The organism is Agrobacterium deltaense RV3 (genome assembly GCF_900013505.1).
Taxonomy (GTDB): Bacteria; Pseudomonadota; Alphaproteobacteria; order Rhizobiales; family Rhizobiaceae; genus Agrobacterium; species Agrobacterium leguminum.
On record NZ_LT009746.1, the window covers coordinates 535878 to 581440 of the forward strand.

The window sequence follows — 45563 nt, forward strand, 5'->3', positions numbered from 1 at the left end:
GTTCGGCAACGGGCAGGCTCTTCGCCACCGCGTCGCCAAAAATCGTCTTGCCTTCGGTCTTGGCCGCAAACCATTCGATCGCCTTGTTGATGATGGCAAGCGTCAGTTCGTAACACGCCTTGGCGTCGTTATCCCAGGTGAACAGGCCGTGACTTTCCAGCACGACACCTTTGGCCTTCGGGTTGGCCTTGACGAAAGCTTCCAGATCGAGACCGAGCTGGAAACCGGGGCGACGCCAGGGCAGCCAGCCGATATCGTCACCGAAAATCTGCTGCGTCAGCTCTTTCGAATTCTTCGAGGCGGCGATGGCAATGATCGCGTCCGGATGCATATGGTCGACATGATCGTAAGGCACGAAACCGTGCAGCGGCGTATCGATGGAAGCCGCGCGCGGATTGAGGTTGAAGGTACAATGCGGCAGGAAACCGACCATGCGGTCTTCATCCGCAACGCCCTTGTAAATGCCCTTCAGCGCTTCCAGCTTGTCGAGATAAAGCGTCGCAAAACCATCGAGCTTGATGGTGCCGACATCGCCGCCGGAGCCCTTCACCCACATGACGCGGACCTTCTCGCCCGTCAGCGGATCGGTCTCAAGCACCTTTGCGGATGTGTTGCCACCGCCATAATTGGTGATGCGCTTGTCGGCACCGAGCAGATTGGAGCGATAAAGCAGCTTGCCCGGCTCATCGAGCGTTTTGGCATAGGCATCATCCCAACGGCTTTCGAGAAGGCGGGATTTTCCCGTCATGTCTTCCTCCCAATATCTGTGTGCATTCGCGGAGCCGATACCGGCCCGCCTCCTTTGATGGCAGATATCGCGCATCCAAAAGCATAATGTCAATCAAAAACGATCATAAATTTTCATGTTGCAGCGCGATATTGATTAATTTGATCGTTCTTGATTGACAACGTAAAGAGATTGCGAATAATCACGATCAGGAGGACCCCATGCACGAACGCGAACGCCATCGCATCATCTTGAGCGCCACACAGGAAAAAGCTGTCGTGACGGTGCAGGATATTGCCGAACTGACGGATGCGTCGGAAGCGACGATCCGCCGGGATATCGCCTCGCTGCATGTTCAGGGCAAATTGCGCCGCGTGCGCGGCGGGGCCGAAGCGGTGCATCCGCCGCAGCTCGGCAATCTGGCCGCCCGGCCGTTCCGGGTGTCCGAATCGGTCAATATCGACAAGAAACGCGCAATTGCGCGCAAGGCGGTCGATCTGTGCCACGATGGCGATGCGATCATCCTGAATGGCGGCACGACCACATTCCAGATGGTGCACTACATGGCGGCTCGCCGCCTGCAAGTCATGACCAATTCTTTCGCCATCGCCGAGCACCTGGTCAAACATTCCAAATGCAATGTCAGCGTGCCGGGCGGCGCGATCTATCGCGACCAGAGCCTTATCCTGTCGCCTTTCGAGAATGATGCGATCCGCAATTTTTATGCGCGGCGTATTTTTCTCGGTGCGCAGGGCGTCGGTGCGCTCGGCATCATGGAATCCGACGCTCTGGTTATCCAGAGCGAGCAGAAGCTGATGCGACAGGCGGAAGAGCTGATCGTGATGGTCGATTCTTCGAAATTTAGAAAACGTTCCAGCCTCATTTTATGCCCGCTCGAAAATGTCTCGACCATCATTACCGATGACGGGATTTCCGACGAGGCGGCGAGGATGGTGGAAGATGCCGGCGTCGAATTGTTGATCGTCGGCGCGGTGAGGGATGGCAAGACAGCCACCCCACCGGATGAAGAGGATTCTTCTTCGGTCGCCTGAGGAGCACCGGAGGGAGGAAAAAGGTTCAAAACGGGAGGAAAAGGGACATGAAACTTACACGCAGAACATTGACGAGCGCTCTTGCGCTTGGCGCGGCGCTCTCCGTCGCAGGGCTGGGCGGCGTCGCCCAGGCCGCCGATGTGAAGATCGCACTGGTGGTCAAATCGCTCGGCAACGGCTTTTTCGAAGCCGCCAACAAGGGCGCGCAGGAGGCCGCAAAGGACCTCGGCGGCGTCGAGATCATCTATACCGGCCCGACCAGCACCACGGCGGAAGGCCAGATCGAAGTCATCAATTCGCTGATAGCGCAGGGCGTCGATGCCATCGCCATTTCCGCCAATGACCCGGATGCCGTGGTTCCGGCGCTGAAAAAGGCGGCGCAGCGCGGCATCAAGGTCATCTCCTGGGATTCCGGTGTTGCGCCGGAAGGCCGCATTCTCCAGCTCAACCCTTCGTCCAACGCGCTGATCGGCAAGATGTGCCTGCAGCTCGCCGCATCGCATCTGGAAGGCGGCAAGGGCGATTTCGCCATTCTTTCGGCCACCACCACCTCCACGAACCAGAATATCTGGATCGACGAGATGAAGAAACAGCTGAAGGACTTCCCCGGCCTCAACCTCGTCACGACCGTTTACGGCGATGACCTTGCCGACAAGAGCTATCGCGAAGCGCAGGGCCTGCTCTCCTCGCAGCCGAATGTGAAGGTCATCGTCGCGCCGACAACGGTTGGCGTTCTCGCCGCCTCGCAGGCCGTGAAGGATGCGGGCAAGATCGGTCAGGTCTATGTGACCGGCCTTGGCCTGCCGTCTGAAATGGCCGGCGCCATCAAGTCGGGCGCCACCAAGGAATTCGCCATCTGGAACCCGATCGACCTCGGTTACTCCGCCACCCAGATCGCCTATCGCCTGGTGAAGGGCGAAACCGATGGCAAGCCGGGTTCGGAAATTGAAGCCGGTCGTATGGGCAAGATCAAGGTTGGCGAAAACAGCGAAGCGGCGATGGCCGATCCGTTTGTTTATGATGCGAAGAATATCGATCAGTTCTCGAAGATTTTCTGATCTAGAGAAGTGACGGCAGTGTGCGGAGGGCACCCCCCTCTGCCCTGCCGGGCATCTCCCCCTCAAGGGGGGAGATCGATGTGCCGCACCCGCTCGATCCATAAGGCAGGGTGCTATCCGCTTGCCGATCTCCCCCCTTGAGGGGAGTGCCCGGCAGGGCAGAGGGGGGGTGCCCCTACCCGCTTCAATCAAAACAGACCGGTAAGACGGAATGATGCGTGCTGAAACTCAAAACATAGACATACCAGCGACTTCCAGCGCCACGCCCATTCTGGAAATGCGCGGCATCAGCCAGATATTCCCCGGCGTCAAAGCGCTGGATGGCGTCGATATCGCGCTTTACCCCGGCAAGGTCACCGCGCTGATCGGCGAGAACGGTGCTGGTAAATCCACGCTCGTCAAAATCCTCACCGGCATTTACCGCCCCAACGAGGGCGAAATCCTTCTCGATGGTCAGCCCGTCCATTTTCACAGCGCACAGGACGCCATTGACGCCGGCGTGACCGCCATTCATCAGGAAACCGTGCTGTTCGACGAGCTTTCCGTCGGTGAAAACATCTTCCTCGGCCATGCGCCGAAGGGTCGTTTCGGTCTGATCGACTGGAAGACCATCAACACGCGCGCCAGAACCCTGCTGGAACAGCTCGAAAGCACCATTGATCCGACGATCCGGCTGAAGGACCTGTCCATCGCCCAGCGCCATCTCGTCGCCATCGCCCGCGCGCTTTCGGTCGAGGCGCGCATCGTCATCATGGACGAACCGACGGCCGCCCTTTCTCGCAAGGAAATCGATGATCTCTTTCGCATCGTCGAAAACCTCAAGCGGCAGGGCAAGGCGATCCTCTTCATCAGCCACAAGTTCGACGAGGTCTATGAGATCGCCGAGAATTATGCCGTGTTCCGGGATGGCAGGATGGTTGGAGCGGGCAATCTCGCCGCCACGCCGCAGGACGAGATCGTGCGGCTGATGGTCGGCCGTGACGTGACGAACGCCTTTCCCAAGCAGGCCGTCACCCTTGGGCCGACGGTTCTTTCGGTGCGCGATTATTCGCATCAGACGGAATTCCGCGATATTTCGCTCGAACTGCGCAAGGGCGAGATTCTCGGCCTCTACGGGCTGATCGGCGCCGGCCGCTCCGAGCTTTGCCAGTCGTTGTTCGGCATTACCCGGCCGGCTTCAGGGCAGGTATCGCTGGAAGGCCAGCCGCTTTCCATCCGCTCGCCGGACGACGCGATCCGCGCCGGCATCGTTTATGTGCCGGAGGAGCGCGGCCGCCACGGGCTGGCGCTGGATATGCCGATCTACCAGAACATGTCGCTGCCATCGCTCACGCGCACGTCGCGCAAGGGCTTTCTGGCCGCCGCCAATGAATTCGCGCTGGCGCGCAAATATGCCTCACGGCTCGATCTGCGCGCGGCCGCCCTTTCGGTGCCGGTCGGCACGCTTTCAGGCGGCAACCAGCAGAAGGTGGTGATCGGCAAGTGGCTCGCCACCCAGCCGAAGGTCATCATTCTCGATGAACCCACCAAGGGTATCGATATCGGCTCCAAGGCCGCCGTGCACGGTTTCATCAGCGAGCTTGCGGCGGAAGGGCTTTCCATCATCATGATTTCATCCGAACTTCCCGAAATCCTCGGCATGTCCGACCGCGCCATCGTCATGCGCGAAGGCCTGATGGCGGGCCAGTTCGAACGCGCCGATTTTTCTCCGGAAAAGCTGGTGCGCGCCGCCACCGGCAATGCCTGAGAGGGGCAAAACCATGCAACGTCTACTTAAAAATCGCGAATGGCTGCTGGCGGGCATCATCATCATCATGATCGCCGGTTTTGCGCTGCGCGCGCCCGGTTTCAGCCGGCCCGGCAATCTCGTCAATATCTTCAACGATACCTCCATCCTCATCATTCTGGCGCTTGGCCAGATGGCGGTCATTCTCACCAAATCCATCGATCTTTCGGTTGCCGCCAATCTCGCCTTCACCGGCATGGCGGTGGCGATGACCAATGCCGCCTTTCCGGGAATTCCCCTGCCGCTTCTCATCGCCATGGCGGTCGGCATCGGCGCATTTCTCGGCTCGCTCAACGGCGTGCTGGTCTGGTGGCTAGGCATTCCGCCCATCGTCGTCACGCTCGGCACGCTTACCATTTATCGCGGCATGGCCTTCGTTCTGTCCGGCGGCGGTTGGGTGAATGCGCACCAGCTTTCGCCGACCTTCCTCAATGTGCCGCGCACCATGATCCTCGGCATGCCGGTGCTTTCATGGGTGGCGATCCTCATCATCGCCGGCGCGTGGCTGGTGCTCAGCCGCACCTCCTTCGGCCGCTCCGCCTATGCGTCGGGCGGTAATCCGAGTGCCGCCGTCTATGCGGGCATCGATGTCGGCCGGACGCGCTTCTTCGCCTTCGTGCTGTCAGGCGCTCTGGCCGGTCTCGCCAGCTATCTCTGGGTATCGCGTTATGCGGTTGCCTATGTCGATATTGCCGCCGGTTTCGAACTGGACAGCGTGGCGGCGAATGTGATCGGTGGCATCTCGATTGCCGGCGGCATCGGCTCGGTGGCGGGTGCGGTGCTCGGCGCGCTGTTCCTCGGCGTCATCAAGAACGCCCTGCCCGTCATCGGCATTTCGCCCTTCGCGCAGATGGCGATTTCCGGCGTTGTCATCGTGCTCGCCGTCGTCTTCAACGCCCGCGCCGAAGCGCGAAAAGGCCGTATCATCCTGCGTGACCGCGCAGCAAGCGATCAGGCCAGGGAGGCCGCAGCATGAGCACGACGCCTCAACCAGCGCAGAATCCGCGCATCATTCCAGACAAGCTCGGCACGCCGATACGCCGCATCATGGCCAGTTGGGAAGTGCTGCTGCTTGGCGTTGCGATCCTCATCTTCATCGCCAATTCGCTGGCCTCACCCTATTTCCTCAATGCCTGGAACCTGTCGGACGCGACCTTCAACTTCACGGAAAAGGCGATCATCGCCTTCGCCATGGCGCTGTTGATCATCGCCGGTGAAATCGATCTTTCCGTCGCCGCCATCATCGCGCTCGCTTCCACCGCCATGGGTGCGGCAGTGCAGATGGGCGTCGGCACGCCCGGCCTCGTCGCCATCGGCATCGGCACCGGGCTTTTGTGCGGAGCCTTCAACGGTTTTCTGGTCGCAGGGCTGAAACTGCCGTCCATCGTCGTCACCATCGGCACGATGAGCCTGTTTCGCGGCATTTCCTACATGGTGCTGGGGGATCAGGCCTATGGCAAATATCCCGCCGATTTTGCCTATTTCGGTCAGGGTTACGTTTTCTGGGTGATTTCTTTCGAATTCGTGCTGTTCATCGCCATGGCGATCCTCTTCGCCATTTTGCTGCATGCCACCAATTTCGGCCGGCAGGTCTATGTGATCGGCAACAACCCCTTCGCCGCCCGTTTCTCCGGCATACCCGTCGAGCGGGTGAAGTTCATCCTGTTCCTGCTCACCGGCCTGATGAGCGGCATCGCCGCCGTCTGCCTCACATCGCGGCTCGGCTCCACCCGCCCTTCTATCGCTCAAGGGTGGGAGCTTGAGGTGGTGACAATGGTGGTGCTGGGCGGCGTCTCCATTCTCGGCGGCTCCGGCACCATCGCAGGCGTCGTCATTGCCGCTTTCGTCATGGGCCTCGTCACCTTCGGGCTCGGTCTTCTGAATGTGCCGGGCATCGTCATGTCGATCTTCGTCGGTCTGCTGCTCATCGTCACCATCGCCATCCCCATCGTTGTCCGTCGCCTTCGCGCCATGAGAAGTTAAGCCATGCCGGAACTTGAAAAACACGCCTTCAAGATGAAACTCTTTGCCGGAAAAGAGGCCGAATATAAAAAGCGACATGACGAGATATGGCCCGAACTGGTGGCGCTGCTGCGCGACGCGGGTGTGAGCGATTACTCCATCCATCTCGACCCGGAAACTAACATCCTGTTCGGCGTGTTGACGCGCCCGAAGAACCACGGCATGGGGGCACTGCCCGATCATCCCGTGATGAAGAAGTGGTGGGCGCATATGGCCGATATCATGGAGAGCAATGCCGATCATTCGCCGGTCGCAAAAGATCTGGTGACGGTGTTCCATCTGCCATGAGCGAGAGCATCAAACCGGGCCGCGTCGCGGTCATCGATATCGGCAAGACCAATGCCAAGGTCGTCGTCATCGATACCGGCAGCGGCGAGGAGATTGCCGCGGAGAAACAGGCGAACCCCGTCCTTCGCGATGGAATTTATCCGCATTACGATGTGGAGATGCTTTGGCGCTTCGTTCTCTCCGCGCTTCAGCGTTTCGGCCAGAAGCCCGGTTTCGATGCGATTTCGATCACCACCCATGGCGCTTCTGCAGCGCTTCTAGATGCGAACGGCGATCTCGCCATGCCGGTGCTCGATTATGAACACGGCTATCCCGCCGCCATCGAAGAAGCCTATCGCGGCATCAGGCCCGATTTTGCCGAGACCGGCTCACCGCAGCTTCCCGTCGGGTTGAACCTCGGCGCGCAAATCCATTTCCAGAAAACGGCCTTTCCGGACGATTTCTCCAGAGTGCGCAGCATCGTCACCTATGCGCAATATTGGGCGGGACGGCTGACGGGCATTCAGGCCACGGAAACGACCTCGCTTGGCTGCCATACGGATCTCTGGAACCCGCGGCGGAAGAGTTTCTCCTCGCTCGTCGCGCGTCTCGGTATCGAACATTTGATGGCGCCGGTCCGCTCCGCTTTCGATGTGCTGGGAACAATTCGCCCATCGCTGGCGCTGGAAACCGGTCTTTCGCCGCATATGCCGGTCTATTGTGGCATCCACGATTCCAACGCATCCCTCCTGCCGCATCTTCTGCGCCGGGACGGAGATTTTTCGGTCGTCTCCACCGGCACCTGGGTGGTGAATTTCGCCATCGGCGGCGCGGCGGGCTCGCTCGATCCCACCCGGGACACACTCCTGAATGTCGACGCTTTCGGCCGTCCCGTTCCCTCGTCCCGCTTCATGGGCGGCAGGGAGTACGAAATGCTGGCGCAGCAATTCGGGGCCGTGAAAGACGAAGCGATGGACGCGGCTCTCGGCGGCGTGATTGCCAATGGCATGATGCTGCTGCCGAGCGTCGTCAGCGGCTCCGGCCCATTTCCGGACAAGGCGGCGCGCTGGATCGGCGAAGCCACGGCCACGGCCGCGGAACGGCACGCAGCGGCGTCGCTTTATCTCGCCTTGATGACGGAATGCAGCCTCTCGCTCATCGGGCGGAAAGGTCCGATCCTTGTGGAAGGCCCCTTCGCCAGCAACACCCTTTATCTGAAGGCGCTGGCCGGCTTTGCAGAGACCGAAGTAACGGCGGTCGAAGGGTCGACGGGCACCAGCGCCGGTGCGGCCCTGCTCACCGGCATCAAGCCGCTTGCCGGTCGCGAGCGCCATTTCACGCCACACGACATTCCCGGCCTCGCCTCTTACCGCAATGCCTGGCGAGGCCACATGGCTTGATGCGAAACGCAAAATGCGGCCGAACGCTCGGCCGCATTTTGATTTTGCAGAAGGATCAGCCCTTGATGAAGGCCAGAAGATCGGCGTTCAGCACATCAGCATTGACGGTGAGCATACCGTGCGAGAAGCCGGGATAGGTCTTCAGCGTGCCGTTTTTCAACAGCTTAACCGATTTCAGCGCTGAGTCGGCAATCGGCACGATCTGGTCGTCTTCGCCATGCAGCACCAGCGTCGGAACGCTGATATTCTTCAGGTCTTCGGTCTGGTCGGTTTCCGAGAAGGCCTTAATGCCGTCATAATGGGCCTTTGCGCCGCCCATCATGCCCTGACGCCACCAGTTCTGGATAACGCCTTCATGAACGGTCGCGCCATCGCGGTTGAAGCCATAGAACGGGCCGGCCGGCACATCGCGGAAGAACTGCGCACGGTTTGCGGCGAGCGAAGAGCGGAAGCCGTCAAAAACCTCCATCGGCAGACCTTCCGGATTGGCCGCGGTCTTGAGCATCAGCGGCGGCACGGCGGAAACGAGAACCGCCTTGGCGACACGGCCGGCGGGTTCGCCATGTTTTGCGACATAACGGGCGACTTCGCCGCCACCGGTGGAATGGCCGATATGGACGGCGTTCTTCAGGTCGAGGGCCTCAACGACGGCAAAGGCGTCGGCGGCGTAGTGATCCATGTCATGACCGTCGGCAACCTGGGCGGAACGGCCATGGCCACGGCGGTCATGGGCGACGACGCGAAAACCCTTGGAAACGAAGAACAGCATCTGCGCATCCCAGTCATCGGACGAGAGCGGCCAGCCATGGTGGAACATGATCGGCTGGGCATCTTTCGGGCCCCAGTCCTTGTAGAAGATTTCGGTTCCGTCTGTCGTCTTAACAAAGCCCATGATCGTTACTCCTTCGGTTGCGTTGGCATCTGCGGCACAGCCTGTTGTGCGCCGGTTTGATGGAGGGATGATGACGCAGGATAACGGTTGCAACAATTGCAACAATAATTGGGAATGAATTGCCGTTTATGAAATTATCTTGTCGACCCTCATACCATTGCGGCACACGTGTCGACCCGCTCCGCGCCCTCATACAAGTGTGAGAACGGGGATCACCGGCGGAGGGTTCCGTGAATTCGACGCGGCCTCAGTCTACCTCGGGATCGTATTCCCTCGGGCTCTCGTCCTTCGAGAACAGGACACAGGGCCCGCGTGAACCGCGAGGATCATAGGCATATCCCTTGGCGGTCAGCGCCTGCATGATATCGCGAACCCCGGCGAGACCGTAAAGATGGTCATGCAGCTCCACGAATATCCGCTCCACCCCGGTCAGATCGGCCCTGCCGAGCAGATCGCGTTCCGCACCCTCGATATCCATCACGAGCGCGGTGATGCCCCGGCTGGCGATAAATTCATCGATATTGGCGGAAGAAATTTCGATGCGTTTTTCATAGGGGCCCTGATTTTCGTCCATGGACGACATCCAGAGATCCCTGCGGACGTAAAAAGGATAGGAGCTCGGCTCATCGGCGGTGAGAAGCCCCTGCGAAAACACGACATTGCCGCGGCAATTGGCCTTGATCACCCGCTCTGCCAGCGCCGCGGTGGAGGGGTTGGCCTCGAAAGCCCAGACGGAAACATCCTCGATGCCGGCGATGATCGAGGTGATGATCCCGATACCGGAGCCCAGCTCCAGTACGCGATCGCCGGGCTTGATGGCTTTCAGGACGCTGCGGGCCTCTTTCGCCTCATAGCTGCCGTCGGTCAGCGCCTGCCAGATGACCGGCGACACCTCATCGGAAGAGAGGGGAAGGGCAACTCCATGCACGTCCAGTATTTCCATGTCTCAAGCCTTTTCGCAAAACCCGGCCGCTTTGTCGCAATGATCCCATATCGACCGGGAATGCTCTACAGCATCGTTGCGGCAACCGGTATCGGTTTTCGCAAGCAACGCTATGACGTGGTAAAAAATTCAAGATACGGTCGGCGCCAAAACAGGCGCGTCTCAGACGGAACTCCAGGCCACAAGCTCCTTGGCCGGCAACGGTCTGCTGATCAGATATCCCTGAACCTGATCGCAGCCCAGACGCCTGACGCATTCATATTGCTCTTCCGTCTCGATACCTTCCGCAATCGTCGTCATCCGCAGACTGCGGCCGACACCAACCACGAATTCCACGATCGCCAGCGCGTCGCGGTCGCTGGTGATATCGCGCAGGAACGAGCGGTCGATCTTGATCTTGTCGAAGGGCACGCCGCGCAAATTGGCGAGCGATGAGTAACCTGTCCCGAAATCATCCATGGCGATCTGAATGCCGACGGCCTTCAGGCGCGACAGCGTGTTGATCGTCTGGTCGCTCTTGTTGAGCAGGATCGATTCGGTGATTTCAAGCTCGAGCCGGCTCGGTTCCAGCCCGCTTTTCTCAAGCGCGCCCATGACGTTCTGGATGAGGTTGGTACTGTGGAACTGAACCGGCGACAGATTGACCGCCACCTTCATGTCCTCGTCCCAACCCATCGCCTCGCGGCAGGCGGTCTCCATCACCCATTTTCCGAGCGAATGGATGAGACCGGTTCTTTCCGCAACGGGAATAAACACGCTGGGCGGCACATCGCCCCGTACGGGATGTTTCCAGCGCAGCAACGCCTCGAAGCCGCAAAGCTTGCGTGTCTGGGTCGCCACCTGCGGCTGGTAATAGACTTCCATCTCGTCGTTCTGCAACGCGGTCTGCAGATCGGCCTCGAAGGACTTTTTCTCGGTCAGCTGCTTTTGCATGCGGACCTTGAAAACGCTCGCCCGGCCGGGGCCGATGGCTTTCGCCTCATAAAGCGCCAGATCCGCGCGCTTGAACAATTCATCCGCGTCGACGGCGCCGTGCGATATGGCGATGCCGATGCAGGTGCCGATTTTGACCTCCTGCTCGCCCAGCTGGTAGGTGCGGCTGATCTGGTCGATGAGCTTGGTGGCAAGACGGCGGGCGGCATCCTCGTTCAGATCGTCGGAGACGACGGCAAATTCGTCGCCGCCCAGACGGCAGACCATGTCATAATCGCCGCCGATGCCCGAGAGACGCTGCGCCACGGCCTGAAGCAGCGCATCGCCGGCATCGTGGCCGAGCGTGTCGTTGACGTCCTTGAACCCGTCGAGATCAAGCAGGAGGATGGCTGTCGTTCCCGTCCCGCCGAAGGATCGGCGCAACCTTTCGATCAGTTCCTGCCGGAACAGTGCGCGGTTCGGCAGTCCCGTCAGCGCGTCGTGATAGGCGTCGTGTTCGAGCCGAACATTTTTAGCCTGCAATTCCAGCGTCGCGGCGCGCAGATCGTCCGTCAGGCCGCGCATGCTTTTCTGCGCGCGGTTCAGGAGATCATTCTGGCGAAGCAGCAATATGACAAGCGCGATACCGCACAGGATCAGGCCGCCCGCCAGCGCGGTATAGACGATATGCAGCTTGCGCACATCCTCATGGGCCGTATCGATCAGATTGACGTCATAAGCGACGGAAGACGAGGCAAGCGTCGTCATCGGCGCGTCGAGCGCGCTCATCGTCGCCAGCAGATCCGGAACCTCGGCCGGATCGAGGGTGTTCACCCGCTGCTCGAGACGGGCCAGAACGGCATCGAGGCGGGTTACGAGATCCCGCCACTGCTGTTTTTCATTGATGAAGGCCCCGAGATTGCCCTGCTTCAAAAGCTCAAGGCGGCTCAGCATGATGTCCAGGCGCAGTTGCAGCTCATCCCTGTCGATCCTGCCGGGATTGAGCGCGAACACGGCCAACTTGTTCTGGAGGCGCAGATATTCGGCTACGGTCTGGCTGACGGCCCAGGAATCATTGTAGCGGGCGAATTTCTGCAGAGCGGTCTGCCGCTCGGCAATGACGAAAGCGATATAGCCCGTTGCCAGGACGAAGCAACAGATGATCACCGCCACAAGTTTTCGCAAACGGCACCTTTATTCCACTATCAGTTTGGCAACTTGCCATGCGGACCGCGAATAATACGTCTGCTTCTGCAGCTCCGGATCGCTGTCATAGGGATAGATGACGAACAACGGGCCCTTTTCGCGAACTGTCATGTAATTGCCATCCAGCTTGATCGCCAGGATAACGTTAAATTTCTTAAAATCTTCAATCGGTATCGTGCTGACATAATCGTTGAGAGCGACTGCCGTGACGCTGGTGCCCTTTGCGCCGACGACATCCATCAATTTTGCCAGTGAAACACCATCGAAACGGACGCGGCCATCATGCCAGGGCGTCGTCGTCTCCACCGTCACCATGCCGAGCGCTTCCAGCATGTCACGGTCAAATACCGCGGCACCCTCGCCATTCGTATTGGCGATGTTTCCGGATATGGTTAATATCGGTTTTCCTTGCGGTTTGGCAATTTCGCCGGCTTCGGCACAGGAAAGCCACGCGAGCGACAAGAACGCACTGAGAAGTACCCGGGCGAAACTCATACTTTTTCTCCATCGATAACGTTCAGGTCGAGGGTTTTCACCAACCTTTGAAGGTCAAGGGAACCGACGCTAGCAATATATATCAGGAATGGATGTTATATCCTTAGTGAGATTTTATCCGTATTTTCTCTAGGTTTTGAGTAAACCCTTTGGATAAGTTTTCCGTCTCATTGTATTTTTTCAGGCCACGCGTCCCATTATGACACAAGCGGCAAGCTGCGGAGACCCCTCCCGATAATTCGTCAGGTGCGACAAAGGCCGAATTGTGGCGAGAGCCTTTCCGTCGTCGCGCAGCTGCATCTGATTCGCCTGCGGCAGCCGGATAAGCGACGCCCCGTCCGCGTGCCGGATTGAAATGACGAATGGCAAATTCCACGTCACGGAAAAATCATGGCGATTGCCGGAGCACACGGTTGAAACGTACCGCCCGGACCTTAATATAAAGGCTGTCGTTTCCGTTTCCGACAATTCCAGAAGCCCCCGTCGGAAATATCCAGACACATGTTCCGCGCAGCGAAAGCCGCGATGCCGGATATCGTCCGGCCAGGAAAATTCTGTTCACGTCTCAGGGCCGGACGGCATTTCGCCGAATTGGCCGCATCATGAAGGTAGCCCCTATGCACACCTATCCCGACATCAAACTTCTCATTGATGGCGAATGGCGAGACGCCGTTTCCGGCAAGACGATCGCCGTGTCCGATCCGGCAACCGACGAGATCATCGGCGCGATTGCGCATGCCGAGAAGGAAGACCTCGATCTGGCGCTTGCCGCCGCCGAGCGCGGTTTCAGGGTGTGGCGCGACACCTCGCCTTTCGAGCGCTCGAAGATCATGCGCAGGGCGGCCGATCTCCTGCGCGAGCGCAAGGACAAGATCGCCTACATCATGACCCGCGAACAGGGCAAGCCGCTGGCGCAATCCGGTACTGAAATCATGGGCGCTGCCGATACCATCGACTGGTTCGCCGAAGAAGCCCGCCGCACCTATGGGCAGGTCATTCCGGCGCGCGCAACCGGCGTTTCGCAGCTTGCCATCAAGCTGCCGGTCGGTCCCGTCGCGGCGTTTACGCCGTGGAACTTCCCGATCAACCAGATCGTCCGCAAGCTTTCCGCAGCGCTTGCCACCGGCTGCTCCATCATCGTCAAGGCCCCGGAAGAAACACCGGCGTCACCGGCTGAACTGATCCGCGCTTTCGTGGATGCCGGCGTACCGGCGGGCGTCATCGGCCTCGTTTACGGCGTTCCATCCGAGATTTCGGAATATCTGATCCCGCATCCGGTCATCCGCAAGATTTCCTTCACCGGCTCCACGCCGATTGGCAAACATCTGGCGGCCTTGGCCGGCAAGCACATGAAGCGCGCCACGATGGAATTGGGCGGCCACGCGCCTGTCATGATCTTTGACGATGCCGATATCGAAAAGGCCATCCAGGTGACCTCGCTTGCCAAGTTCCGCAATGCAGGCCAGGTCTGCGTCGCCCCCACCCGCTTCCTGGTGCAGGACGGCGTGGCGGATCGCTTCCTTGAAGGTTTCGTGGAAGCGACCAAGGCCATCAAGGTCGGCAATGGCCTGGAAGACGATGTCGTAATGGGTCCCCTTGCCAATGAGCGCCGCATTCCCGCACTGGAAGGCCTCATCAACGACGCTGTTTCCCATGGTGCAGACCTGAAAACCGGCGGACGCCGCATCGGCAACAAGGGCAATTTCTTCGAGCCGACGGTTCTCGCCAATGTGCCGACCACCGCCAAAATCATGAATGACGAACCCTTCGGCCCGGTCGCCATCATCAATCGCTTCTCGAGCTTCGATGACGCCATCACCGAGGCGAACCGCCTGCCCTTCGGCCTTGCATCCTATGCCTTCACCGGCTCGGTCAAGACCGCGCATGCACTCGGCCAGCAGGTCGAGGCCGGCATGCTGACCATCAACCACAACGGCCTTGCGCTTCCGGAAGTCCCCTTCGGCGGCATCAAGGATTCCGGTTATGGCACGGAAGGCGGCTCGGAAGCGGTTCAGGCCTATCTGGAGACCAAATTCGTCAGCCAGATGAGCTGACGCTTTTTTGGCGAACCCGGAGCATCCGCACCTTCGTCACCCCGGCCTCGAGCCGGGGTCCAGCCAGCACAAGTCCCTGGGCTGAAAAGACTCTATTCGCCGCGCAGACGCGCGTCGGCTGGATGCCGGATCTAGTCCGGCATGACGGAAGAGAGGCCTTATTGATCTGAGAACAGGCAAAATCAGCCACAGCGTTTTTTCGCTGCTCCGGTCCTGCTTGCTTTCGTCTGCATCATCCCCTAAAAGAACAAAAAGTGAACCTTGAGGGGCGATATGAGCGACGCGGCGGCACCGGCACTGAAGGAAATCTTCAACCGCGAGAAACTGCGGCATATCGCCGATGAGACGAAGGCCGTTCATCCGCCATTTGACGTTTCCGCCTTCATGGCGCTCGCCACCGAAAACCTTGAAGTGCTGGGCATCATGCAGCGCATGCGACAGGTGGCGACGAGCCTGCATGCGACACTTCCCGGCGACTATGCCCGCAATATCGAAATCCTGACCGCCGCAGCGCCGGGCATCGGCAACGGTTTCGCCTCCATTTCGCTGCCGGAATATGTGGCGCTCTACGGCTTCGACGATTTCGATCTTTCCATGGAAGCGCTGCATTATTTCACCCGCTTCGGCTCCTCTGAATTTGCCATCCGTCATTTTCTGCAAAAGGACTTAGGCGCCACCCTCGGCGTGATGGAAACGTGGTCGCGGCACGCGAATGAACATGTGCGGCGGCTGGCGAGCGAAGGCTGCCGGCCGCGTCTGCCATGGTCGTTCCAGCTCAAACCCCTGATCGACGATCCCTCGCCGGTCACCGCAATCCTCGACGCCATGAAAGCCGACGAGGCGCTTTATGTGCGCAAATCCGTCGCCAATCATCTGAACGACATCACCAAGGACAATCCAGCTTTCGTGCTGGCGCTGATCGATACATGGCCAAAGGACAATCCGCATACACGCTGGATCACGCGGCAGGCCCTGCGCACATTGATCAAGAAGGGCGATGCGGCGGCGCTTGCCCATCTCGGCGCACATGAGGAAGCGGAAATTTCCCTTACGGCATTTCAGGTTACGCCGGACAAGGTTGCGCTCGGCAATCCGGTGCGGATTGCAACCTCTTTCACCTCGACGGCGAAACGGCCGCAGAAACTGGTGATCGACTACGCCGTGCACTACGTGAAGAAGAGCGGCGACGCCTCTGCGAAAGTCTTCAAGTGGAAAGAGATCGAACTTCAGCCCGGCGAGACATGCGCGCTGTCGATCAGCCGCGCCATACGTGATTTCACCACCCGCAAACACTATCCCGGCCTTCACAGGGTCGACCTGACGATCAACGGCAAGCTTGTGGCTGAAAGCGCCTTCGAGCTTCTGGGCTGATAGCGCCTCACGCCGCCGGGAAAATCTTCGCCCGGCGGATGATGACGGAACCGCGGTCTCCGGCGGCGACATCGTTTTCCGGCGGCACGTCGAATTCCAGAAGGTCGCCGCCATCGGTGCTGGCAATCACCCGGCGCTCGCCCGCACGGTCGAGAACCCGCGCCACAGAAGCCGGAATGCCCTCATGCAGATCTTCCCACTCCAGATCGCCGGGGCGGGCATAGATGTCCACCGCGCCATCGCCTTGAGCATAGGAAAAAGGCAGCTCGTTATCGCCGACATAGACCTTGCCGCCGCGCGCCACGCCGGACACCCGGTTGGCATCGCCCAGAAAGCGCATGACGAAGGCGCTGTTCGGCTGGCGGCAGACCTCCTTCGGCGTGCCCTGCTGTACGATCTCGCCCTGATTGAGAATAACCACACGGTCAGCAAGATCGAGCGCCTCTTCCTGGTCATGCGTCACGAAAATCGTGGTGATGCCGAGCGAATCGTGAATCTCGCGCAGCCAGCGGCGCAGGTCGCGGCGCACATTGGCGTCCAGCGCCCCAAAGGGCTCATCGAGCAGAAGCACCTTAGGATCGACCGAAAGCGCACGCGCCAGCGCCACGCGCTGCCGCTGGCCGCCGGAAATCTGCGCCGGGAAACGGTCGCCCAGGCCATCGAGCTTCACCAGCCGCAGAAGCTCTTCGACGCGGGCATCGATTGCCGCCTTGTCCCGCTTCACCTTCGAGACCTTCATGCCGAAAGCGATGTTTTGATGCAGGGTCATATGCGGAAAGAGCGCGTAGTGCTGGAATACGAAACCGACGCCACGATCCCGCACCGGAATATTGGTGGCGTCCTCGTCGCCGAAAAAGATCCGGCCGCCATCGCTATATTCGAGGCCGGCGACCATGCGCAAAATTGTGGTCTTGCCGGAACCTGAGGGACCGAGCAGCGCCAGAAGCTCGCCGCTTTCGATATCCAGCGAAACATCGCGCACGGCGCGGAAGGTATCGAAGGTCTTCACCACATTTTCGAGGCGGATTTTCATGGGAATCAGGTCTCCGTGGCGATGGCGGCATCGCCGTTGGTCTTCTTGGCCCCGCGCCCGGCGCCGCGTCGTTCCAGCGCCACCTTGGCGATGATGGTGACGACGGCGAGGGTGGCGAGGATCGAGGCCGAGGCAAAAGCGCCGGCCGTCTGGTAGTCGTGGTAAAGCAGCTCGATATGCAGCGGCAGCGTATTGGTCTGGCCGCGAATATTGCCCGATACGACCGATACCGCGCCGAATTCACCCATCACGCGGGCGTTGCACAGCACGACGCCGTAAAGCAGCGCCCATTTGATATTCGGCAAGGTGACCGAAAAGAAGGTGCGCCAGCCGGAGGCGCCAAGCGACGTCGCCGCCTCTTCCAGATCGCGGCCCTGCGCCTGCATCAGCGGGATAAGTTCCCGCGCCACGAAAGGTGCCGTGACGAACATCGAGGCGATGACGATGCCGGGCAGCGCAAAAAGTATCTTGATGTCATGTGCATCGAGGAACGGGCCGAAAAGCCCCTGCAGGCCGTAAACGAAAAGATAGGCGACACCCGCGACGATGGGCGAGATGGAAAAGGGTATCTCGATCAGCACCAGCAGGAACCGTCGACCGGGGAAATCGAACTTGGTGATCGCCCATGCGGCCGCAACACCGAAGGCCGTATTGACCGGCACGGCGATCAGCGCCGTCAGCACCGTCAGCATGATGGCGTGGCGGGTATCGGGATGGGTGATGGTGGCCGTATAGGCCTTCCAGCCCTGCGAAAACGCCTCGACGCCGATGATGATAAGCGGCGCCAGGACCAAAATGGCGCCGATGACCAGCACAAAAGAAATCAGGCTGCGGCGAACGAGAGGGGAGTCGCCGACGCGTGGCGGTTTGCGATGTGAAGAAACGGCGCTCATCTGTCAGCCCCTCACCGTATAACGAAGCGCGCGCGCCTGCAGATAATTGGTCACCGCCAGCATCACGAAGGCGGTGATGAGCAGCACGGAGGCGATGGCGGCCGCCGCCTGATAATCATATTCCTCCAGCCGGATGAAGATGAGCAGCGCCGTGATTTCCGTCGAAAACGGCTGATTGCCAGCGATGAAGATGATCGCCCCGAATTCGCCGAGGCTGCGGGCGAAGGACAGCGACAGACCGGCGAGCAACGCTGGCGTCAACAGCGGCAGGATGATCTTGCGGAAAATTTCGAGATCGGAACCGCCGAGCGATTGCGCCGCTTCCTCAAGCGCCGGATCGAGGTCTTCCAGCACCGGCTGCACGGTGCGCACGATGAAGGGCAGGCTGGTAAAGGCCATCGCCACCATGATGCCAAGCGGCGTATAGGCCACCTTGATGCCGAATTGTGAAAGCACCGAGCCGAACCAGCCATTACCTGCGAACAGTGTCGTCAGCGCAATGCCGGCAACGGCGGTCGGAAGCGCAAAAGGCAGATCGACGATGGCGTCGACGATGCGCCAGCCGGGAAAGCGGTAACGCGTCAGCACCCAGGCGAGCGCCAGCCCGAAAATGACGTTGAACAGCGTGGCGGCGAGCGCGCAGAGCACGGTAACACGATAACTGGCCACGGCGCGCGGCGACGAGATGATTGACCAATATTCGGCAGGGCCGAGGCTTGCCGCCTTGAACACCAATGCCGAGAGCGGCAGAAGCACGATGATGGCAACGTAAGTCAGGGTAACGCCAAGGGACAATTTCAGCCCCGGCAGAACATTCCGCTTCAAACCCCGCCCCCCATTCATCAAAAAGCGACCCGGCGGTTTCCCGCCGGGTCTTTTACCTGTTGCGTATCGCTGTGATTAACGGCTGCCGTAAAGCGTATCAAGCGTCGCGCCGGATGCAAAATGCTCTTTCTGGATTTTATCCCAGCCGCCGAAGACCTCCTCGACGTTGACGAGGCGAATGGCCGGGAACTTGTCCTTGAATTCGCCGACGACCTTTTCATTGTGGACGCGGTGGCCGAATTCGGCGGCGATGCGCTGGCCTTCCTCGGTATAGAGGAAGTCGAGATAGCTCTTCGCCAGATCGCGCGAGCCACGCTTGTCGACGACCTTGTCCACCACGGCGACCGGGAATTCGGCCAGCAGGCTGACGGAGGGCACGACGCCTTCCACCTTGTCTGCGCCATATTGCTTGGCGATGCCGCGGGTCTCGGCTTCGAAGGTGATCAGCACGTCGCCGATTTCACGCTCAACGAAGGTGGTGGTGGCGGCGCGGCCTCCCGTGTCGAACACCGGCGTATTGTCGAAGATTTTCTTGACGAATGCCTGAACCTTCGCGTCGTCGCCGTTGAACTTCTCCTTGGCGTAAGCCGTGGCGGCGAGATAGGTGTAACGGGCGTTACCCGAGGTCTTCGGATTGGGGAAGACGATCTTCACATCGTCGCGGGCAAGATCGTCCCAGTCCTTGATACCCTTGGGATTACCGGCTCGCACAAGGAATGACGGGAAGGAATAGAAGGGCGATGCGTCGTTCGCAAAATCCTTCTTCCAGTCGGCGGAAACGAAGCCCTGCTTCACCAGAAAATCGACATCGGTGACCTGATTGAAGGTGACGACATCGGCTTCCAGACCTTCGACGATGGCGCGCGCCTGCTTGGAGGTGCCGGCATGCGACTGGTCGACGGTGATGCCCGGATGCAGCTTGATGAACGCCTCGTTCTCGGCCGCGAAAACTTCGCGGGCGACATCGTAGGATGCGTTGAGAATGGTGGTCGGAGACTGCGCCTGCGCCGCACCTGCAAAAAGAGCGGCAATGGCAGTACCGATAATGAGAAGACGTTTCATGAATACCCCCGGCAATTCGAATGGTGCTCAACATAGCGGGCGGCGGCAACGCCCGCGAGAAACAGCCATGCTTTCCGGGCGCGCGGATTGGAAATTTCACCCAAAGAATATCGACTCCAAAGGCGATGATTTCATATACGGCAAGAAGCCGGATTTCTTTTGCGCCGACCTAAAGACGATGATCGGGAAACAGATTGCCGGAATGTGCGGCAAAATAAGGCGCAATGTGCTCCTCCCTCACCTCCTCCAGCCGTGCCGGTTGCCAGCGGGGATTGCGATCCTTGTCGACCAGCGCAGCACGCACACCTTCGTAAAAATCATGCTGGCGCAATATTTCCGTGCCGGCGGCAAATTCCCGCTCCAGGCATTCGATGAGGCTCGCGCTTTCCCGGCCGAGACGCAGCAGCTTCAGGGTCAGTTTCAGACTGGTGGGGGAGCGTTTTTGCAGGACCTCGAGGGTTTCGCGCGAAAACGCATCCTGGCGCGCCGAAAGTGCCTCAAAAATCTCCTCGACAATGTCGAAACGGAATGTCGCGTCGATGATCTCCCGATTTATGGATAAAACGCCTTCACCGGCCTCGTCGGCGCGCGCCGCGATCGCCGTCTCGATACTGTCTGTATCCGCGGCTTGCGACAGGTCTTGGATCAACCCGTCGAGACGGTCCGAAGGAACAAGATAATCGGCAAAACCGGCATAGATGGCATCGGCAGCGGTCACGGCATTGCCCGTCAACCCCAGCCAGGTGCCGCATTCGCCCGGCGCCCTTGGCAAAAGCCAGGAGCCGCCGACATCCGGGACGTAACCGATGCCGGTTTCCGGCATGGCGAGTTTTGTGCGTTCCGTGACGATGCGGTGGCTGCCATGGGCTGAAATGCCGACACCGCCGCCCATGACGATGCCGTCCATCAGAGCAATGTAGGGTTTGCCGAAGCGGGCGATGCGATAATTGAGCGGAAATTCTTCCCGCCAGAAATCAAGCACCTGCGGATCGCCCGCCTTGCCGAGATCGTGAATGATGCGGACATCGCCCCCGGCGCAAAGCCCCCTGTCGCCTTCCCCTGTAAGGACCACACAGGAAATATCGGCATCCTCTTCGAAACGCTGAAGCGCCTGAAACAGGTCGCGCACCATCGGCAAGGTCAGGCTGTTGATGGCCTTCGGGCGGTTGAGGCGAATGACGCCTGCCCCTCCCCGTTTTTCGACGATGACCTGCGCATCCGCTTCCGTTCTCTGTTCCAAGACTGCCTCCTCCGCTGCCCATTCACCCGGCCATCTTGGCGGGCCGGGCGCGATCACGCAACGTTGATCTTGTTCTGCGGGAACGTCTTTCGCTCAAACCGCTTTAACGGGCAGAAAATGCCGGAAATCCGTTTTCGCAATGCAGCATGTTTGCTTGACGCCCGGAAAATCATGGCATGTAATGGGTTCTGGAAATGCCGGCATTGATTCCTGTCGAGCGTGTGCCGGACCAAAGCGGAATGTCGCCTTCTCATAGGCGCTGTAAACAGCAACGGGAGACGAGCATGCAGGTTTCGGAACACGAATGGATCAGTAAACGGGCATATACACTCTGGGAAAAGGAAGGCCACCCCCATGGGCGCGACGCGCACCATTGGGAACAGGCCAAGCATGAATTTTCGCTGCTGAAGACATCGGAAGCGACGAAACCCGCAACGCGCAAGAAGGCCGCTCCCAAGGCCGCCGCTGTGGAAGCCGCACCGGATGCGCAAGCCCCGGCAAAACCCAAGGCCCGTGCCCGCAAGGCTGCCGCCGCGAAATAACGGCTCGTAAAGCTCAACTGAAGCCATAAAAGAAAAAGCCCGACGATCATGCCGGGCTTTGTCTGTTTAGAGCGGGTCACAACCCGGATCGCCGATCCGGCAGCCATCGCGGAAATTTTCCCCGGCAGGCGCACGGCGCGTGTCATCCCACTGGCGACGCTCTGGGCGACGCTGGCCTTCATCCTGGTTCTGCTGGCCATTGCGGTCGCGGTTTTCATCTTCCCAGCGGCGGCGGTCGTCGTCGCGACGCGGCCTGTCCTGATTTCTATCACCCTGGTTCCAGTCGCCGTAGCGACGTTCCCAGCGTCCGTCATTCGGGCCGCCCTGGCGGGGATCACGCCACTCGTCGCGGCGACCATCACGCCAGTCGTCCGGGCGTCCGTCACGCCACTCGTCACGCGGACGCGGACGGTCCCATCCGGCGCTCGGAGGCGGGGCGTTCCAGTACCCGCCGGACGGTGGCGGACGGCGCCAGCGGTCGCGCTCGCGGTAGAAGTCGCGGTCACGATAATAGCGGTCCCAATAACGGCCGACTTCGAAGGTGATCACCGGCACGCCGAGATCGCGGTAGTAACGCGGTTCGACATAGACCCGGTTCTGCCGGTAGGTCGTGGCGATATAACGCCCGGCTACCCAGCCCCGACCGCCCACGAAGGAAACATCGCACCACGGCGTATCAGAAAGGCAACCGTGCACGGTGAGCGGCGCACCATTCGGAATAACCACGACGGCCGGATAAGCCGTGCTCGGGCCGGAGCGCATATTCACATTCGCCGTGGCGAAACCCCGCGTCGCAGCTTCGGCAAGTGCCGGCGCGGCGAGCATGGCCACCAGCGCAATTGCGCCAAATAGTTTTTTCTTCACTTCTTTCTCCTCAAGCAAAGGCCCGCTTTGCCCTTGTCGGCATCCACCCTGTTCGATGGACCAGTATGCGTTCGCATACTGCCACGACCGAAAAATACGCGGTTCTGCATGAACGCAGCATGAAACAAATGAGGCATCCAATCAGTTCCACCTGCGGCAATCAGCGCCCGATAAATCGCCGCCGGAGTGGACCGCCGGTCTTGACTTCGGGGGGCAATCATCCGACTTCAATGCAACAGCAATATGGAGCAGAACCATGAGCGAAACCGCACAGACGACCGTCGACCAGAGCGAAGTGGATCGCTTCTCCGCGATGGCTGCGGAGTGGTGGAGCCCGACCGGCAAGTTCCGCCCGCTGCACAAGTTCAATCCGGTGCGGCTCGAATATATCCGCAACCGCATCTGCGATAATTTCGGCCGCGACCCAAAGGCGCACCGCCCGCTGGAAGGGCTGCGCATACTGGATATCGGCTGCGGTGGTGGCCTTCTCTCCGAACCCGTTGCACGCATGGGCGCGGATGTGGTGGGCGCCGATCCCTCGGAAAAGAATATCGGCATTGCCTCCACCCATGCCCGCGAAAGCGGGGTGAGCGTCGATTACCGCGCCGTGACTGCCGAACAGTTGCAGGAAGCCGGCGAAACCTTCGACGTCATCCTCAACATGGAGGTGGTCGAGCATGTGGCCAATGTCGATCTCTTCGTCACCACCTGCGCGAAAATGGTGCGCCCCGGCGGCCTGATGTTCGCCGCCACCATCAACCGCACGCTCAAAGCCCGGGCACTGGCGATCTTCGCTGCCGAAAACGTGCTGCGCTGGCTGCCGCGCGGCACGCACCAGTATGAAAAGCTCGTTCGCCCGGAAGAGCTCGAGCGGCCGATGGTGGCGAGCGGCATGGATATCGTCCACCGCACCGGCGTCTTCTACAACGTGCTGCAGGATCGCTGGAATCTTTCGCCGGATATGGATGTCAACTACATGATGCTGGCGAAGCGGCCGGCGCAGGGGTAACGCCGGGCGCTATTTGCGTGAGGTAGTCCTAAAGAAATTCAGTTGACGTCGTCGGGCAGCACCGGCAGCGGCGCGATCTCGATACCCTCGTCCAGCAGGGCCTTGGCGTCCTGCGCCGAGGCATTGCCGATGATGCCGCGCTCATCCGCTTCGCCATAGTGGATCTTGCGGGCTTCTTCCGGAAATTTATCGCCGACATCTTCCGCATTGGCGCGGATATTGGCAACGGCCTCGCGGATTTTTGCAAGCGCCTCTTTTCTGGCGGTATCCATGGCCAGCGTCTGGCGTTCGTCTTTCTTGCGGGCGGTGGAAACCGAAGGCGCCATCAAAAGCTTGGAGACCTGCACGGAGTTGCAGACCGGACAGGACAGGAAACCGCGCTGCAACTGATCGTCGAAATCGTCGCTGCCGGCAAACCAGCCTTCGAACTCATGGCCCTTTTCACAGGCCAGCGCATAACGGATCACGCCGCTTCACCTCCGGCAGGTTTCAGGGGAATAACCGTATCCAGACCGAACTCGCGGGCATTGCGGAGATTGGGAATTTTTCCGCGTGCGGCAGCCACCAGCGACGTATCGATCTCGGCGAAGATGATCTCTTCGCCAGCGCCGCCGGCAACGGCCAGAACCTTGCCCCATGGGTCGATGATGATGGAATGGCCGAAGGTCTCCCGCCCGTCCTCATGCACGCCTGCCTGCGCGGCGGCGATGACGAAAGCGCCGTTTTCGATGGCGCGGGCACGCAGCAGGATTTCCCAATGCGCCTCCCCCGTCTGTCGGGTGAAAGCCGCCGGAACGGTCAGAACCTCCGCACCTGCCAGCGCTTCCGCGCGGAACAGCTGCGGGAAACGGACGTCATAGCAAATTGCGAAGCCGAATTTCCCCAGCGGAAGTTCGGCGATACGCGCCACTTCGCCGGGTTGATAGGCAGCGCTTTCACGCCAGCTTTCACCATTGTCGAGATCGACATCGAACATATGGATCTTGTCATAGCTGCAGATGCGCGAACCATCCGGCGCGAAAAGAAAACCGCGATTGGCGATCTTGCCATCCGGGCGGGCAATGGCCGTGGAGCCGACATGGACATGAATGCCGAGTTCGCGGGCAAGACGGGCGGCCGTCGCAACGATGATATCGCCATCGTCATCACGCAGTTGCGCACGCAGCGCCTGCCGGTCCTTCTGGATTGCGCCCGTCATTTCCGGGGTCTGCACATAAACGGCGCCCTCGGCCGCAGCCGCACGCACCAGCCGGTCCATATCGGCGGCGTTTCTTGCCGGATCGACGCCGGAGCGCATCTGAATGGCGGCAGCCTTGAAACCCATCACATCCTCCATACCCGCAAGATCGCGGCCGATCAGGCGGCCAGCAGCGCGTCCAGTTTACCGGCGCGCTCCAGCGCGTGCAGATCGTCGCAACCGCCCACGTGCTGGCCGTTGATGAAGATTTGCGGGAACGTCGTTCCGCCGGATTTCTCGATCATTTCCTGCCGGTATTCCGGCGTCGTCGTGGCGTTATATTCGGCATAATCCACGCCCTTGCTGTCCAGCAGCGCCTTGGCGCGCGCGCAATAACCACAAAAATCCCGCGTATAGATCGTCACCGGTGCCATGTTCTCAAAGCCCTCGCAAACGTGCGGTAAAACGCACGATAAAGTCATGTCATTCAGGTTTCATATAGGCCCGGAAATGGCCATTGCAAAGGTCAAAACCGTCACATCCGCGGCACCGGCCCTGCGCAGGGCGCGGCTTGCCGCACTCACCGTCGCGCCGGTGGTATAGACGTCGTCCACCAGCACCACGCGCCTGCCATGAACATCTGTTTCCCGGCCGGGCGCGAGCGCGAAAGCGCCGCGCACATTATCCCGCCGGGCGAGTGCGGAAAGCCCCACCTGCCGCTCTGTCGGCTTCACGCGCAGCAGCGTGCCGGCAAGCAAGGGCTTGCCGGAGGCCCTGGCCAGATGCCGCGCCAGCTCGGCGGATTGATTGAAGCGGCGGCGCAGGAAGCGGTTGCGATGCAATGGAACGGGCACGATGCAATCGCAGGCATCCACCGTTCCGTCGCTTGCCCTCAGCATCCACAGCGCCATCAGGCGGGCGAGATCGATCCGGTCCTGATATTTCAGCCGGTGCACCAGCTTGCGGGCGGTTCCCTCATGGCTTGCGACGGCGCGCAGCCGGTCAAAAGGCGGCGGTTCGGCAATCGCCTGCGCGCTCACGAAACCGTCTCCGTGCTCCCGCGCGAAGGGAATGCCCAGAACCTCGCAAAAAGGGCGATCGATAAAGGCCACATCCCGCCAGCAATCCGCGCATAAGGCGCCCTCGCCGCCGGTCATGCGGGTGCAGCCCGCGCAGGTTGGCGGGTAGACCATGCGGAAGACCGCACGCCACATGTCTCCCGCCGCCGCCGGCACGGCCGCAGACTTAGACAGCAAAACCGAAAACAGACTTTCACCAGCACCCATGAGGTTGACTTTACCGCCGAACGGGTGCCTTTGCGAGAGCGATAGTTCCTTCCCGACACCGGGAAAACGGTGCCCAAAACGGCATGAGACCAACGATACGGCCCGCCGATCCCGAAGGCGTTTGAGGCCGAGCAGGCAAGATGATGGATATTCTCTTTGACCAGGCCCTGATCGAACAAAACCGTCGCCGGGCGTGGAACCGGCGCGACGACAAGGCCCTGTTTCTTCTCGATATGGCGGCCGAAGAGCTGGCCGACAGGCTTGCCATCGTCGAGCGCCAGTTCGAGACAGCAATCGAACTTCACGGCGGCACCGGCGTCACCGCCCGGCGGCTGGCGGAGACCGGCAAGGTGGATACCATTCGCCGTATCGAAACCGAGAGCTGTTTTGCGACGGATGCGAATATTCCCGACGCCGCTTCCATGGAACATCTGCCGCTCGAGGAGGCCTCCGCCAACCTCATCGTTTCACCGCTTGCCCTGCATCTGACCAATGATACGCCCGGCGCGCTGATCCAGATCCGGCGGGCATTGAAACCGGACGGCCTGTTTCTCGGCGCCATTCCCGGCAGCGGCACCCTGCAGGAACTGCGCGACGTGCTGCTGACCGCCGAGGCGGAACTGACCGGAGGCGCCAGCCCGCGCGTCATTCCCTTCGCCGATGTCCGCGATGTCGGCGCGCTTTTGCAGCGCGCCGGCTTTGCGCTCCCCGTGACCGATGCGGAAAGCTACACCGTGCGTTACGATTCAATCTTCCCGCTGATGCGCGATCTGCGCGCCATGGGCATGGCCAATCCGCTGGCAAGCCGCAGCAGAAAGCCGCTCAACCGCGCCTTTTTCCTGCGCGCGGCCGAGCTTTACGCCGAGCGATATTCCGATCCTGACGGGCGGATAAGGGCGACATTTTCCATCATCTATGTATCGGGCTGGGCGCCGCACGAAAGCCAGCAGAAGCCGCTGAAACCCGGCTCCGCCAAGGTGCGGCTTGCCGATGCCTTAAAGACAACCGAGGTGAAGCTGTCCTGAGCGATCAGCCGAAAGGCTTCAACTCGCCAATGTGTCTACGATGAACTGAAACACGGCATTGATATTGCTGCTTATGCTGCCTGCGCCAGCGATGAGGGCGGCGGAAATCAGCCCGGCGATCAAGCCGTATTCAACCGCTGTCGCACCGTCTTCGCTTTTGCAAAAATTGATAAAAAAATGCAGCACAGGATATTCCCCATCCGCCATCCGGTGCGTTGCGACAACCGGCATCTGCCCTGTTGAAATCAACTCTATCGTAGGTCGGCGATGTGAGGAATCCGTTACCTTTGATGGTAAACGATCAGCAACCGCTCTCGTTGCTATAACCCCTGACCACGCAGGGCATTTCCGGCATTGGCTGGGTGATGCTGCGACGGATGGAATAGGTCTTGCCCACATCGGTCTTCTTGATGGAGCCCGTGCTGATCATGTCGTAATTATCGGGAAACTGCGCCACCCGCGTGGAGGATTTTCCGGCAAGCATGGGAGTGACGATGAGTGAGAGCGCGATAACCGCCGTGCCGAAAAGCAGCGCCACATTGAGTACGCCGGTGCGACGGGATTTGTGGGAATACAAGTGACGACCTTCCACCGTCTTCCAGAAATCCTCGTTCATGAGCAACCTCGTCTCGCGCAGTTTACCGCTTCTTTAGCTTAACAATCTGCCAGAGGGTGCTGAACGATCTCTTAACACAGCCCCGTTTTGGCACGGCAAAGCGCTGCAAACGGGGCATTTTCACGAAGCTGTGACGGGATAATACGCGAGGACCTCGGGGGCTTCCCGATTTTATAGCAAATCCTGCAGGAAGGGGATGAGCGGCTCATCGGCCGGCGGCATGGGGTAATCGCGCAATGCCTGCGGCTTCACCCATTTAATCGCCTGCCCTTCCCGGCCGTGTGCAATGCCCTCATAACGGCGGCACACATAAAGCGGCATCAGGAGGTGAAAGGTCTCATAGGTGTGGCTGGCAAATGTCAGCGGTGCGAGGCAAGCGACCTTGGTTTTGATACCCAGCTCCTCGTCCAGTTCACGAACAAGGGTTTCCTCCGGCGTCTCGCCATGCTCCACCTTGCCGCCGGGAAATTCCCACAGGCCCGCAAGCGACTTGCCTTCCGGACGCTGCGCCAGAAGAATGCGGCCATCCTGATCGAGAAGGGCGCAGGCGGCGACCAGCAGGATTTTTTTGCCTGCCTCGCTCATTCGCCGGCTCCCTTGCGCCAGTAACGATAACGATAGGCCTCGGAGAACCCGAATTTTTGATAAAGGGCGATCGCCGGCGCATTGGTGGAAACCACCTGCAGCCAGGCGGTTTTTGCGCCGCTGATTCTTGCCCAGCGCAGTGCCGACGACAAAACCTGCGTGCCGAGGCCCTTTTTACGCTGCGACTTTTCGACATCGAGGGAGATGATGCCGGCAAGATCATTATCCTGCACGCAGATCACGGTCGCGAGCGGATTGCCTTCCACTTCCTCATTGATAAAGAGGCCGAGCGCCGGCTTGATGGAGCTGACGATTTCCGCAATCGCCGGACGGAGCGCCGGATCGCTATCGCTGACCTTGATGCTCGCCTCGACAAAACGGCCGATATCGTGGCTCGGCAAGCTGACCAGCGTTTCGGGCAGCTCCATGCCGGAGAGATCGGCCGTCATGACCGTGACCTCTTCGAACACGGACCAGCCGTCATTCGAGAGAAATTCTCTCAGCTGCGGCGGCATCAGCGTCGTTTCGCGCACCACCAGCGGTCGGCCGAAATCTTCAAAACGCTTGCGCGCCTTTTCCAGCCGCACCGCGCTGTTTCCGTAATCGGACGGGTCGAGCGGCACCACGCAGTTGATGCGCTTGGAGGGGTGCGAGCCCGTCAGGCGGATTTGCCAGCTACCGTCATAAATCACCGACGAGGCAGGCCATGCCCGGAAGCTGACGGCTTCCAGACGGCGAACCAGCGGCAGATTGACGGCCTTATTGTCCTGCATTCTCTTCGGCTCCAACGGTCAGCTCCGATAGTCGCCGTTGATCGCAACATATTCTTTCGTCAGGTCACAGGTCCAGACGGTGGCAGTGCCCTGACCGAGACCGATATCCACCTTTACCGGAATGTCTTCGAGACGCATCACCGCGCTGGTTTCCGCCTCCGAATAATCCGGGTCGCGCTCGCCGTTGACAGCTACGCGCACGCCGCCGAACCAGATGGCGAGGCGGTCACGATCGGCCATTTCGCCGGACTTGCCGACGGCCATGACGACGCGGCCCCAATTGGCGTCTTCGCCGGCAACCGCGGTCTTCACCAGCGGCGAATTGGCGATGGAAAGGGCAATCTTCTTGGCGGCGGCATCGTTTTCCGCGCCGGTGACGGTGACTTCCACCATCTTGCGCGCGCCTTCGCCATCACGAACCACCTGCAGGGCAAGGTCCTTGAGGAGATCGTTCAGCGCGGCGCGGAAGCCGGCAAGGCGCTCGTCGTTGGCGCTCGTTACCTTCACCTGGCCGTCTTCAGCGGCAGCACCTGTCGCAAACAGCATCAACGTATCGGAGGTGGAAGTGTCGCTATCGACCGTCACGGAATTGAATGTCGGGCCAACACCGGCAGACAGCAGCGACTGCAGGGCGGCGGGCTCGATATCCGCATCCGTCACAACGAAAGAGAGCATCGTCGCCATATCCGGCGCAATCATGCCAGCACCCTTGGAAATGCCGTTGATCGTCACGATCACGCCGCCGATCTCGGCGGTGCGGGTCGAAACCTTGGGATAGGTGTCGGTCGTCATGATCGCCTTGGCGGCTTCCTGCCAGAAATCGGCTTCCGCCCTGACATTCATGTCGCCGAGAACGCCGGCAAATTTCGAAGCATCCAGCGGCTCGCCGATCACGCCCGTCGATGCCAGGAAGACCTCGCCCTCGGAGCAACCAACGGCAGCGGCGGCGGATTTCGCCGTCAATTCGGTCGCGGCCTTGCCCTTGACGCCGGTAAAGGCATTGGCATTGCCGGAATTGACCACCACGGCGCGCGCCACGCCGCCGCCCAGATTGGCGCGGCAGAAATCGACCGGGGCGGAAGGGCATTTCGATTTGGTGAAGACGCCGGCGACGCTTGCCGGCTTGTCGAACACCATCAACAGAACGTCGGTGCGGTTCTTGTACTTGATGCCGGCGGCAGCCGTCGCCATGCGAACGCCGCGCAGCGCAGGCATGTCAGGATAGGATTTCGGAGCGAGCGGAGAAACGGCAACGGACATTGGAAGCGCCTGAAATTCTGGAAATGGGAAGTATGGAAATGCCAGAGATGAAACGGGGCGGCCTTTAAAGCCGCCCCATAACAAGGGTAATTCTTACTGCTGCGGCTGCGGCTGAGCCTGCTGTTCCTTCGTGGCTTCGTCGTAGCCCTTCTTCAGCGTCTCATCCATGATTTCAATCTTCTGGTCGGCCTTTGCCTTCTCGATGAGGGCAACGTACTTGTCACGCATGACAAGCTGACGAACCTGCGGCTCGACCTGCTCGAAAGCCGGCGGCGGTGCGATGCGCTTGTCTTCCAGCTTGATGACGTGGAAGCCGAACTGGGTCTTCACCGGAGCCTTGGTGTAGGCGCCCTTTTCGAGACCGAAAGCGGCTTCTTCGAATTCCGGCACCATGCGGCCCTTGCCGAACCAGCCGAGATCGCCGCCGTCATCCTTGTTGGAATCGGTCGACTTTTCCTTGGCGAGCGCGGCGAAATCCTTGCCCGAATCAAGCTGCTTAATGATGTCCTTGGCTTCGTCCTCGCTGGCGACGAGAATGTGCGCGGCCTTGATTTCCTCTTCCTGCGGCAGAGCTGCGACTTCCTTGTCGTAGCGAGCCTTTACTTCGTCAGCGGTAACGGCATCGACCACGTGCTTGCGGAAATAGGCGTTGTGCAGCTCACGGTCCTGGATGAATTCCATGCGCTTCTTGAAATCTTCAGTCTTTTCCAGACCTTCGGCGCTGGCGTTCTTCACCAGAAGCTTGACGTCGATCGCGCCGGAAAGGGCTGCAACCTTCTTCTGCTCATCGGGAAGCTGCGCGAGCTGCGGGTCGAGGTTGCTCATGGCGAGGTCGAGTTCGGACTGGTGGATTTCCAGATCGCCGACCTTGGCGACAACCTTGTCTTCCTGTGCGAAAGCCGGAAGCTGGAGGCCGAGCGTGGCCACAATCACCGCAGCCGCAATTTTATTATAGCGCAACATTTTGAACCTTTCGGGGACAATGCCGGCTCCAGACATGGTTTCCGGCTCTGAAAAAACTTCCAAACACCGGATTGTGGCCATTCTGTAACGGGCAGAACCGTTGACATCATTTGCCCCCCCTCTTATCTGTCACGCAACCTCGCGTCCAGATACGTTGAAGGGCGAAGTCCGTCATTTATGCTGAAATCGGCGTGACGGAGAAAAGCGCCCGGCAAAACGGAATTTCAGAAAGGGCCAGTAAGATGGTCAGTCTCGGCGGAATAGCCCGCAAGTTGTTCGGTTCGGCAAATGACCGCCGCGTCCGCTCCTATAAAAGCAAGATCGCAGCCATCAATGCGCTGGAAGAAGCCACCAAGGCGCTCTCCGACGAAGCGCTGGCGGCCAAGACCGCTGAGTTCCGCCAGCAGCTTGCCGACGGCAAGACGCTGGACGACCTGCTGATCCCGGCTTTCGCCGTCGCCCGTGAAGCGTCGCGCCGCGTTCTGCATATGCGCCCCTTCGACGTGCAGCTGACCGGCGGCATGATTCTGCATGGAGGCGCCATCGCCGAAATGAAGACCGGTGAAGGTAAGACGCTGGTAGCGACCCTTGCGGTCTACCTCAACGCCCTTGCCGGCAAGGGCGTGCATGTCGTCACCGTCAACGACTATCTCGCCAAGCGTGACGCGGCCACGATGAGCAGGCTCTACGGCTTCCTCGGCCTGACGACCGGCGTGATCGTCCACGGGCTGGACGACGACCAGCGCCGCGAGGCCTATGCCTGCGACATCACCTACGCCACGAATAACGAACTCGGCTTCGACTATCTGCGCGACAACATGAAATATGACCGCGCCCAGATGGTTCAGCGCGGCCACAACTACGCGATCGTCGACGAAGTCGACTCGATCCTGGTCGACGAGGCGCGCACGCCGCTGATCATTTCCGGCCCGCTGGACGACCGTTCCGACCTTTACAACACCATCGACGCCTTCATTCCGCTGCTGACGCCGGAAGATTACGAAATCGATGAAAAGCAGCGCTCGGCCAACTTCTCCGAAGACGGCACCGAGAAGCTCGAGAACCTGCTGCGGCAGGCGGGCCTCCTGAAGGGCGAATCGCTTTACGACGTCGAAAACGTCGCCATCGTTCACCACATCAACAATGCGCTGAAGGCCCACAAGCTCTTCACCCGCGACAAGGACTATATCGTCCGCAACGACGAAATCGTCATCATCGACGAGTTCACCGGCCGCATGATGCCGGGCCGCCGTTATTCCGAAGGTCAGCATCAGGCTCTCGAAGCCAAGGAAAAGGTGCAGATCCAGCCGGAAAACCAGACTCTTTCCTCCGTCACCTTCCAGAATTATTTCCGCATGTACGAAAAGCTGGCCGGCATGACCGGCACGGCCGCGACGGAAGCGGAAGAATTCGGCAACATTTACGGCCTCGACGTCATCGAAGTGCCAACCAACCTGCCGATCCAGCGTATCGACGAGGACGACGAGGTTTACCGCACCGGCGAGGAGAAGTTCCAGGCGATCATCACCGAGATCAAGGCGGCGCATGAACGCGGCCAGCCGGTTCTCGTGGGCACGACCTCCATCGAAAAATCCGAGCTTCTGGCCCATCTCCTGCGTCAGTCCGGCTTCTCCGATTTCCAGGTCCTGAACGCCCGTTACCACGAGCAGGAAGCCTATATCGTTTCGCAGGCCGGCGTTCCGGGTGCGGTCACCATCGCCACCAATATGGCCGGCCGCGGCACCGACATCCAGCTCGGCGGTAACGTCGACATGCGGCTTGAGCGCGAGCTCGAAGGCATCGAACCCGGTCCGGAACACGACGCCAAGGAACAGGCGATCCGCGCCGAGATCAAAGTTCTGAAGGAAAAGGCGCTCGCCGCCGGCGGTCTTTACGTCATCGCCACCGAACGCCACGAAAGCCGACGCATCGACAACCAGCTGCGCGGCCGTTCCGGCCGTCAGGGCGACCCGGGCCGTTCAAAATTCTACCTGTCGCTTCAGGATGACCTGATGCGCATCTTCGGTTCCGAGCGTATGGACAGCATGCTGCAGAAGCTCGGCCTGAAGGAAGGCGAGGCAATCGTCCACCCGTGGATCAACAAGGCGCTGGAACGCGCCCAGAAGAAGGTCGAAGCCCGCAACTTCGAGACCCGCAAGAACCTTCTGAAATATGACGACGTGCTGAACGACCAGCGCAAGGTGATCTTCGAACAGCGCCTCGAGCTGATGGAAGCCGACAATATCGGCGAAACCGCAGCCGATATGCGCCATGAAGTGATCGAAACGCTCGTCACCAAGCATATTCCGGAAAATGCCTATGCGGAACAGTGGGATATTGCAGGCCTGAAGGCCGGCATCGCCCAGTTCCTCAACCTCGACCTGCCGGTGGAGGAATGGGCCAAGGAAGAAGGCATCGCTGAGGACGATATTCTTGAGCGTGTTACCGAGGCCGCCGACAAATACGCCGCCGAGCGCGCGGAACGTTTCGGCCCCGAGATCATGACCTATGTGGAACGCTCGGTCATTCTCCAGACGATCGACCATCTGTGGCGCGAACATATCGTCAACCTCGACCATCTCCGTTCCGTCGTCGGTTTCCGCGGTTATGCCCAGCGCGACCCGCTGCAGGAATACAAGGCGGAAGCCTTCGAACTGTTCCAGGCGCTGCTCGCCAATCTGCGCGAGGCCGTTACCGCCCAGCTGATGCGGGTGGAACTGGTGCAGCAGGAACCGCAGCAGCCGGAACTGCCGGAAATGACGGCGCATCATCTCGACCCCAATACGGGCGAAGACGAAATGGCGCAGGGCCAACAGACCGCGCCCGCCGCCTTCGTGCCGGCCGAGGATCGCGATCCGGAAAACCCCGCCACCTGGGGTCGTATCGGCCGCAACGAAATGTGCCCCTGCGGCTCCGGCAAGAAATACAAGCACTGCCACGGCGTTTACGAACAGGCCTGAGGCAGTTGCTGACAGACAAACGAAATCGCCCGCACCCTCGGTTGCGGGCGATTTTCGTTGCACCCCTCGATCGCTGTTGACGGATATCGGCAATTTCCAATATGGGAGCCGGATCGTCTTCCGGAAAAAGCTTTCATGGCCCCTCGCGACTTTGCCGCTTATGTTTTTCTCGCACTCGCGTGGGGAATGTCCTTCCTGCTGCTTTTGCATGTCGTCGAGGCCTTCGGCTGGATCGGCGCGGTCACGCTCCGTTCGCTGGTCACCGCCGTCACCCTGTTTTTGATCGCGATTGCGGCGCGCCGAAAGCTTGCATTTTCCGCGAGCTGGCGCGCCTTCGCCGTCGTCGGCGCAACAACGGTCGCGGGACAGTTGATCGGCCTCTCCTATGCGACGCCGCTGGTCGGCACCGCCATGGCGGCCATTCTGGTGGCCACCATCCCGCTTTTTTCCATGCTCATCTCACAGGTCTGGGGACTTGAACGCCTCACGAAACAGGGCTTTGCCGGCCTCATCATCGGCTTTAGCGGCATCTTGCTGCTTGTCGGCTTCCCTGCTGTGCCCGTCACGACCGGCTTCATCATCGGCTGTGCCGCCGCCCTCGCCGCCTGCATCTGCGCCGCCTATGGCAGCAACTATGCCAGCCGCTATCTCAAGGGCGTGGGTTCGTGGGAAATCACCATCGGCTCCTTTCTCACGGGCGGGCTGATGACATTGCCGCTTCTTCTGGCCGTGCCCCTGCCCGGAGCACCGCGCCTCATCGATTACGGTTATCTTCTCGTACAGGCGGTGGTCATGAGCGGCCTCACCTACATCACCTATTTCAAGCTTGTCTCCTCGATCGGCGCAACCAGGGCGATCAGCGTGGAATTCGCCGTGACCGTCGTTGCGGTCCTCGTCGGCGCGCTGGTGCTGGATGAGCCGCTTTCGCTTCCCCAGCTTTTCGGCGCCGGCATCATCATTCTGGGCTGTGCGCTGGTCCTCGATCTCATGCCAAGGAAAAAGGCTCCGCCCACACCCTCCGGGGCGTGAAGGGTTTATTAGCGTTTTCCACCAATAGTCGTGCTGGTCATTGCTGATCACACGGGATCGCGCCTGCGGCGCGAGGGAAAAATGCAACCGGGCAAATCAGACTACGAGCACTACTGGGACCCGCTAAGGGCGCTCCTCATGCTGCTTGGCATTCCCTATCACGCCTCCCTCCTCTACAGCTATGCCCTGCCATGGGACATCAAGGATTTCGACACCAGCCCGCTTCTGAGCGCGCTGGGTTCCGCACTCGTCACCTTCCGCATGCCGGCATTCTTTCTGGTGGCCGGCTATTTTTCCACGATGGTCATCGGCAAGAAGGGCAAGATGCGCTGGCTGAGACAGCGTTTCCTGCGCCTCGGCGTGCCCTTTATCATCGCGGTCCTTCTGCTCGGGCCATCACAGCTTTTCCTGCTGCAACTGGCCCGCGTCGCCAAAGGCGATATCCCGGCCGACCGGCTGCTTGAGAGCCTGCCCGGCCTGCTGCGCCCGAGCGAACAGTGGATCATGCATCTATGGTTCCTGCCGGCCCTTATCTTCTATTCGATCCTGCTTGCCGGCCTGCTGTTTCTCTTGGAACGTCCGCCAGTAGCCTATGTGAGAGATTGGTTCGGCAGCCTGCGGCAGTGGCATACCTCCCTGTTTTTCGCAATGCTCTGCCTCGTACCTGTTGTGTGGGAATTGATGATCTACGGATCCGGCCAGCTTGCAGCAAAGAGCGGAAGCGGCCTCTTTTTTCTCTATGAACGCGCTTCCGATCCCTATGCGCGTTACCTGCCATTCTTCCTCATTGGCGCGCTGCTGCACCGTGACCGCGCCCTCTTTCACCGCTTTCGCCAGACCGGCCTTCTCACCGGCGTCATCGCGGTGGGCGCCATCGCGACGGCGGTGACCCTGCGCCTGCAACATCCCTTTTCGAATTCGGCCCTGCTGGTGCTGGTGTCGACAATTGCGGCGGTGACGGCAAGCCGTCTGTTGATAGACCTCGCCTGCCGCTATTTCGACAGGCCGAGCCGGCTTGCCAGACGCATGACGGATGCGTCCTTCACCATCTACCTGTTCCACCATCCGCTGATCTACGCGTTCGGGACGCTCTTCATCCTCATTGCGCTGCCGCCCATCCTGGAATTCACCATCATCGTCGCGGCCACCACGACGGCGGCCTATATGCTGCATCAGGCGATACGCCTCAGCCCGCTCGCCCTTTTCCTGTTCAACGGCATTCGCAAGCCACGCGTGGCGGACGATATTGGCACACAAGCCGGCGCGTCCCAAACCCTTCGTTAAGGATGAAGCGCGTATGATCGGCCTGCCTATTCAACTGGAAATGATGGCGTGTGGATCATGGCTATCCTCAACACGGCGGAAAAAGCCTTACCCGCAGGCCTGCGCGCGAAGCTTTCGCCGCTGGTAGCGAAAGTCGCCGTTGTTCTTTCCGGCGGGGATGAGGTCTCCCGCGCGCAGCGCATGGCGCTGGTTGCGTTTGCGGTGCGTATCGTCAGCGCCGGTATAGCCTTCATTTCCCAGATCATTCTTGCCCGCCTGATGGGCGAATTCGAATATGGCCTGTTCGCCTTCGTCTGGGTTCTGGTGATCCTGTTCGGCAATCTTTCCTGTCTCGGTTTTCACACCACCGTCATCCGCTTTTTACCCGGCTATCGTCTGGAGGATGCCCATGACAAGATCATGGGGCTGACCTCGACGGCGCGGGTCTTCGCCATGCTTTCGGCGAGCGCGCTTGCGATTTTCGGTTTCGTTTTCCTGTATTTCTTTGGCGAGCGCATCGCCTCCTATTATCTCATTCCCGTGTCGCTCGCGCTTTTCACCCTGCCGATGGTTGCGCTGGGCGATGTGCTGAACGGCACCGCGCGCGCCAATGGCTGGGCGGTCTCCGCACTCAGCCCCACCTATATCGTTCGCCCGCTGCTGATCCTGCTGTTCATGCTGGTGGCAATCGGTCTCGGCGCGGAAAAAACCGCAACGACGGCCATGCTGACGGCCCTTCTTGCCACCTATGTCACCACGCTTTTCCATTTCGCCTTCATGAACCGCAGGCTCAACCGGCATTTCCGCAGCACGGTCCGCAGGGTGCATTTCCGCCACTGGATAAGGTTCGCCTTCCCGATGTTCCTGATCGACGGCATCGGTTTTTTGATGACCAATTCCGATGTGGTGATCGTCGGGCTTTATCTGCCGCCGGATCAGGTTGGCATCTATTTTGCTGCGGCAAAAACCATCGTGCTGATGCAATTCGTGTTTTTCTCGGTGCAGGCGGCCGCCGCCCCACGCCTGGCCGCCCTCATGTCGGCCAATGACCGGCAGGGGCTCGCCGGTTTCGCCAGCCAGGCAGCGCGCTGGGCCTTCTGGCCATCGCTCGGCGTCGGCAGCGTGGTGCTTCTGGCCGGCCCGTTCCTGCTGTCGCTGTTCGGTCCCGGCTTCGTTCAGGGTTATGAGCTGATGTTCTTCCTTTTCGCCGGTTTCCTCGCCAAGGCGCTGATCGGCCCGGGAGAAACATTGCTGAACATGGCCGGCAAACAAAAATTGTGCGTCGTCCTTTATATTATTATCTTCGGTTGCAACATTGCACTCAACATGGCGCTCATTCCGGTCTATGGTCTGGCAGGGGCAGCAGCAGCGGTGGCGATAGCCATGTGCATAGAAGCTGTGCTATTGCATATTGCCATTCGCCGCACACTCGGGATCGTCCTTTTTGCCTTCAACGATCCCCGGGCGGGTCAAAACACTGGGAAGGCGGTGTAACGATAAGCATGTCCAGCGATCCAAAGAATCCGGATTTTCAGGACCCGCGCATCGCGGCACTGATGGCGTCCGCGGAGCGTGACCGCCCCGTGGCCGACAGCAGCCGACGCGTGGGCCGCGATGGCCGGGAATTCTGCATCTATCCGGGTCAGCTCGGTTATGACATGCAGGAAGAACTAGACTTTCTGTCCAACCGTGTCATGGAGGCGAATGTCTTCTTCACCGGAAGGCTTCTCGCGCCCGCCATGCCGCGCATCGAGGACAAGTCCGTGCGCTTCGCCCTCATTCGCGACGAGAATGGCGCCAGAAGCCGCATGCGCTTCCTGATGCCCTTTACCGTGGAAAAGCCGGGCTTTTCCATCGGTCCCTCCATCATTCGCGTCTGGGCCAATCCATTCGGGCCGCTCGGCACGCCGCTGGTCGACACCGAAGGCGCCGCCGAAACCCTCGACAATCTTTTCGATGCGCTTTCCGACAGCAACATGCGTCTGCCGAATGTTCTGGTTCTGCCGGACATTCGGCTGGAAGGGCCGTTTGCCCGCATGTTCAAAGCCATCGCGCTCAGCCGCAACCTGCCGGTGACGACGACGGGCAATTATTACCGGCCGATGCTGGAGAGCCTTCTCGATGGCAGGGCCTATCTGCGAAACGCCCTTGCGCCGCACCATTTGCGCGAAATGAACAGGCAGTGGCGGCAGCTCGAAAAACTTGGGGCCCTCTCCTATACCGTTACCCGGCAGCCAGCGGACGTGCGTTACCGCATGGAGGAGTTTCTGGCGCTGGAGGCGAGCGGCTGGAAAGGCCGCAAACGCACCGCGCTGGTCAACGACCGTTATCGCGCCGCCTTCGCCCGCGAGGCGATCACCAATCTGGCCGAAGCGGATGCGGTGCGTATCCACACCATCGATCTCAATGGCAGCGCCATCGCCTCCATGGTGGTGTTCATCACGGCGGGCGAGGCCTATACGTGGAAGACCGCTTTCGACGAGAGCTATGCGCAATTTTCTCCCGGCAAGCTGCTGGTGCAGAAACTGACCGACTGGCATCTGGACGATGCCAATATTCTGCGCAGCGACAGCTGCGCCGTGCCCGATCATCCGATCATGAGCCGCTTCTGGCAGGAGCGTCAGGAAATGGGCACGCTGGTCGTCGGGCTTGCCCAGAACAGCGACCGGGACGTGCGGCAGGTTTCCACGCAGGTGGACATGTACCGCAACACCCGCAACCTCGCCCGCAGCCTACGGCAGAAGATCCTGTCCTTCGGACGCAAGGGCAATTGATCCGAAGGGCGCCGGTGGCGCCCTTCGAAGTTTCTGACACGGGCAAAGCCTGCTTCAGCGCGAGGCCGTCCGGATCATCTTGCACAATTTCGTCAGCGCCGCATCGTATCCGCCGCCCAGAATATCGACACAACGGCGGGCGAGCTTGATCTGCTCGGTCCGCGACATATCGTTATAGGCTTGCAGGGCATTGCGCATCGCGCCCGGAGACACTGTGCCCGAGCCGCCGGGATTGGTGGTGCTGCCGCCGGGATTTCCGGGCGTGCCGGTCGAACCAGAGCCGCCGACGCCAACGCCGAGACCGACACCGCTCGAGCCCCCCACATTGGCCCCGACATTGGCGTTGATGCCATCCGAGCCGCCAACGGAAGCGTTCACACCGGCATTGACGCCGCTGGAACCGCCCACGGATGCATTGACATCCGCATTGACCCCATTGCTGCCGCCAACCGATGCGTTGACATCCGCACCCAGCCCGCCGCCGCTCCTGCCGCCGACATCCGCACTGGCGTTAACGCCACTGCTGCCGCCAACGGAGGCATCGACCCCGAGCCCGCCACTGCCATTGTCGCCAACACTGGCGTTAACCCCATTCTCGCCACCGATCCCGATATCCAGCGCATGGGCGTTGATCGGCAGGATCAGGCAGGCGGACAGTAATAAATTGCGAGAAAAAGCCCTCATAATTTCCTCCCTATGAGTTTGGCCATTCCCGCCCCGCGTGGAAACTCCACGCTGACATCATAATTCAATTAGTAATTGCGTATATTCCAATTTATTAGAGGTGCCTAATATTATCCTAATGCCGCAACTGCAAGTGTCGCGATCCGGCACAGCCACCGGCCGCACCAGTTTGATCGACGGCCCGGCAAAGACGGAAAACCGCCCGTGCAAACAGGCGGAATTCAAAAGGATAAGTCAGCTTTGGGGTTGCACGCATGGCCTTGAGCATGATAGACGCCGTGGCATTACCACCGTTGCCCCAATGGCGGAATTGGTAGACGCGCCGCACTCAAAATGCGGTTCCGAAAGGAGTGCTGGTTCGATCCCGGCTTGGGGTACCATTACCTAAAAATCATATTGATTTTCTTAGGTTTTCCGGCACTAAGTGTCCAATAAACTCCCACCACCTATGAAAATCCTTATTCGCTTGCGCTAGGCGTCATTCGGGCGCAATATTGAGTTGTCAGTAGTCATGTTAAGGGCGCTGCTGATTAAGGGCGGGTTACCCTAGCCCCAATAAGAGGAGGACGAGATGTCTTCCGATTCCAATTTTTCTGGCATTTCCCCCGAGGAAATGGAGATAATCCAGTCAGTCTTGAAGAGTGCTGGCTATAACGCCGCATTGCTGGGTGATGATCAGCGACAATTTAACACGGCCGCGTTTCTCGTAATGCGACTGTTTCTTGCGGGCGAGAAATCCGCAGATGCGCTCGCAGCCCAACTTAAACGCCGTCTTGGGAGGGCGAGTTTGCATCGACCCTCTTATCAGTCGGCGCTTGCCCCCTATGCCATTCGTGGACTGCCCCGCAACATGAGGTATGTGCTTCGAATATCCCGGAAAGTGCCTACCCGATCAATTGAAGCGGACGAGCAGTCTTGGGAAAATGAAGGCGGCGCGGTACGTCGCCCCCTTGGTCATCCCCAGCACCGTCCAAACCTGTTCTGATCAAGAAGAGCGGTTGGCAGTGCCCCATCATTCATTGCGCCTTTCAGCGAGAGGCGATGCAATAGAACAGAGGATACCGGAGACATGATAGAGAGAACAACAAACAGCGAGATCACTTTCGCGCACCCGTTTGTACTAAGTAGCCTCGTGGCACCTTTAGACGCAGGTACGTATCGTCTCGTCGTAGACGAAGAACTCATTGAAGGTCTAAGTTTTTCGGCCTACAGGCGCGTGGCGACACACCTTGAGATACCTGCAATTTCCGCTAAAACGGTCAAACGGCAGTTCTTGCAAGTGTCCTCGGCGGAGATTGATGATGCTTTACGGAAAGACGCGGAATTTGGGAGCGCCAGCGCAACGAACTCGTAGGAGGGCCGAAGGGGAATGAACCGCGCACCCTTTGTAGAGCGCAAGGTATATTGTCATTTAGTTTCCGGAATCTCTGACACGTATTTTCGCAGCTTTCAATGAGCCGCTACCGCCTTGAGTTCTTCCCCACCTATACCAGGAAATTGCGACGGCGCAGGCATTGGACACTTTTGGAGAAAGCGTAATGATCGCATAGAAAACCAAAATGTCCAAAAAGACGCGAAACCGCTGATTTTCTTAGAAATCAGCGGTCCGGCTTGGGGTACCATTTCCTAAAAGCGCATTGATTTCTCTAGGCTTTGACCAGCATGCGTCAGTGAACTCTTCGACGGTCTCACGCCGCCGAAAAGCTCACGAAACTTTGCTTCCGCGCCTCCGAGTATTACCGGGCTTTCATTTGCCAGATGCGGCGGACTCGATTAGACGAATCCCGTTACACCCCGTGAAGACCGGCGACTTAATTTCGCCATCACGCCCGCCTTTTTGAAAGCCCGTCCGGGATATCTGCTTCTTCGCGAAGTTTGAGGAAAACAACATGGCCAATGCGACCACCGCCGACAATAGCCGCACGCTCGCCGCTCTCGGCGTCACGGCGGGAATGATCTTCACCGTCGGCTCCGCCCTCGGTTTCCAGCATATTGGCGGTTATACGCCCTGCGCGCTGTGCCTGCTGCAGCGCGATCCCTATTATTACGCGATTCCGCTGGGCATATTGGCCATTGCGACCAGCGTCTTCAAATTGCCGGTCCAGATCACCCGGCTGCTGCTTGCCCTTATCGGCGTGGCGATGCTGATCGGCGCCGGGCTCGGCGTTTATCACGCCGGTGTGGAATGGGGTTTCTGGGAAGGGCCGATCACCTGCGCAACCGGGGCGCCTTCCATCACCACCAATGCCGGCGATCTGCTGGGCAATCTGAACGCCATCAAGGCCCCCTCCTGCAACGACGCTGCCTTGCGGGTGCTCGGCCTTTCCTTTGCGGGCTGGAATGTCATTGCAAGCGTTGCACTTGCGGCAGTCGCCTTTTTTGGCGCGAGCCGTAAAAGCCGGTAAGCGGAAAACCGCGTTGCAGTCCTCGAAAGATCAGGGCTGCAGCTCGGTATCCCAGTAAAGATAGTCCATCCAGCTTTCGTGCAGATAATTGGGCGGGAACAGCCGCCCGTTATTGTGCAGATCCTGAACCGTCGGCTGGAAGGGCTTCTGCGCCGGGAACATGCCCGCCTGCTTGGGAAGCTTGCTGCCTTTTTTAAGGTTGCAGGGAGAGCACGCCGCAACGACATTGTGCCAGGTGGTTTCACCGCCATGCGCGCGGGGAATCACATGGTCGAAGGTCAATTCGTCCCGCGTGCCGCAATACTGGCATTCGAACTTGTCCCGAAGGAAAACGTTGAAGCGGGTGAAGGCGGGGTTGCGGGTGGGCTGCACATAGGTCTTGAGGCTGACGACGCTCGGCAGCCGCATGGAAAAGCTGGGGGACGACACCGCGTGATCATATTCTGCAATGATGTTCACACGGTCTAGAAAGACGGCCTTGATCGCGTCCTGCCAGGACCATAACGACAAGGGATAATAACTCAGTGGCCTGTAGTCTGCGTTCAGAACGAGCGCCGGCAGGGCCTGTGGTGAAACTGCAATCGTCAAGGGCTTCTCCTGAGCGATTCGGCATCTGCACTTGTATATTAGGTCCGTTGTTACAGGATTGTGAAGCCTATAAATGCAGCGGCGAAGAGCTTAATTTTTGAGCCGCAGAATGGCCTTTTTCGCATTCCTGACGATCGAACGGCACGGGACACCTCCTGGCGTTGTGACACCGCTGGCCGATGCGGCAGGAGGGCGATTCGGGCCTTTGCCAGACACAAATCCTTCTCACACCGGATGCACTATCGGTGATATGATTACCCCCGACGGACGACTGGAAAATCAATGCGCGCCGGGCATGGCAAATGTGCGGCGGCGGCATTCATCATTTCCGTCAATGGAGGAACGGTCATGAGGTTGGGCAGGCAGCAAGCAGCAGCATTGCGGGGCGGTCTGGCGGCCGGCGTCCTGACCGCCATGATCTTCCTCTCCGTGGGCGCCCATGCCCAGCAATATCAGAATTTCGAAGTGACGCCGGATGGCCGCGGCGGAGCGCAGGGAACGATCGGCGGGCGCAATTTCGAAGTTTACCGAAATTACGACCGGCCGCCGGCAAGCCGCGCCTCCCCCGAGACCCGGCGTGAACTCAGGCGGGCTGTCCCGCAGCAGACCTGTATTGTCGACACCGAGGGCAGGACCCGCTGCAGGTGAGCGCGAACCCGGCTTTCCGGCTGTTTTCAGCGCGCTGTAACAAAATTAGATTTCGTTAAAATGCAATCTATCGACTTAAACGGCCCGCAAGAATGGGTCGCTATGGTGCCAGGCACAAGACAAGACAAAACAATTGTGCAGGGGCAAGGACATGGCGAAGAGAACAATCCGTCTGGCAAAGATTTTTGCCGTCGCTGCCGGCGTGGCGGCAAGTGTTGCGACAACGGCGTCCGCCGTCCAGCTCGGTGGCCTTGCCCAGAAGCCCGGCGCCTCGCGGCCCGGCCAGTTCATGACCACGAGCCGTCCGACCATCGCACCCATTGCCTTTGCGAAATTCTGTGAAAGCGCCGCCGACCAGTGCCTCCGGATTGGCGACCGCGATACAGTGGAACTGAGCAAGCAGAAGCGCACGGAACTCCAGCGCATCAACGCCGAGATCAACACCTCGATAATCTATGCCAGCGAACAGGACGGCGAAGACGACTGGAAACTGAACCCGGCAAGCGGCGACTGCGAAGATTTCGCGGTGACCAAGCGGCAACGCCTCCTGCGCGCCGGCTGGCCTTCAGGCGCCCTGCGCATCGCAACAGCCCGCACAACGGATGGCATAGGACATGCCGTTCTGGTGGTCAGCACCAGCCAGGGCGATCTGGTGCTGGATAACCGCACCAATGTCGTCAAGCCATGGAAAGCGGTGGATCTGAAATGGATCAAGATCCAGTCGCACGAGGACCCGCGTGTCTGGCTGAAACTCTAGAACACGGTTTCAGGCTGAGCCGCCCTTTCGGAGGGCAGGCATTTCGGTTGACGGTTTAAGGCGCCGTATCTTTCGACCATCAAAACGGGTATTCTTTCCCCACAGAATCGGCGCGTCAACGCAGCTTTGGCGGGCAATGCGACAGCCGCCTTCAACGCTCTTGACCTTGTGCGGGAGAGACAGTATCGGCAGCTATGCCCAAGGTGCTCAACTGGATTCGCGGTCGTAAACAACCAGCCTCCCGCGACGACCGGAGGCGGCGCAGAATTGACCTTGGCGACAAGCCGGCCTCCTTTCCGATCTATGCCATTGGCGACGTGCATGGCAGCCTCGACCTGCTGTTGCAGGCGGAGCGGAAAATCCTTGCCGATCTGGGGCACGACCCTTCTCCCGCGCTGGTCGTTCTCCTCGGTGACTATGTCGATCGCGGACGCGATTCCCGTGGCGTTCTCGAACATTTGCTGCAGCCGCCACCCGCGCCGCTGCGCCGCATTGCGCTTTGCGGCAACCATGAGCAGCTCTTCCATGATTTTCTCGAAAATCCGCAGCAGAATATGCACTGGCTGGACTTCGGTGGCCGCCAGACGCTTTTATCCTACGGCGTCGATATCGACTATTTCCTGCAAAAGGGCCGCCTGAGACTGCAGCCATTCAGGGACGCCCTGCTCGGCGCGATTCCGCAAACCCACCGCCAGCTTTTATCCAGCCTGCCGATCTACGCCCGGATAGGACCCTATATTTTCGTGCATGCCGGCTTGAGACCGGGATTGCCGCTGGAGGCGCAGACGGATGAAGACATGCTCTGGATCCGGGAACCGTTCCTGTCGCAGGGGGCTGGGCTGGACCTCGTCGTCATCCACGGCCACACGCCGGTAACCGAGCCGGAAACCGGCCCGCAACGGATCGGCATCGACACGGGTGCATTCACCACGGGCAGGCTTACCGTTCTCAGGCTTTCGGATGCGGGCTTGCACCTGATCGGTTGAGCGCGCGTTGCCCACCCGCGTCAAGCTAAACTAACTGAACAAGGCCTGATGACGGCGTCAGGGCTTTGGTTTCAACCAGCCTGCCTGCCGCTCAGAATATCATCGAGGACCGCCATTTGCTGGCGATTCCA

Annotated in this window: 46 protein-coding genes and 1 tRNA gene (1 of these 47 only partly in view); 24 read left to right on the forward strand and 23 right to left on the reverse strand. The window is 59.8% G+C overall.

The window, feature by feature from the left end; all coding sequences use genetic code 11:
• Positions 1-748: the 5' end (the start) of a bifunctional rhamnulose-1-phosphate aldolase/short-chain dehydrogenase gene (locus tag AGR7B_RS16800; protein WP_080857386.1), read on the reverse strand. It extends 1349 nt beyond the left edge of the window; the window shows 748 of its 2097 coding nt (coding positions 1-748); it begins with the start codon at positions 746-748; its stop codon lies beyond the left edge, outside the window.
• 200 nt (positions 749-948) lie between these two features.
• Between AGR7B_RS16800 and AGR7B_RS16805 the strand changes: the two genes are divergently transcribed.
• The 7 genes from AGR7B_RS16805 to AGR7B_RS16835 all read left to right on the forward strand — a co-directional run bounded on the left by AGR7B_RS16805 (position 949) and on the right by AGR7B_RS16835 (position 8312).
• Complete coding sequence (locus AGR7B_RS16805; protein WP_080857387.1) at positions 949-1779, forward strand: DeoR/GlpR family DNA-binding transcription regulator; 831 nt, start codon at positions 949-951, stop codon at positions 1777-1779.
• Between the two features lie 47 nt (positions 1780-1826).
• Complete coding sequence (rhaS, locus tag AGR7B_RS16810) at positions 1827-2837, forward strand: rhamnose ABC transporter substrate-binding protein (RefSeq protein ID WP_059753546.1); 1011 nt, start codon at positions 1827-1829, stop codon at positions 2835-2837.
• 211 nt (positions 2838-3048) lie between these two features.
• Complete coding sequence (locus tag AGR7B_RS16815) at positions 3049-4584, forward strand: sugar ABC transporter ATP-binding protein (RefSeq protein ID WP_162934184.1); 1536 nt, start codon at positions 3049-3051, stop codon at positions 4582-4584.
• Positions 4585-4597: 13 nt separating this feature from the next.
• A complete protein-coding gene (locus AGR7B_RS16820) occupies positions 4598-5599 on the forward strand; it encodes an ABC transporter permease (protein WP_080858137.1) in 1002 nt (333 codons plus the stop codon).
• Positions 5596-6606, forward strand: a complete 1011-nt coding sequence (locus AGR7B_RS16825) for an ABC transporter permease (protein ID WP_080857388.1) — start codon at positions 5596-5598, stop codon at positions 6604-6606. The genes AGR7B_RS16820 and AGR7B_RS16825 overlap by 4 nt, the downstream gene beginning before the upstream one ends.
• Before the next feature lie 3 nt (positions 6607-6609).
• Positions 6610-6933 (forward strand): L-rhamnose mutarotase, encoded by a 324-nt coding sequence (gene rhaM, locus AGR7B_RS16830; protein WP_080857389.1) that lies wholly within the window; start codon positions 6610-6612, stop codon positions 6931-6933.
• Positions 6930-8312, forward strand: a complete 1383-nt coding sequence (locus AGR7B_RS16835) for an FGGY-family carbohydrate kinase (protein ID WP_080857390.1) — start codon at positions 6930-6932, stop codon at positions 8310-8312. The genes rhaM and AGR7B_RS16835 overlap by 4 nt, the downstream gene beginning before the upstream one ends.
• A 55-nt stretch (positions 8313-8367) precedes the next feature.
• Here the strand turns inward: AGR7B_RS16835 and AGR7B_RS16840 are convergent, their stop codons facing one another.
• The 4 genes from AGR7B_RS16840 to AGR7B_RS16855 all read right to left on the reverse strand — a co-directional run bounded on the left by AGR7B_RS16840 (position 8368) and on the right by AGR7B_RS16855 (position 12760).
• On the reverse strand, positions 8368-9204 hold the full coding sequence (locus AGR7B_RS16840; RefSeq protein WP_035262524.1) for an alpha/beta fold hydrolase: 837 nt from the start codon (positions 9202-9204) through the stop codon (positions 8368-8370).
• Positions 9205-9451: 247 nt separating this feature from the next.
• A complete protein-coding gene (locus tag AGR7B_RS16845) occupies positions 9452-10147 on the reverse strand; it encodes an FkbM family methyltransferase (protein ID WP_003522567.1) in 696 nt (231 codons plus the stop codon).
• Positions 10148-10309: 162 nt separating this feature from the next.
• Entirely contained in the window at positions 10310-12232 is a 1923-nt protein-coding gene (locus AGR7B_RS16850; RefSeq protein ID WP_237680911.1) for a putative bifunctional diguanylate cyclase/phosphodiesterase, read from the reverse strand.
• A gap of 21 nt (positions 12233-12253) precedes the next feature.
• A complete protein-coding gene (locus AGR7B_RS16855; RefSeq protein ID WP_003522565.1) occupies positions 12254-12760 on the reverse strand; it encodes a putative pterin-binding protein in 507 nt (168 codons plus the stop codon).
• A 617-nt stretch (positions 12761-13377) separates the two neighbouring features.
• Between AGR7B_RS16855 and AGR7B_RS16865 the strand changes: the two genes are divergently transcribed.
• A complete protein-coding gene (locus AGR7B_RS16865) occupies positions 13378-14814 on the forward strand; it encodes an NAD-dependent succinate-semialdehyde dehydrogenase (RefSeq protein WP_080857391.1) in 1437 nt (478 codons plus the stop codon).
• A gap of 273 nt (positions 14815-15087) precedes the next feature.
• Positions 15088-16185 (forward strand): DNA alkylation repair protein, encoded by a 1098-nt coding sequence (locus tag AGR7B_RS16870; RefSeq protein WP_121490432.1) that lies wholly within the window; start codon positions 15088-15090, stop codon positions 16183-16185.
• A gap of 7 nt (positions 16186-16192) precedes the next feature.
• On the opposite strand, the gene AGR7B_RS16875 is transcribed toward AGR7B_RS16870, so the two are convergent.
• The 5 genes from AGR7B_RS16875 to AGR7B_RS16895 all read right to left on the reverse strand — a co-directional run bounded on the left by AGR7B_RS16875 (position 16193) and on the right by AGR7B_RS16895 (position 21238).
• Complete coding sequence (locus tag AGR7B_RS16875) at positions 16193-17218, reverse strand: sulfate/molybdate ABC transporter ATP-binding protein (RefSeq protein ID WP_003522562.1); 1026 nt, start codon at positions 17216-17218, stop codon at positions 16193-16195.
• 5 nt (positions 17219-17223) lie between these two features.
• On the reverse strand, positions 17224-18111 hold the full coding sequence (gene cysW / locus AGR7B_RS16880) for a sulfate ABC transporter permease subunit CysW (RefSeq protein ID WP_080857392.1): 888 nt from the start codon (positions 18109-18111) through the stop codon (positions 17224-17226).
• A gap of 3 nt (positions 18112-18114) precedes the next feature.
• The gene (gene cysT, locus AGR7B_RS16885; protein WP_078053429.1) at positions 18115-18954 is read right to left on the reverse strand and encodes a sulfate ABC transporter permease subunit CysT; all 840 of its coding nucleotides are present in this window, start codon (positions 18952-18954) and stop codon (positions 18115-18117) included.
• 57 nt (positions 18955-19011) lie between these two features.
• Positions 19012-19998 carry a thiosulfate ABC transporter substrate-binding protein CysP gene (gene cysP, locus AGR7B_RS16890; protein WP_080857393.1) on the reverse strand — a complete coding sequence of 329 codons (987 nt, stop codon included), beginning with the start codon at positions 19996-19998 and terminating at the stop codon, positions 19012-19014.
• 169 nt (positions 19999-20167) lie between these two features.
• Positions 20168-21238 carry an enoyl-CoA hydratase/isomerase family protein gene (locus AGR7B_RS16895; protein WP_080857394.1) on the reverse strand — a complete coding sequence of 357 codons (1071 nt, stop codon included), beginning with the start codon at positions 21236-21238 and terminating at the stop codon, positions 20168-20170.
• A gap of 284 nt (positions 21239-21522) precedes the next feature.
• Here AGR7B_RS16895 and AGR7B_RS16900 point away from each other — a divergent pair, with 284 nt between their 5' ends.
• Positions 21523-21780, forward strand: coding sequence for a DUF2934 domain-containing protein (locus AGR7B_RS16900; RefSeq protein ID WP_080857395.1), 258 nt, complete (start codon positions 21523-21525; stop codon positions 21778-21780).
• 66 nt (positions 21781-21846) lie between these two features.
• Here AGR7B_RS16900 and AGR7B_RS16905 read toward each other — a convergent pair whose 3' ends face one another.
• On the reverse strand, positions 21847-22644 hold the full coding sequence (locus tag AGR7B_RS16905; protein WP_121490452.1) for an SH3 domain-containing protein: 798 nt from the start codon (positions 22642-22644) through the stop codon (positions 21847-21849).
• A gap of 256 nt (positions 22645-22900) precedes the next feature.
• Here AGR7B_RS16905 and ubiG point away from each other — a divergent pair, with 256 nt between their 5' ends.
• Positions 22901-23653, forward strand: a complete 753-nt coding sequence (gene ubiG / locus AGR7B_RS16910; protein WP_080857396.1) for a bifunctional 2-polyprenyl-6-hydroxyphenol methylase/3-demethylubiquinol 3-O-methyltransferase UbiG — start codon at positions 22901-22903, stop codon at positions 23651-23653.
• 38 nt (positions 23654-23691) lie between these two features.
• Here ubiG and AGR7B_RS16915 read toward each other — a convergent pair whose 3' ends face one another.
• From AGR7B_RS16915 to AGR7B_RS16930, 4 genes are read right to left on the reverse strand one after another with little or no spacing between them, the layout of a single operon-like run.
• The gene (locus tag AGR7B_RS16915) at positions 23692-24120 is read right to left on the reverse strand and encodes a DUF1178 family protein (protein WP_003522554.1); all 429 of its coding nucleotides are present in this window, start codon (positions 24118-24120) and stop codon (positions 23692-23694) included.
• Positions 24117-24977, reverse strand: coding sequence for a carbon-nitrogen hydrolase family protein (locus AGR7B_RS16920; RefSeq protein ID WP_080857397.1), 861 nt, complete (start codon positions 24975-24977; stop codon positions 24117-24119). The genes AGR7B_RS16915 and AGR7B_RS16920 overlap by 4 nt, the downstream gene beginning before the upstream one ends.
• A gap of 32 nt (positions 24978-25009) precedes the next feature.
• Positions 25010-25264, reverse strand: a complete 255-nt coding sequence (grxC, locus tag AGR7B_RS16925; RefSeq protein WP_003522552.1) for a glutaredoxin 3 — start codon at positions 25262-25264, stop codon at positions 25010-25012.
• Positions 25265-25324: 60 nt separating this feature from the next.
• Positions 25325-26116 (reverse strand): ComF family protein, encoded by a 792-nt coding sequence (locus AGR7B_RS16930; protein WP_080857398.1) that lies wholly within the window; start codon positions 26114-26116, stop codon positions 25325-25327.
• Between the two features lie 143 nt (positions 26117-26259).
• Here AGR7B_RS16930 and AGR7B_RS16935 point away from each other — a divergent pair, with 143 nt between their 5' ends.
• Positions 26260-27141, forward strand: a complete 882-nt coding sequence (locus AGR7B_RS16935) for a methyltransferase domain-containing protein (RefSeq protein WP_080857399.1) — start codon at positions 26260-26262, stop codon at positions 27139-27141.
• Positions 27142-27159: 18 nt separating this feature from the next.
• Here the strand turns inward: AGR7B_RS16935 and AGR7B_RS16940 are convergent, their stop codons facing one another.
• From AGR7B_RS16940 to AGR7B_RS16965, 6 genes are all read right to left on the reverse strand, one after another.
• Entirely contained in the window at positions 27160-27372 is a 213-nt protein-coding gene (locus AGR7B_RS16940) for a Flp family type IVb pilin (protein WP_078053424.1), read from the reverse strand.
• A 70-nt stretch (positions 27373-27442) separates the two neighbouring features.
• Positions 27443-27757: a hypothetical protein gene (locus tag AGR7B_RS16945; protein WP_065657104.1), complete on the reverse strand. Its 315-nt coding sequence runs from the start codon at positions 27755-27757 to the stop codon at positions 27443-27445.
• A 171-nt stretch (positions 27758-27928) separates the two neighbouring features.
• Positions 27929-28342 carry an 8-oxo-dGTP diphosphatase MutT gene (mutT, locus tag AGR7B_RS16950; RefSeq protein ID WP_003522547.1) on the reverse strand — a complete coding sequence of 138 codons (414 nt, stop codon included), beginning with the start codon at positions 28340-28342 and terminating at the stop codon, positions 27929-27931.
• Positions 28339-29115 (reverse strand): GNAT family N-acetyltransferase, encoded by a 777-nt coding sequence (locus tag AGR7B_RS16955; protein ID WP_065657103.1) that lies wholly within the window; start codon positions 29113-29115, stop codon positions 28339-28341. The genes mutT and AGR7B_RS16955 overlap by 4 nt, the downstream gene beginning before the upstream one ends.
• 18 nt (positions 29116-29133) lie before the next feature.
• The gene (gene argJ, locus AGR7B_RS16960) at positions 29134-30375 is read right to left on the reverse strand and encodes a bifunctional glutamate N-acetyltransferase/amino-acid acetyltransferase ArgJ (protein WP_080857400.1); all 1242 of its coding nucleotides are present in this window, start codon (positions 30373-30375) and stop codon (positions 29134-29136) included.
• A 93-nt stretch (positions 30376-30468) separates the two neighbouring features.
• Entirely contained in the window at positions 30469-31338 is an 870-nt protein-coding gene (locus AGR7B_RS16965) for a peptidylprolyl isomerase (RefSeq protein WP_080858141.1), read from the reverse strand.
• A gap of 242 nt (positions 31339-31580) precedes the next feature.
• On the opposite strand from AGR7B_RS16965, the gene secA reads away from it, so the two are divergent.
• The 5 genes from secA to AGR7B_RS16990 all read left to right on the forward strand — a co-directional run bounded on the left by secA (position 31581) and on the right by AGR7B_RS16990 (position 39364).
• On the forward strand, positions 31581-34298 hold the full coding sequence (gene secA, locus AGR7B_RS16970; protein ID WP_080857401.1) for a preprotein translocase subunit SecA: 2718 nt from the start codon (positions 31581-31583) through the stop codon (positions 34296-34298).
• A gap of 135 nt (positions 34299-34433) precedes the next feature.
• Complete coding sequence (locus AGR7B_RS16975) at positions 34434-35327, forward strand: DMT family transporter (protein ID WP_078053421.1); 894 nt, start codon at positions 34434-34436, stop codon at positions 35325-35327.
• An 81-nt stretch (positions 35328-35408) separates the two neighbouring features.
• Positions 35409-36611, forward strand: coding sequence for a glucans biosynthesis protein MdoC (gene mdoC, locus AGR7B_RS16980; protein ID WP_080857402.1), 1203 nt, complete (start codon positions 35409-35411; stop codon positions 36609-36611).
• Positions 36612-36668: 57 nt separating this feature from the next.
• The gene (gene uppV, locus AGR7B_RS16985; protein WP_080857403.1) at positions 36669-38084 is read left to right on the forward strand and encodes a Wzx-type polysaccharide biosynthesis protein UppV; all 1416 of its coding nucleotides are present in this window, start codon (positions 36669-36671) and stop codon (positions 38082-38084) included.
• An 8-nt stretch (positions 38085-38092) separates the two neighbouring features.
• Positions 38093-39364, forward strand: a complete 1272-nt coding sequence (locus AGR7B_RS16990) for a GNAT family N-acetyltransferase (protein ID WP_065657099.1) — start codon at positions 38093-38095, stop codon at positions 39362-39364.
• A 54-nt stretch (positions 39365-39418) separates the two neighbouring features.
• On the opposite strand, the gene uppQ is transcribed toward AGR7B_RS16990, so the two are convergent.
• The gene (uppQ, locus tag AGR7B_RS16995) at positions 39419-40048 is read right to left on the reverse strand and encodes a polysaccharide biosynthesis GNAT family N-acetyltransferase UppQ (RefSeq protein WP_078053418.1); all 630 of its coding nucleotides are present in this window, start codon (positions 40046-40048) and stop codon (positions 39419-39421) included.
• A 295-nt stretch (positions 40049-40343) separates the two neighbouring features.
• Here uppQ and AGR7B_RS17000 point away from each other — a divergent pair.
• From AGR7B_RS17000 to AGR7B_RS17015, 4 genes are all read left to right on the forward strand, one after another.
• A tRNA-Leu gene (locus AGR7B_RS17000) sits at positions 40344-40428 on the forward strand.
• A 191-nt stretch (positions 40429-40619) separates the two neighbouring features.
• Entirely contained in the window at positions 40620-41033 is a 414-nt protein-coding gene (locus AGR7B_RS17005; RefSeq protein WP_080857404.1) for a hypothetical protein, read from the forward strand.
• Positions 41034-41117: 84 nt separating this feature from the next.
• Positions 41118-41402: a hypothetical protein gene (locus tag AGR7B_RS26215; protein ID WP_080857405.1), complete on the forward strand. Its 285-nt coding sequence runs from the start codon at positions 41118-41120 to the stop codon at positions 41400-41402.
• 535 nt (positions 41403-41937) lie between these two features.
• On the forward strand, positions 41938-42453 hold the full coding sequence (locus AGR7B_RS17015; RefSeq protein WP_078053374.1) for a disulfide bond formation protein B: 516 nt from the start codon (positions 41938-41940) through the stop codon (positions 42451-42453).
• A gap of 30 nt (positions 42454-42483) precedes the next feature.
• Here the strand turns inward: AGR7B_RS17015 and AGR7B_RS17020 are convergent, their stop codons facing one another.
• A complete protein-coding gene (locus AGR7B_RS17020; RefSeq protein ID WP_003585610.1) occupies positions 42484-43041 on the reverse strand; it encodes an HNH endonuclease in 558 nt (185 codons plus the stop codon).
• A 348-nt stretch (positions 43042-43389) separates the two neighbouring features.
• Here AGR7B_RS17020 and AGR7B_RS17025 point away from each other — a divergent pair, with 348 nt between their 5' ends.
• The 3 genes from AGR7B_RS17025 to AGR7B_RS17035 all read left to right on the forward strand — a co-directional run bounded on the left by AGR7B_RS17025 (position 43390) and on the right by AGR7B_RS17035 (position 45432).
• A complete protein-coding gene (locus tag AGR7B_RS17025) occupies positions 43390-43689 on the forward strand; it encodes a hypothetical protein (protein ID WP_162856828.1) in 300 nt (99 codons plus the stop codon).
• 151 nt (positions 43690-43840) lie between these two features.
• Positions 43841-44446, forward strand: a complete 606-nt coding sequence (locus AGR7B_RS17030; RefSeq protein WP_003520892.1) for a transglutaminase-like cysteine peptidase — start codon at positions 43841-43843, stop codon at positions 44444-44446.
• 194 nt (positions 44447-44640) lie between these two features.
• Positions 44641-45432, forward strand: coding sequence for a metallophosphoesterase family protein (locus AGR7B_RS17035; protein ID WP_078053372.1), 792 nt, complete (start codon positions 44641-44643; stop codon positions 45430-45432).
• Positions 45433-45563: the final 131 nt, after the last annotated feature.

What these genes read in the sequence shown, in the direction of transcription:
- AGR7B_RS16865 (WP_080857391.1), top strand. Translation starts at nt 13,378, where the DNA reads ATGCACACCTATCCCGACATCAAACTTCTCATTGATGGCGAATGGCGA.
- AGR7B_RS16840 (WP_035262524.1), bottom strand. Translation starts at nt 9,204, where the DNA reads ATGGGCTTTGTTAAGACGACAGACGGAACCGAAATCTTCTACAAGGAC.
- AGR7B_RS16975 (WP_078053421.1), top strand. Translation starts at nt 34,434, where the DNA reads ATGGCCCCTCGCGACTTTGCCGCTTATGTTTTTCTCGCACTCGCGTGG.
- argJ (WP_080857400.1), bottom strand. Translation starts at nt 30,375, where the DNA reads ATGTCCGTTGCCGTTTCTCCGCTCGCTCCGAAATCCTATCCTGACATG.
- AGR7B_RS16920 (WP_080857397.1), bottom strand. Translation starts at nt 24,977, where the DNA reads ATGGGTTTCAAGGCTGCCGCCATTCAGATGCGCTCCGGCGTCGATCCG.
- AGR7B_RS16815 (WP_162934184.1), top strand. Translation starts at nt 3,049, where the DNA reads ATGATGCGTGCTGAAACTCAAAACATAGACATACCAGCGACTTCCAGC.
- AGR7B_RS16820 (WP_080858137.1), top strand. Translation starts at nt 4,598, where the DNA reads ATGCAACGTCTACTTAAAAATCGCGAATGGCTGCTGGCGGGCATCATC.
- AGR7B_RS16870 (WP_121490432.1), top strand. Translation starts at nt 15,088, where the DNA reads ATGAGCGACGCGGCGGCACCGGCACTGAAGGAAATCTTCAACCGCGAG.
- ubiG (WP_080857396.1), top strand. Translation starts at nt 22,901, where the DNA reads ATGAGCGAAACCGCACAGACGACCGTCGACCAGAGCGAAGTGGATCGC.
- AGR7B_RS16825 (WP_080857388.1), top strand. Translation starts at nt 5,596, where the DNA reads ATGAGCACGACGCCTCAACCAGCGCAGAATCCGCGCATCATTCCAGAC.
- uppV (WP_080857403.1), top strand. Translation starts at nt 36,669, where the DNA reads ATGGCTATCCTCAACACGGCGGAAAAAGCCTTACCCGCAGGCCTGCGC.
- AGR7B_RS26215 (WP_080857405.1), top strand. Translation starts at nt 41,118, where the DNA reads ATGATAGAGAGAACAACAAACAGCGAGATCACTTTCGCGCACCCGTTT.
- rhaM (WP_080857389.1), top strand. Translation starts at nt 6,610, where the DNA reads ATGCCGGAACTTGAAAAACACGCCTTCAAGATGAAACTCTTTGCCGGA.
- AGR7B_RS16845 (WP_003522567.1), bottom strand. Translation starts at nt 10,147, where the DNA reads ATGGAAATACTGGACGTGCATGGAGTTGCCCTTCCCCTCTCTTCCGAT.
- cysT (WP_078053429.1), bottom strand. Translation starts at nt 18,954, where the DNA reads ATGAATGGGGGGCGGGGTTTGAAGCGGAATGTTCTGCCGGGGCTGAAA.
- AGR7B_RS17035 (WP_078053372.1), top strand. Translation starts at nt 44,641, where the DNA reads ATGCCCAAGGTGCTCAACTGGATTCGCGGTCGTAAACAACCAGCCTCC.
- cysP (WP_080857393.1), bottom strand. Translation starts at nt 19,998, where the DNA reads ATGAAACGTCTTCTCATTATCGGTACTGCCATTGCCGCTCTTTTTGCA.
- AGR7B_RS16940 (WP_078053424.1), bottom strand. Translation starts at nt 27,372, where the DNA reads ATGCCGGTTGTCGCAACGCACCGGATGGCGGATGGGGAATATCCTGTG.
- AGR7B_RS17025 (WP_162856828.1), top strand. Translation starts at nt 43,390, where the DNA reads ATGAGGTTGGGCAGGCAGCAAGCAGCAGCATTGCGGGGCGGTCTGGCG.
- AGR7B_RS17005 (WP_080857404.1), top strand. Translation starts at nt 40,620, where the DNA reads ATGTCTTCCGATTCCAATTTTTCTGGCATTTCCCCCGAGGAAATGGAG.
- AGR7B_RS17015 (WP_078053374.1), top strand. Translation starts at nt 41,938, where the DNA reads ATGGCCAATGCGACCACCGCCGACAATAGCCGCACGCTCGCCGCTCTC.
- AGR7B_RS16945 (WP_065657104.1), bottom strand. Translation starts at nt 27,757, where the DNA reads ATGAACGAGGATTTCTGGAAGACGGTGGAAGGTCGTCACTTGTATTCC.
- AGR7B_RS16990 (WP_065657099.1), top strand. Translation starts at nt 38,093, where the DNA reads ATGTCCAGCGATCCAAAGAATCCGGATTTTCAGGACCCGCGCATCGCG.
- uppQ (WP_078053418.1), bottom strand. Translation starts at nt 40,048, where the DNA reads ATGAGGGCTTTTTCTCGCAATTTATTACTGTCCGCCTGCCTGATCCTG.
- AGR7B_RS16835 (WP_080857390.1), top strand. Translation starts at nt 6,930, where the DNA reads ATGAGCGAGAGCATCAAACCGGGCCGCGTCGCGGTCATCGATATCGGC.
- mdoC (WP_080857402.1), top strand. Translation starts at nt 35,409, where the DNA reads ATGCAACCGGGCAAATCAGACTACGAGCACTACTGGGACCCGCTAAGG.
- AGR7B_RS16900 (WP_080857395.1), top strand. Translation starts at nt 21,523, where the DNA reads ATGCAGGTTTCGGAACACGAATGGATCAGTAAACGGGCATATACACTC.
- AGR7B_RS16805 (WP_080857387.1), top strand. Translation starts at nt 949, where the DNA reads ATGCACGAACGCGAACGCCATCGCATCATCTTGAGCGCCACACAGGAA.
- AGR7B_RS16855 (WP_003522565.1), bottom strand. Translation starts at nt 12,760, where the DNA reads ATGAGTTTCGCCCGGGTACTTCTCAGTGCGTTCTTGTCGCTCGCGTGG.
- AGR7B_RS17030 (WP_003520892.1), top strand. Translation starts at nt 43,841, where the DNA reads ATGGCGAAGAGAACAATCCGTCTGGCAAAGATTTTTGCCGTCGCTGCC.
- secA (WP_080857401.1), top strand. Translation starts at nt 31,581, where the DNA reads ATGGTCAGTCTCGGCGGAATAGCCCGCAAGTTGTTCGGTTCGGCAAAT.
- rhaS (WP_059753546.1), top strand. Translation starts at nt 1,827, where the DNA reads ATGAAACTTACACGCAGAACATTGACGAGCGCTCTTGCGCTTGGCGCG.
- AGR7B_RS16875 (WP_003522562.1), bottom strand. Translation starts at nt 17,218, where the DNA reads ATGAAAATCCGCCTCGAAAATGTGGTGAAGACCTTCGATACCTTCCGC.
- cysW (WP_080857392.1), bottom strand. Translation starts at nt 18,111, where the DNA reads ATGAGCGCCGTTTCTTCACATCGCAAACCGCCACGCGTCGGCGACTCC.
- grxC (WP_003522552.1), bottom strand. Translation starts at nt 25,264, where the DNA reads ATGGCACCGGTGACGATCTATACGCGGGATTTTTGTGGTTATTGCGCG.
- mutT (WP_003522547.1), bottom strand. Translation starts at nt 28,342, where the DNA reads ATGAGCGAGGCAGGCAAAAAAATCCTGCTGGTCGCCGCCTGCGCCCTT.
- AGR7B_RS16955 (WP_065657103.1), bottom strand. Translation starts at nt 29,115, where the DNA reads ATGCAGGACAATAAGGCCGTCAATCTGCCGCTGGTTCGCCGTCTGGAA.
- AGR7B_RS16935 (WP_080857399.1), top strand. Translation starts at nt 26,260, where the DNA reads ATGGATATTCTCTTTGACCAGGCCCTGATCGAACAAAACCGTCGCCGG.
- AGR7B_RS16930 (WP_080857398.1), bottom strand. Translation starts at nt 26,116, where the DNA reads ATGGGTGCTGGTGAAAGTCTGTTTTCGGTTTTGCTGTCTAAGTCTGCG.
- AGR7B_RS16965 (WP_080858141.1), bottom strand. Translation starts at nt 31,338, where the DNA reads ATGTTGCGCTATAATAAAATTGCGGCTGCGGTGATTGTGGCCACGCTC.